This is a genomic window from Jeotgalicoccus coquinae (assembly GCF_014207425.1).
GTDB classification, from domain to species: Bacteria; Bacillota; Bacilli; order Staphylococcales; family Salinicoccaceae; genus Jeotgalicoccus; species Jeotgalicoccus coquinae.
Genome location: NZ_JACHFF010000001.1, coordinates 692,057 through 749,727, shown reverse-complemented (window position 1 = coordinate 749,727; position 57,671 = coordinate 692,057). Strand labels below are relative to the sequence as shown.

Genomic DNA, 57,671 nt, shown 5'->3' with positions numbered 1-57,671 from the left:
CTCCGCAATTTCACGGGCGCGCTCCACAGCTTCATTTTTATACTTGTAAGTTCCGGCTGCGCGCTCTGCTTTAACGGATTTTACTGTCCATTCTTCTTTTTCATCGTCATATTTCACTTCGACGTCTTCATCGAGCAGGTCAGGATTGGCGCTGTCTGTGTCATGCGAATCATTCTTCGACGGATTTGCTTCTTTTTTAAATTCTTTTAATTCTTTGTCCGATGCGTTTTCATACCAGTCTTTACCTTCCGAAGTCGCAATCGGAATTGCGCGTTCTTCACTGTATCCGCTGTCTAAAAGCGCATTTGCAATGTCGATTATTTTTTTACGCTGGAGTTCGTCAAAGTTCTTCAGTGAGTCGGGATAGTCCTGCATATTCCAAGCCATGATATCAGTCCTCTATTATAATAATTTAACTTATATCACTTTTCCCTTTTAACTGGTTACTAAACTCACACTTTCGTATATACATTAAGGATTTCATGGTGTACGTCTTTCACAGACTGCAGACTTTCAAGCACTTTATCCAGCGTGTCTTCTTCTGACAGTGTCAGCACCGTCGGTCCTGCTCCGCTGATTACGGTAGCAAGCGCACCTGCTTCCAATGCTTCTTTTTTAATATCATCAAATTCTTTAATTAACGGCTGACGATATGGTTCATGGAAACTGTCTTTCATCATCAGCTCGCCCATCAGACGGTAGTCTTTATTGTGGAGTGCAAGAATCATCACATTGGCAAGTGCGTTCTGTGCCACCGCTTCGCCTCTCGTATAGGCGTTCGGCAGTACATCGCGCGCTTCTTCTGTATTGATTTCATACTCCGGCACACTGACAATCAGTCCGATATTATCGAGGTTTAAATGGTAATAAAACAACTCGCCGTCCCGGTAATATCCTACAAATGCACCGCCTGTAATACACGGTCCGATGTTGTCAGGATGACCTTCGATCTCACAGCCGAGCAGCACTTTATGGTAATCTGTTAAGTTCAGCTCCAGAAAATGGTTTGCGATTTCAATTCCCGCTACAATCGCACTCGATGATGAGCCGAGTCCGTGGGATAAAGGTATTTCGCTCTGCATTTCAATATGCAGTGACGGCAGTTCCCTGCCATATTTTCGAGCAATATTACGTGCTGTCGTGAACACTAAATTCGTTTCATCCGACGGCAGCACGGATAATGCAAAGTCTTTAAATGACACTTTGAACGTGTCGGAAAGGTTCGCTTCTATATAAAGGAATTTATTAACAGCAACACCGATTGAATCAAATCCAAGTCCGAGGTTTGCACTCGATCCCGGGATTTTCAACGATAAATCAGCCATGTTACTGCTCCAGACTTTCAATGTATTCTACGATAACTTTCTCATCCATCGGCAGTTTCTTCGGCTGATCCAGCGCAACTTCCATCGCTGTATCCGGATCTTTCAGTCCGTTCCCTGTTAAGACAGTGACGACTGTCGCACCTTTTTCAATGCTGCCGTTTTCAACTGATTTAATGACACCTGCTAGTGATGCGGCAGATCCCGGCTCACAAAATACACCTTCAGAAGATGCCACACGTTTATACGCTGATAAAATTTCATCATCTGTTACCGAATCGATTTTACCGCCGGATTCGTCGCGTGCCGCCGCTGCTTTGTCCCAGCTTGCAGGATTCCCGATACGGATTGCCGTACCGACAGTTTCAGGGTTTTCAATTATTTTATCTTTAACGATTGCCGCTGAACCTTCCGCTTCAAAACCGTACATTTTCGGCAGTGCCGAACCTTTTTTCTCGTTGTACTCTTTAAAACCTTTCCAGTACGCTGCAATATTTGCTGCGTTGCCGACAGGTATACATAAGTAATCCGGGGCTTTTCCTAAAGCATCAACAATTTCGAACGACGCCGTCTTCTGGCATTCGATACGATAAGGGTTTAATGAGTTAACCAGTTCAATACCGTCGTTTTCTTCGGAAATCTTACGGACGATTTTCAGCGCATCGTCAAAGTTTCCGTCAATCGTTACTGTTTTCGCACCGGACATCATTGCCTGTGTAACTTTACCGATGGCAACTTTGCCCTCCGGCAGAATAACGATTGAATTTAAACCGGCGCGTGCTGCATATGCCGAAGCTGCAGCAGACGTATTCCCTGTCGATGCACAAATTACTGTATGCGCACCGTCTTCTTTTGCTTTTGCAACTGCGAGCACCATGCCGCGGTCTTTAAATGAACCTGTCGGGTTTAGCCCTTCGAACTTCGCGTGAAGTTCAATACAGAGTTCCTCCGACAGTTTTTCTAATTTAATTAATGGAGTATTTCCTTCATACAAAGTCAATTCCGGTGTATTTTCTGTTACTGGTAAATATTCTTTATATTCTTTTAAGACACCCTGCCAAGTCATGATTATTCAGCTCCATTTATTTTGTATACCGCGGCAACCGCGAATTTATCTTTAACCTGCTGTAATACTGTACCGCTCATTTTAACCGTTCGAAACGCTGATCCTTTCGTATCAATAATTTCAAACTGCACATCCTGTGATGAGAGGAATGATTGAACATCATGCAGCGGTTCGTTAAATCTTAAGTAGTATGCACTGTCCGGAAGTTCTTCAGCCTGCACACCGCTTTCTTCAGGCACAGCTTTCGCTTTCGCCGCAATGACAGCACTGTTGATCATATCGCTGACTACAGCAGATGCTGTTTCATAACTCCCTGCACCCGGTCCGTAGAACATTGCTTCACCGATCATATTGCCGTTAACGAACACAGCGTTCTTTTCATAGTGCACATTCGCCAGCTGGTGCGTTGTTTCAACAAATATCGGTTCAACTGCAAGATTGTATTTGCCATCAAGATCCTCTGCAACACCTAAAAGCTTTAATGTTAAACCGGCACTTTTTGCCAGCTCAATATCTTTAATGTCCACACCTGAAATACCATTTAAATTCACCTGGTCAAGCGAGAACTTTTTATCGAATGCAAGACGTGCAAGAAGCAGTGTTTTACGCGCCGCATCAATGCCTTCAACGTCAGCTGTCGGATCCGCTTCAGCGTAGCCGATTGCCTGCGCCTCTTTTAATGCATCATCGTACTCCCAGCCGTCAAACGCCATTTTCGATAAAATGTAGTTCGTTGTGCCGTTTAATATACCCATTACTTTTGAAATCTTATTCGCATTTAAACTGTGCTGCATCGTATGAATAATCGGGATACCGCCGGCAACAGCCGCTTCGTAGTATAATGCCGTATTATTTTGTACAGCCGTTTTTTCAAGTTCATCGATATGAACAGCAAGCATATCTTTGTTTGCCGTCACTACCGGAATACCTTTTTGTAAAATTCTATTGATAATATCTTTCGTGCTGTCAATGCCGCCCATTACTTCTACAACAAGATCGATATCTGCATTTTCAATTTCCGTAATATCATCGGTCACCCGAATGTCTGACACATCAGCGGTTCTGGTTTTCGTCGTATCCGTAACCAAAACGTGGGTAATCGTAAATTTCACCCCTGACGATGAATGTATCAAGTCTTCGTTTTCTCGTATTAAATTAACGACGCCGCTGCCCACGGTGCCCATGCCGAGTAAAGCAATTTTCTTATTCATAGTGACCTCCAATATTAATTAGTATAAACACTTATATTAGAGCCGTTCAGAAAAAAATTCAAGCTATATTCTGAAAACTCTACACTTTTCTAAACTTTTCATGTATTATAAGACCCTAAAACTAATATAAAAAAAGGTGTTTAATATGAAAGTAGCTAAATTTGGTGGAAGTTCCCTATCTAATGCAACACAAATCCAGAAAGTCGCATCCATAGTCCAAAACGATAAAGACATTAAAACCATTGTCGTGAGCGCGCCCGGCAAAAGACACGATGACGATGTAAAAGTTACCGACATGCTTATCGCACTGCACACGAACAAAGTTACAGGTCTCGATACTGAGGATGCATTAAGCGAAATTCTGAGACGTTACGAGTCGATTATCGATGAATTATCCATCGACCGTTCGCTGCTCGATGATTTCGAACGTACTTTACGCGACTATTTAACAGCAATTGAAGATGAAGAGGCGCTGCTCGATGCACTGAAATCACGCGGTGAGGATTTTAACGCCCGTCTGATCAGCACGTACTTCCAGTCGCTCGGCTTCAGCGCAAAATATGTATCACCGGAAGAAGCAGGAATTAAAGTAACCAATACACCTGCCAACGCCCGTCTGATTCCTTCGTCATACGATGACATTAATAAATTAAAAGATTATCCCGAAGACGTTCTCGTCATTCCCGGCTTCTACGGTATTTCAGATAACGGCAATATCGTGACATTCGCCCGCGGCGGCTCCGATATTACAGGTGCCATTATTGCCCGCGGTATCCGTGCGGACTTATACGAAAACTATACGGATGAGTCTCATATATATGCTGCACATCCGGGTATTATCGATGAGCCGTATCAAATTGAGGAAATTACATATCGTGAAATGCGTGAACTTGCGTATGCCGGGTTCGGCATTTTCCACGATGAAGCACTGGAGCCGCTCTATCAGGAAAAAATCCCTGTAATGATCCGCAATACGAATGCACCTCATATTGAAGGCACTAAAATAGTTCCGGAACGCGAACTTGATCCGAATATCCCGGTAATCGGCTTCAGCTGTGATGAAGGATTTACGTCTATCTCGCTGCATAAGTATTTACTGAATAAGGAAGTCGGTTTTACACGGCGCATTTTGCAGATTCTGGAAGACTATCATATTTCTTATGAACATATGCCTTCCGGTATCGATGACATTTCGATTATTATGCGCTCCAATCAGTTCGAAAATAATGACTCACTCGATAAAATCATCGGGGAAATTAACCTTCAGCTTGAACCGGAATGGATTGAAGTTGAAGATGATCTGAGCATGCTCTTTATCGTAGGTCTCGGGATGGCCCGCCAGGTCGGGATTGTCAGCCGCGTGACAGCAGCTCTTGCCGGGGAAAAGGTCAATATCCGTATGATGAACCAGGGCTCTACCGAGTACAGTATGATGTTTGCAATTAAGACAAAAGATCACGAACCGTCAATCAAAGCATTGTTCAAAGAGTTTTTCTAAGGGATTATCCTTTAACTAAAATACGGACACATCTATAATAGGCAGTAGTATTTAAACTTTAGGAGTGACCGGCTTATGAGTCTTCAGACACGGGTAAATTATATTAACCGCTACCGTGAAATTGCGATGCAGTTTTCTAAAAGCGGACTCGGCTTTCTTATAGAAGAAATCGGCCTGGACCGTGTAATTTCAATGCCGAGGCGGATTATACTGCGCCAGCAGAACGAAGAAGTTCTCGAGAAGACATATGCGGAAAGAATCCGTATTTTTATCGAAGAGATGGGAACGACGTTTATTAAGCTCGGCCAGATTGCCTCGACAAGAGCGGATTTACTGCCGCCGGACTTAATCCGCGAACTGGAAAAGCTGCAGAGTCATGTGGCGCCCTTTCCTGCAGAAGAAGCCCGCAGATTAATTGAGGAATCACTGGAAGCGCCGATTGATGAACTCTTTATGATTTTTAATGATAAACCTGTCGGTTCTGCTTCAATTGGGCAGGTTCACCGCGCAATGCTCCATACAGGTGAAGATGTTGCTGTTAAAATCCAGCGTCCCAATATTGAAAAGACTGTCCGTACGGATCTTGAAATTCTCCGTCACCTGGCAGTACTGGCTGAATCGAATCTTGAATGGGCGCGCAACTATCAGGTAACAGATATGATTGAAGAGTTTTCTGATGCACTGATTAACGAGCTCGACTATACGATCGAAGCACGCAACGTTGAACGCATTGGTAAAACGCATAAAAATGACAGCAAAATTAAGATTCCCGAGATTTACTGGGAATACTCTACAAAAAACATCATGGTCATGGACTTTATTAAAGGTGTCCCTGTAAACAATCTTGTGAAGCTCGATGAAATGGGCATAAACAGAAGTGATGTTGCGAACACGCTGGCAAGAGCAATATTTCAGCAGATATTCGAAGAAGGATATTTCCACGGCGATCCGCACCCTGGTAACGTCAGCGTGCTTGAAGACGGCACGCTCGCTTTTCTCGACTTCGGTATGATCGGGCGGCTGACCAGTGACTTAAAGAATAACTTCGGGTCTCTGCTCATCTCCCTGATGCGTAAAGATTCAGGCGGTGTCGTAAAAGCAATCGTTAAGATGGGTGTTGTACCGGGAGACGTATCGATGCGCGACTTAAACCGCGAGGCGGAAATTATGCGCGATAAGTATTACGATGTGCCGTTATCAAAACTCAATTTCAGCGATGCGGTAAACGACTTATTCGGCATAGCCAATAAGTATAAAATTAAACTTCCGCAGGACTTTACGATACTTGCGAAAACGCTGTTGACACTGGAAAGTGTGGTCAGCCAGCTCGATCCCGATTTTAGTATTATGGATGTCGCCGAACCTTTCGGCAAAGCATTATTACTGGAACGCTATAATCCTAAAAACCTGCTGAACTTCCAGATCGATGAAATACAGCAGCTCGGAACTGAACTGCGTGAAGTAACAGAAAACGTGCACCAGTTCACAAAAGGTTTAAAAAACCAGAACCTGCCGATAGAAATCGACGTTAAAGGACGCTCGCAATTTTCGAAACATCTGGACAGAGTCATTAACAGACTGTCGTTCAGTATCGTCCTGCTCGCTTTCAGTATTGTAATGGTCGGCTTAATTGTCGGTTCAGCGATACTGGGTGAAGGCAGTATAATCTTCAGAATTCCAATAATCGAAATCGCTGCGATATTCGCAATGGGCATGTTCGCATGGCTGTTGTGGTCCATCGTTAAATCAGGACGGTTTTAGAAACAAAAAAATCGCGCCTGGCTCAATCGAGTCAGGTGCGATTTTTATTATCAATATTGTATTTTAACTGCTGTTAAATATAAAACATATAGCCGTCGAATTCGTCTGTATCATTGTCGACGATATCGTGCAGCGTCGTATGATCCAGCACATCGTTGACTGCATCTCTGATACGTTTCCAGAGGAAACTTTCGTTTTTAGTCTCCTGATCATCTGCATCGACAATCATAATATTTTCTTCAACTGCACTGAAAACCTGTCCGACTGTAATTTCATCGGGTGCGAAGTTCAGTTCATAGCCGCCGTAAGCACCTCTCGTACTTTTCACAAGGCCGTCTTTCTTTAAGTTCGCAACGATCTGCTCTAAATATAAATCACTGATATCGCGCTCTGTCGCTACAGATTTTACACTGCGCTTTTTAACGCCGTAATCTTTCGCCAGAGTCAGCATAAAATACAAACCATATCTTCCGCGAGTGGATATTTTCATTCTTACACCTCAATAATTTTAGTTCATCTGTTCTTTGTATTATAATTAAATATAACATATCTTTTAAAATAAGGTGAAATACTATGAATAAACAACCATTAAGTTACCGAATGCGCCCCGAGTCGATTGACGAAGTCCTCGGCCAGCAGCATCTTGTCGGAAAAGGCGGCATTATCAGAAGAATGGTCGATGCGAAAAGACTCTCTTCAATGATTTTGTACGGCCCGCCCGGCATCGGTAAAACAAGTATCGCGAGCGCTATCGCAGGCTCAACTAAATATAAATTCCGCACGTTAAATGCCGTGACGGATACGAAGAAAGATATGCAGATTGTTGCAGAGGAAGGCAAAATGAGCGGCAGCGTCATTCTGCTGCTGGATGAAATTCATCGTCTCGATAAGGCGAAGCAGGATTTCCTCCTTCCCCATTTGGAAAAAGGTACGATTATTTTAATCGGTGCAACGACTTCAAATCCGTACCATGCCATTAACCCCGCCATTCGTTCAAGAACTCAGATCTTTGAACTGGAGCCGCTGGACACTGCAGACATTAAAACTGCAGTATTCCGGGCTTTGGAAGATAAAGAACGCGGACTCGGTGAACACAATATCGAAATCGAAGACGACGCTGTCGAACACTTTGTGACGTCAGCACACGGAGATGTCCGCAGTGCATTAAACGCATTGGAACTCGCAGCCTTAAGTACTGAAAAAAACGATGATGACGTAATCAAAATAACTTTGCAGGACGCACTCGACTGTATGCAGAAATCCGCATTTTTACACGATAAAGACGGAGATATGCATTACGATGTAATGAGCGGTCTGCAAAAATCAATACGAGGCAGTGACGTGGATGCATCACTGCATTACCTCGCACGGCTGATTGAAGCAGGAGATCTCGTAACAATCGCACGACGTCTGCTCGTTATCAGTTATGAAGACGTCTCACTGGCTAATCCGAATATTGCCTCGCGCACACTCGATGCAATTATCAGCGCAGAACGTCTCGGTTTCCCTGAGGCGAGAATTCCATTATCACAGGCAGTTATCGAACTTGCACTTTCGCCCAAATCGAACACAGCAATTTCAAGTATCGATAATGCATTATCCGACGTCCGTAAAGGACGGGGCGGAGCTGTACCGAGACACCTTCGCGACGGCCATTATAAAGGCGCTAAAGAACTCGGCAACGCGGTCGGATACAAATTCCCTCACAACTACCCTAACCACGTCGTCGCCCAGCAATATCTGCCTGACATGCTGATTAATCAGCGTTACTACAAAGACGACGGTATCAGCAAATACGAAGCATCACTGAACGAAACTTATCACAACTTAAAGAAAATGAACAAAGACAGTGATTACGGCAGAAAAAAATAGAAAATATATGATGTACCCGCCAAATTTGGCGGGTGTTTTTATTGAGGAAGAATTTGTGTGTTTACTGTGTCAAAGAACAACGCTCATTGACCCAGTAAACGCATTATTCCGTTAAAAGCAGCCCGGAATCTTCAAATCCACATCCAAACCTTAAAAATCCCCATAAAAAATAGCCACCAAGTAAACTTGGTGACTACCGAAATACCCAACGTAAGCCGTGTGTTATAGTTGATTATTTTGGCCTGCTATTTGCAGGTGGGTGCCCTGTTTCCGACTCCAAACGTCCTACTTCGTACATAGGCTTGTTTTTTGAAGGAAAACCAATTAAGCTCCCGATAAAAAAAGTGTTAGGTCAAAATATAAGTCAACACATCACGAACTCTTCAGATATTTCTATTAACCTTATAATAACACATAATAACCAGAAGTAAAACAAAAAGCATGAAAGCGCTTTAAAAAACCTGGCAGACGTCTATATGACAGTTCTCACAATTGATTAAATGCCGCAGTTTAACCATATCGTGAATCGTAATAATCTTCTGTTCCACAGAAATAATTCCTTCTCTTTTCAGCTCTCCGAGCAGTCTGTTGACCACTTCTCTTGACGTGCCGCAGATCAGACCCAGTTCCTGGTTCGTAATCTTCGTCGTAATACGCACGCCTTCAGGCACCGTTTCTCCGAAGGAATTCGACAGGCGGATTAAATTCGAGCACAATGCACCCAGTTTTCCATACATCACACTGTCGCGGATTTTAGTAATCGCACGCTGACGATCGATTTCCATCCAGCGCATCCATTCTGTTTTCACATTTTCATTATCCAGCACAAGCATCTCAAATTCTTTCTGCGGCAGTCTGCAGACCGTCACATCGGTCTTCGCTTTTGCCGATGCTGTATGCGCCTTCGGTCCGCAGAACAGTGTGACTGCACCAAAGATGCCCTTTTCTTTTAACAGGTTCGTAGCAAGTTCAGACCCCTCTTCCTGCATTCTGCTGATAAAAACCTGTCCTTTTTGAATTGTATAAATATATGCCGTCGGATCACCCGGATGATAAATAAACTCACCCTTTTTAAACGATATGCTGTTGCCGCTTTTTTCGATCAGGCTGATGAGCTGTTCAGGATAAAAAATGGTTTGATTAGTCATAGTCCGTTCCTCCATCATTTTATTAAATATTATCACAAAGTGTGATATTTATCACTTTTTTCCAAATCAATCTATTTTACAATTTAGCTATACAAAACGTATGGAAAAGAAGGTGAAATCATGACTGAAGAAAAGGACAAAGTAAACACAGAGGAACATGAGCACGATGAGGACAATCATCACAAGCTTGATTTGCGGGGTACTTTTATGATGGTTATGGCAATTGGCGGATTGATGCTCTTAAGCTGGTTCGGCGCATTTATATTATTTATGGAAAGGATGTAAGGTGAACTGATATGCATAAATACGAAAAGATTTGGATTTCACTCGGAACAGCATCTCTTGCAATATTTTTAATTATTTTAGGTATTTCAGCTGTTCACGGCGGACATACTCCGGCGGCAAGCGGGATTGAAACAATACATCCGGAACATATTCGCGAAGACCCGCGTTTTAGTGAACCCGGATTGAAAGAAGCGACAGAAGGCGATCACGATTATGATTTATACTTTATCGCCAGTGCTTTTATGTATGAACCGGGTGAGGTTGACATACCTGCAGGTTCAACTGTGAAAATTCACGTTACAAGTCCCGACGTTGTCCACGGTTTCCAGGTCGTCGGTACAAACATTAACATGATGGCTGAACCGGGATTAATTTCTACATATGAAATGACTTTTGATGAACCCGGGGAACATCTTATTGTCTGTAATGAGTATTGCGGTGTCGGGCATACAGACATGACATCGAAGATTAAAGTCGTAAATGGAGGTACTGATAATGAGTAACTATAACGGTTCTGATATTTTCTCCAGTAAAACAAAAGTAGATGCTAAAGACGGTAAACTCGTCCTGGCAAATATGGCCTGGGTTGCATTTGCTCTGTTCATCGGCGGAACTGCCGGTCTTCTGCAGACGCTTGTCCGTTCAGGTCAGTTCGAACTCCCCTTCGGCATTGGCTACTACCAGCTGTTAACGCTGCACGGCGTTATTCTGGCACTCGTTATGACATTCTTCTTTATAATGGGCTTCCAGATTGCAGCACTTTCCAGAACTGCCGGCTCTCTTAATAATACCGAACGCAGACTCGGCTGGATCGGTTTCTGGGTAATGACAGCCGGCACATTGATGTCTGCAGCGATGATTGCTCTTAACGAAGCATCTGTATTATATACATTTTATGCACCGCTTCAGGCACACGCAATTCATTACATCGGTCTGACGCTCGTTATTGTCGGTACATGGATTTCTGTTGCCGGCCAGCTGATGAGATATTTCAGATGGCGAAAAGAAAATAAAGGACATAAAACACCGCTCTTAAGTTACATGACTGCAATTAACAACGTGATGTGGATCGTGTGTACTATCGGTGTCGCTTCAGCAGTACTGTTTCAGTTTATTCCATGGTCACTCGGCTGGGTCGAGACGATAAACATTTCACTGAGCCGTACGCTGTTCTGGTACTTCGGCCACCCGCTCGTTTACTTCTGGCTGCTGCCTGCCTACATGGTATGGTATGCAATTATCCCGAAAGTACTGGGAACAAAAGGATTTTCCGACAACCTTGCCCGCTTATCATTCGTGCTGTTCCTGTTCTTTAGTATTCCTGTTGGAATTCACCACCAGCTTGTGGATCCGGGAATCGATGCATTCTGGAAAGGACTCCAGGTTGTACTGACATTTATGGTTATTATTCCTTCACTGATGACAGCATTCAGTATGTTCGCGGTATTTGAAACATACGGACGTAAACAGGGCGCAACAGGACTGCTTGACTGGTTCAGGAAGCTCCCATGGACAGATGCACGTTTCGTTCTTGTATTTATCGGTATGCTGTTCTTTATTCCGGGCGGACTTGGCGGTATCATTAACGCTTCCGGCCAGATGAATCAGCTGGTACATAACACGATATGGATTGTCGGACATTTCCACATTACAGTCGGAGCACCGGTTATACTGACGTACTTTGCTGCAATGCTGTTCCTGCTGCCGCATATTACAGGCAGAAAAATTGATAAAATTGCCAACAGACTTGGTCTGTTCCTGGCATATACGTGGGCTCTCGGCATGGGTATTATGTCCCTTGCAATGCACTGGGCAGGTCTTCGCGGCGCACCGAGACGTTCGACATTTTCTGAGTACGGCGGTGCTGAAGTTGCACAGGAATGGATTACTTATCAGGTGATGCAGGCTGTCGGCGGATCGTTCCTGTTTATCGCAATCATTATCGCGATACTGATGTTCCTGAAACTGATTACCGGTCCTAAACAAGCTGAGCCTGAAGAGTTTCCTGTCGCAATGTTTATGGACCAGGACACACCTGTCGTTAAATGGGTCGAAAACTGGAGACTGCTGATTATCATTACTGTATTCTTAATTTTAATCGCTTATACAGTACCGATTACACAGATGTTTACAGAAAATATACCGGGAGCAAAAGGCTTTAAGCTCTGGTAAGCTTCATAAAAAAACACTGGTATTTATACCAGTGTTTTTTCTTCGTTCTTTTCGTTTTTTTCTTTTCCTGCTTTAAACAAATTGACAGTGAGTCTGATAATTAATGCAACGACAACAAAGCCGAGAGCAATTCCGAACATATTCAAAAAGAAGTACACCGGATCGCTTAAGTCGTGCATAAACGGTCTTTCCTCGGTATAGAAATAATTGCTGCCGATAGCATTATTTAAAATATTCATACCTGTTAAATAGACAGCAAACAATATTGCGGACTGGAATGAACCTTTTAAAGAAGGTACAAAACCATGCGTAAAATACCTGATAATCGGATACACGATTATTAAGCTGTGCAGCATAAAGAATGAAATACCCAGCATGTGCAGTGCCGGTGAGATACCGACAGGGTATACGAAAGATGCATATGCAAATAATCCAAAGTAAAAAATTACCTGATCAAGCCATTTCTTTTTAACGAAAAATTGAATAATGATTAAATAGCACACTACTCTGCAAATATGCAGCGGCAGTGAATCCGTTACTGTAAACTCACCGACTATAACGTAATAACTCACGCTGACAATTCGCTGAACTACAGCAAAAACCAGTATACCGAGCATCACATGCCCGGGATTTTCTTTAATTTGATACCTGAACTTAAACAGTAGGAATAAAACAACGGCAATCCCTGCGAGATAAATTACATGGTTATAATCTCCTATTTGTACTGTTTGTGCATTGGGATCAAGAAATGACTGCATATGTGCCTCCTTCAAAATAAAAAAAGATAAACTAAGATCTTACAATCTTAGTTTACCCAACTATCCTACTTATTATCAACTTCTGTGTTAATGTGCAGTTCTTTCAGCTGTTCTCCCGATACGTCCGATGGTGCATTCATCATCAGATCGCTCGCATTTTGTGTTTTAGGGAATGCGATAACGTCACGGATATTATCCGAACCTGTTAACAGCATTACGAAACGGTCAAGTCCGTATGCAATTCCGCCGTGCGGAGGTGCACCGTACTGAAATGCTTCGATAAGGAAACCGAACTGGCTGTCGCGTTCTTCATCACTGAAACCGAGCGCTCTGAACATTCTTTCCTGAAGTTCAGCGTCGCTGATACGGATTGAACCGCCGCCGAGCTCGTAACCGTTAAGCACAATGTCATAAGCGTTTGCTTTCACTTCATGAGGCGCTGTTTCAAGCTTGTCGATGTCTTCATCTTTCGGTGAAGTGAACGGATGATGCGCTGCGAAGTAGCGTCCAAGGTCTTCATCGTATTCGAATAACGGCCAGTCAGTTACCCAGATAAAGTTAAACTGCTCTTTGTCTGTTAAGCCGAGGTCCTTGCCCAGTTTGTTACGCAGGTTACCGAGTGCCGCGTGCACAACAGAATCTTTATCTGCAACGAATAACACAAGGTCATCCGTGTTTAGTGACAGTGTATCCGTTAATTCCTGTTTTTTCTCATCGTCAAAGAACTTCGCAATTGGTCCCTGCAGTCCTTCTTCGTTTACTTTCATCCATGCAAGTCCTTTAGCACCGTAGTTTTTAACGAATGCTTCAAGCTTATCGATGTCTTTTCGTGAATAATCAGGTGCAGCACCTTCTACGACGATTGCTTTAACTGAACCGCCTGATTCAACAGCCGCTTTAAATACTTTAAAGTCCACAGTGCTGCTGAAGCCGCTTAAATCCTGAAGTTCAAGACCGAAACGTGTATCCGGCTTATCCACACCGTAGCGTGCCATTGCATCATCGTAAGTAATACGCGGGAACGGTGCAGGAATATCAAGACCTTTAACAGTCTTCATCACATACTGGATCAGACGTTCGTTCATCTCGATAATGTCTTCCTGGTCTGTAAATGATTTCTCAATATCGATCTGAGTAAACTCAGGCTGTCTGTCAGCACGGAGGTCCTCATCGCGGAAACATTTAACAATCTGGTAGTAGCGTTCCATACCTGACAGCATTAACAGCTGTTTGTAAATTTGCGGTGACTGCGGCAGTGCATAGAACTCACCCGGGTGCACACGCGAAGGAACCAAATAGTCACGCGCACCTTCAGGCGTTGATTTCGACAGTACAGGTGTTTCAATATCCATGAAATCTTCTTCGGCAAGGAAGTCTCTGACTGCTTTATTAATTTTGGAACGTGTTTTTAAAATGCCCTGCAGCTTCGGACGGCGCAGATCAATATAACGGTACTTAAGACGCGTATCTTCATTGATATTGTCGTCACTCACCTGGAATGGCGGAGTTTTCGCTTTAGCGAGAATTTCAATCTCTTCAGCGTAAACTTCAATTTCACCAGATGCGATATTTTTATTTACTTGTTTTTCATCGCGTTGTTTAACAGTACCTTTAATGTCCACAACATATTCTGTACGGATTTTATCGGCAATGTTCAGTGCTTCTTCTGAAACATCCGGGTTAAATACTACTTGAATCAGGCCGTTCTTATCCCTTAAATCGATAAAAATCAGTCCGCCAAGGTCGCGTCGTTTTTGTACCCAGCCTTGCAGATGAACTGTTTCTCCGACTTTTTCAAGTGTTACTTCATTAGAATATATACGTGTCATCTACAATTCCTCCAGTGTATTGATTATTTCTTCAAATGATAATTTCTGTGCTTCGCCTGTCGCCATTTCTTTTAAATCGGCAGATTTTCTGCTTAGTTCATCTTCACCAAGCACGATAGTAAACGATGCATTTTTTCTGTCAGCATCTTTCATCTGGGCTTTCAGTTTACGGTTTTCGTAATCCATATCGGCACTGATTCCGCGGCTGCGCAGTTTGTGCAGCAGCGTGCCCGCTGTGTCGCGCGCTTCGTCGTTCATCGTGCAGATATATAGATCGATGCCTTTTTCTTCAGGTATTTCGATACCTTCAGCTTCTAGTGCAAGAAGCAGACGTTCGATACTTAATGCGAAGCCGATTCCCGTCTTATCCGGGCCGTCCATCATCTCCAGCAGTCCGTTGTAGCGTCCGCCGCCGCATAATGTCGTAATTGCACCGAAGCCTTCAGAATCGCTCATCAGCTCAAATGCGGTATGTGTGTAGTAATCCAGACCGCGCACAAGGTTGTAATCGACTTCGTATTTAATACCGAGATCATCAAGTTTTGATTTCACTCTTTCAAAGTATTCTTTGGACTCATCATTTAAATAGTCGTAAATACGTGGTGCTGATTTAACAAGCTCGTGGTCTCTGTCTTTTTTACAATCCAGAATTCTCATCGGGTTTGAATCAATGCGTGTCTGACAATCTTGACAGAACTCATCGATACGCGGTGAAAAGTGTTCAACGAGCGCTTTATTGTACTGGGTACGGCTGTCGATATCACCAATTGAGTTGATGACAAGTTTTAGATTCTTAAGACCGAACGACTGGTAAATGTGCATCAGCATGCTGAGCATTTCCACATCGATTAACGGATCTTCCACGCCGATTGCCTCTACTCCGAATTGAACAAACTGGCGGTAACGCCCTTTTTGCTTACGTTCGTAGCGGAACATCGGTGCTAAATAAAATAGTTTAACCGGCTGTTCGACATTGTGCTGCATCTTGTTTTCGATATAGCTGCGCACTACCGGTGCTGTCCCTTCCGGGCGCAGTGTTAAGCTGCGGTCGCCTTTATCCTGGAATGTGTACATTTCCTTGTTTACAATATCAGTTGAGCCGCCGACTGCTCTTACGAAAAGTTCAGTTGCTTCGAACATCGGTGTACGGATTTCATCATAGTTATAGTTTTTTGCGATTTCAAAAAGCTTTTTCTCAACGAACTGCCATTTATAAGATTCTGAAGGCAGTATGTCCTGTGTTCCTCTCGGTACCTGTATCATCTCAATCACTCCTGAATGTTTTATATAAAATAAAAAGTCCCTCATACCGAAATACGGTATAAGGGACGAAACGGTCGTGTTGCCACCCTAAGTTCAGCACAAATAATCCTGTGCTCTCTATTACAGATAACGGCTGTGACCGCTGTATATACAGCTTCTTATTGCGAAGTGTCGGCAAGTATCATTTGAAGTATTCACTTTCAGCCGGGGTGAATTTCTCTGTGACTCATTATTGATACTCTCTTCGTTATGAAGTAAATGTATTAAGTTGAATTATGTTCTTTATAATAGTCAGATTATATATCTTTGTCAAGCTAACGGTTTAAATAACTGTGGATGCCTTCCATAATTGCCGTCACCATTTCGTCCTGGTAATCTTTCTGATTTAAAATATAATCGTCGAATTCGTTGCTGAGATAGCCAAGTTCAATCAACACGCCGGGATAGTCAAGCTGCCAGACAACCTGATACTCCATGACCTGATTGCCGCGGTTGTACAGCAGTGAATGTTCATCGAGCGCCGCATTTAAATGCTGACCGAATGCTTCCTGATTCGGATAAGTATAAAATGTCGTAAACCCTGAAATCGCCGGATCATCGAATGCATCACTGTGCAGACTGATAAACAAATCCGCGTCGACTTTGCGTCCGTCAAGACTGACTGTTTCATCTTTTTTACGTGTCATGATGACTTCTGCTCCAGCTTCAGTCAGCCGGCTTTCAAGCTGTGAAGCAATTGAAAATACTACATCATCTTCATTCTCACCGTACTCGCTCGGCGCACCCGGGTCTTCTCCCCCGTGTCCGGGATCAAGTGCTATCGTCGTCCCGCTGAAATCATAATTGATTTTCTCTTCTTTATTGTCACTGAAGTCCATCGTAATGAACTCTTCCGGTTCATGTATCACATTTTTATATACGTAAACTGAAATCAGCACGATGATTACTGCAATGATAATAAAGAAAAGCGGTTTGATATACAGATGCTTCTTGTACTTCAGAAAATGGCCGGCTGCATCCAGAGTTTTTCTGAAGATTGCTTTAATTGAATCCATCAGATAATTTTACCGTCCCCGGCTTCGTAAATAATAGTGATTGGGCCGTCATTAGTCAGCTTCACGTCCATATGTTCACCGAAGAAACCTTCTTTAACAACAAGCTCTTCAGCACGGAGTGCTTCATTGAATACCCTGTAAAGTTTTCTGGCTTCGTCTCCGGAAGCTGCCTGGGTAAAGCTTGGACGGTTACCTTTTAATGTGGATGCATAAAGTGTAAACTGCGACACACTTAAAATCTCGCCGCCGACTTCTTTAATCGATAAATTGATTTTACCGTCTTTATCTTCAAAAATACGGGCGTTCGCAATCTTACGTGCAAGGACGCGGGCATCTTCCTCTGTAGAAGATTTACTGACACCTACTAATAAACAGTAGCCGTCATTGATTTCATTATACATTTCGTTATTGGCAACGAGTGCGTGTGATACTTTCTGTAAAATGATTTTCATCCTTTATACCTCACTTAAATACGCGTTCAACGCTGTATATGTCTTTTAGTTGTTTAATTCTGTCGACTGCACGATGCAGTTCATGTTTGTTAGGCACCATAATAGATAAGCTGACTTTTGCCTGCTTTGTTTCATCCGCAAGTCCGTTCACACGTGTAATCGGTACTTTCAGGCTGGAAATTAAATTCAGAATTTCGTTTACCAGACCGTTGCGGTCATATCCTGTAATTTCTAGATCCACCTGGTAGCGTTTATCAACACTCTTATTGCCGACCCATTCAACATCGATCAGCCGTTCAGTTTCACGAATAATATTCGGACAGGTTACAACGTGAACTTTAACGCCGTGTCCTTTCGTAATATAACCGATTATGTCATCACCCGGAATCGGGTTGCAGCATTTCGATAAGTTAATCAGCATGTTATCCATGCCTTCAACGTAAACGCCTGATTCCGTCGTAATTTCCTTATAGTGATGACGACGGTCAATTTCTTCAATCTGATTGGATTTCATTTCAGCTTCTTTAATCTTTTCAAGAAGACGGTTTGCCACCTGGTTTGCTGTCACTCCGCCGAAACCGATCATTGCAAACAGATCGTCTTCTTCGTACAGATTATAACGTGCAAGAACACCTGAAATATTATCACCCTGAATGACATCATCCGGATTGTAGCCGCGCGTTTTTATTTCAAGGTCAACAGCCTGACGGCCTTTTTCGATATTGACTTTACGGTCCTGCTTTTTAAAGAATGCACGGATTTTATTTCGCGCACTGGATGTCTTAACCATCTTCAGCCAGTCGATGCTTGGACCGTATGACTGTTTGCTCGTTCTGATTTCAAGTATGTCCCCGGTTTCCAGTTCATGGTCAATCGGAACGATTTTACCATTCACTTTTGCACCGACCATCCTGTTCCCTACTTCTGAGTGAACCTGATAGGCGAAATCAATCGGGATTGCCCCCTGCGGCAATTCAATAACATCGCCGTCAGGTGTAAAGACGTAAACTTTATCGCTTAACAGATCAGTCTTCAGTGCTGCCATAAATTCTTCTGCGTCCGGATTATCCGTTTCATTGCCGACGATATCCTTAAACCAGTCAAGACGTGCATCAAGCGATGCTTTGTTGGCATCGACACCTTCTTTATATGCCCAGTGTGCAGCCACACCGTGTTCTGCAATTTCATGCATCTCATGTGTTCGGATCTGGATTTCCAGCGGGTCGCCGTTCGGGCCGACTACTGTCGTATGCAGAGACTGGTACATATTCGGTTTCGGCATTGCGATATAGTCTTTAAATCTCCCCGGCATCGGGCGCCAGATTGTATGAATAATACCAAGTGCCGCATAGCAGTCGCGCACATCATTGACTAATACGCGGATTGCCAGCAGATCAAAAATCTGTTCGAACTGCTTGGAGCTTTTCTGCATTTTCTTATAAATACTGTAGATGTGTTTAGGCCGTCCGGATAAATTGTGGTTTACGGAACTGTCATCGAGTTCTGAATCAATTTTTTCAATTGCTTCCTCAATAACCTTTTCACGTTCACTGCGTTTCTTTTTCATCAGGCTGACGATACGGAAATACTGACCGGGCTCTATGTATCTGAGTGCTGTGTCTTCCAGTTCCCATTTAATACTTGAGATACCGAGACGGTGAGCAAGCGGTGCATATATTTCCAGCGTTTCGCGCGATATTCTCACCTGTTTTTCCTCAGGCATCGCTTTCAGCGTACGCATATTATGCAGACGGTCTGCAAGTTTTACCAGGATTACACGGATATCTTTCGCGATAGCGATAAACAGCTTGCGGTGGTTTTCCGCCTGCTGTTCCTGATGTGAACGGTATTTTACTTTTTCCAGTTTTGTTACACCGTCGACGATTATCGCCACTTCTTCATTGAACATGCCGACTAAGTCATCAAATGTGTACGTCGTATCTTCAACGACATCGTGCAGAAAACCTGCAACTATTGTAGGTGCATCGAGTTTCAGTTCTGCTAAAATCCCGGCAACCTGTACAGGGTGTGCGATATAAGGCAGACCATTTTTACGGAACTGTCCCTCGTGTGCTTCATGCGCCAGTTCATATGCCTTTTTAATCATCTGCATATTACTGTCATCCAGATATTCACCGCACATATTAAAAACATCTGATGCTTCATACGGGTATTCCTTGTCCATGATCACGCCACCCTTCTGTAAAATTATATATAAAATAATAATACTACAATTATATACCTAAAGAAACAGCACCTAAAGAAAAAAGCCTGTAAATACAGGCTTTTCTTAGCTTTCGTACTTGATTAATGAAATTGTATCATAACCGTCCAGTAATTCCATTCCATTTAAATACTCAAGCTCGATAAGGAATGCAATACCGACTACAATGCCGCCCATTGCTTCGATTAGTTTAATCGTCGCCATGATTGTACCGCCTGTAGCTAAAAGGTCATCTGTAATCAGTACACGCTGACCGGGTTTGATTGCGTCTTTGTGCATAGTCAGCACGTTTGTTCCGTACTCAAGGTCGTATTCGAATTCCAGTACTTCGCGGGGCAGTTTGCCTTTTTTACGTACCGGTGCAAAACCGATTCCCATGCTGTAGGCAACCGGGCAGCCGATAATAAATCCGCGTGCTTCAGGTCCGACAACGATATCAACATCTTTCGCTGCTGCGTATTCTACAATCTGATCCGTCGCATACTTATATGCAGGACCGTTGTCCATAATTGTAGTGATGTCTTTAAAACTGACACCTTCTTTCGGCCAGTTTTCAACTTCTGATACATACTGTTTTAAATCCATAATTTCCTCCAATTTACGTTGTGATTAATGTACGTAAATAATCTTTCATATTTTGGCCGGAAGACATTTTAAGTTTGGCTTCGGCTTCAATTTTAGTAGTTAGGCGTTTTAAATATTGACTGTTTTCTATATTAATTTCGCTTTGTACTTCATCCTTATATACTATACCACTTTCGACGCGTATTCGTGACAAATCTGATAAAATATCGGTAATAATTTTTAAATTTCTCATCGTTGTGCCGATTCTGTCTGCAAGGTGCGGCGCATGGATACTTAAATCGATTGCCCCGTCTTCAGCTTTCATAATAATTTCATCCGTCTTCTCTATCAGCTGCTTTGACGGCAGTCCTTCAAAGAACAGTTCGTTTTTATCGTTAAAGATTACGATAATTTTGGATGCCTGCAGTCCTTTCAGGGATGTCTGCAGTTCTTCCAGGTCGTAGGGAATATCACGGAGCACTAAAGTGTTTACTGCAATCGGCAGTGCATCACCGTATTTAAAGTAATTATCTTTGCCGTTATTGTCTTCGCTCGTGACAAACAGGTCGTCCTGTTTAATCAGTGAGAAGTCCTGCTCGTTTTTAGCGCGCATATCGATAATCTGCAGATCATCAATCCGCGCATCCATAAGTACCATCTGCAATGTACGTTTATGATTAAAATCATTAATGTTAAGCGTACCGATTAAGCTGATTTTGTCCCCGCTCTGCACTTCGTTATGCAGGAAACCAAATTTAAATCCGATAATATCTATATCGAGCTCCTGCAGTGTGATTTTAACGTGGGATAAATCCCTGCCGACCTGCCGGATGCTTTTCACCGTCTGATTCGTAATCATAAAGACAGGTGTATTAAAGTCTTTACCGAACGGCTTCAATCTTTTAATTCGTTCGAAATCTTTCAGCGTCAGGTTATCATTCGTTACTTTATAATCGACATACTGAATCGGTTTTAAGTTCAGCTCAAGCTCATTAAAATGATTTGTTACTGTCTTCTTAAACTCTTCGATTGAATCTTCGAATACGGACAGCCCAAGTGCCTGTGAATGTCCGCCGAGCGTGTTGTAGTAATCCGGATACTTCTTCAGCACACCGAGCAGGTCAATGCCTTCGATCGAACGCGCAGACCCTTTATACACATCGAAATCATTCGACATCACTATAGCAGGCTTGCCGAATGCATCGACGAGTCTTGATGCAACGATACCGAGTACACCCTGATGCCAGTCATCGCCTGTCACAATATTGATTTCATTATTTTCATCGACCTGTTCAGCCGCTTCTTTATAAATTGTTTCAACCAGTGCTTTTCTTTCTGTATTCAGCTCTTCGATAGTCGATGCCAGTTCGTAGGCTCGGTTTTCATCGGCTGCCATTAAGAGTTCCACACCGATTGATGCCTCATCCATACGTCCTGTGGCATTCAGTCTCGGTGCAATATTAAACCCGATTGTTTCTTCATCGACAGTGCCTGAGTGATTGCTCATTTTTAACAGTGTCGATAAACCGAGCGGCATGTTCTGATTCAATTGAGTCAGTCCGCGCGTTACAAGATACTTGTTTTCATCAGTCATCGACACGATATCCGCAACTGTACCAATAGCAACCAGTCCAAGATACTCGTCTTTAGCCAGATCCAGTGCCTGCAGCACTTTATATGCAGCACCGACACCTGCAAGCTCCTGGAATGGGTACTTACTCTCAGGATAGCCAGCATGAACGATCACCGCATCCGGAATTTCATCTGCAAATGCATGGTGGTCAATAATTACTGCATCGATATCATTCTCCCGGAGCAGTGCAATTTCCGGAGCAGCTGCTACACCATTATCGACTGTAATAACCAGATCCACATTGCCGACCACTTCGAATTCAAAGAAATCGTAGTTCGGACCGTAACCGTGCTCCATTCTGTTCGGGATAAAATAAAAGACGTTTTCATTTTGCGCTTTCAGTGCATCGTATAGAATCGTTGTACTCGTAATTCCATCCGCATCGTAATCACCGTAAATTAAAATGCGCGATTCCGCTTGAAGATGCTTTTTAATCATTTCAGCCGCTTCATTGATATTCGGCATATACTGCCAGTTATATTCAGACGGCGCCAGTATCTCATCGACTTTTTCCGCCGAATGATAGCCGCGGTTTTCAAGCAGCGTTGTTTCCAAATGATTCAGCTTATATTCTTTTTTAATGTCTTCGCCGAGCTTCTCGGTACGCTCACGTACCTGCCAGGTATATTTTGATGTAAACATAATTATCACCTTTTTAAAAAACGTCCGGGCGCACCCGGACGTTTTGATTTACTATTCCTATACTACCACTTTATCATCATTTTTTGATTTCTCAGTGTAAACCACAACTTCTCCGCCCGATTTTCTAAGCTGTCTGCGTTTTAAGACGCCCCACAGCTGAATCGCGATAAAGAATGAAGAGTACACACCGCTCACAAGACCGATTAACAATGCGAGTGAGAAATTGAAAATCGACGTTGCACCGAACAGTACAAGGAATACAACAACGATTAATACCGTTAAGATCGTATTAATTGAGCGTGTTGCTGTCTGTCTCAGTGAACGGTTAATAATAACGTTGATTTCTTCTTCGCTTCTGATGACTTTAATCTTGCGGTTATTTTCACGAATTCTGTCCATCGTTACAATCGTGTCATTTATCGAGTAACCGACAACAGTCAGAACTGCTGCGATAATCGTAATATCCACCTCGATACGGAAAATTGAAAACACTGCGATGATTATAAATACGTCGTGCAGAAGTGCAAGCACTGCCGGCACTGCCATGCGCCATTCAAAGCGGATGGACGCATAAATAATAATACCGATTGAAGCGATGATTAATGCAATAACTGCATTCTGCACCAGCTCCTGTCCGATTACCGGACTCACAGTACTGATCATCGGATCGTGTCCGTACAGTTCATTAAAATGCGACTGCATAGATGTCACATCTTCCTGACCGAGGTCAGTGCTGTAGCGTGCAACGAGCTTATCTTCACCTGACATTGTCAGGTTCTCAGGCGGAATACCAAGCGTCTCAAGTTCATCTTCTACCTGTTCAACTGTGGCATTGCCGTCTGTCGTAATATCCGCTCTCGTACCGCTCGTAAAGTCGATCCCGAGATTCAGTTTAAAGATAAACAGTATTACTATTCCGGCAAGAACGATAATTCCGCTTAGTGCGAAGAATTTATTCGCATGTTTAACGAAATCGAAACGGTCCCACGGAGATGATAAGTCTTCAATATCCTTACCTTCTGCAATGTTATGAATATATTTTTGATTAACACCGAACCAGCCTTTTTTGTTATTTGCATAATTCGACTGAACGATCAGTGACATAATGACGCGTGTCAGGAATACCGCAGTAACGAAACTCATTAAAATTGATAACAAGAGCATCGTCGCGAAACCTTTAACGCTGCTCGTACCGAATATAAAGAGTACGATTGCCGCGATAAGCGTCGTCAGGTTGGCATCGACAATCGTCCACAGTGAGGACGCAGCCGCTTTTTTGTATGCCTGTTTTAAACTGCGTCCGATACGCAGCTCATCTTTCAGACGTTCGTATAATATAATGTTCGCATCAACTGCCATGCCGACCCCTAAAATTAATGCGGCAATACCAGGCAGTGTAAGCATCCCGTTAATCATATTAAATCCTGCGAGTGTCAGGAAAATGTATACAGTCAGCGTGATGACTGCAACAAGTCCCGGCAGCCGGTAAAATATAAGCATAAACAGGAATACAAGACCGACACCGATTAAGCCGGCAGTCACCGTCTCATCAAGCGCCTGTTCACCGAACTGTGCGCCTACTGATGTAGAATACACTTCCGTCAGTTTAACCGGCAGTGAACCCGAGTTCAGGAGCGCTGAGATGTTCTGTGCGCGTTCGACACCTTCCTGGCCTTCAAATCCGCCTGAAATCATTACATCAGTGGAATTGATCGGCTGTGAAACTGTCGGTGCAGAGATGAATTTAGGGTTCTCTTCCTGCACTTCCCGGACGAACGAATCTTCACCTTCGACAAAATCCATCCAGATGACCATCAGGTTTTCACCCGGCGGACGCTTCGAGATTTCTTCCGTCACTTCTTTAAACTTGTTATTGTCGCGGAGTTCCAGCGACACCATTGCATTATTCAGTTCGTCATACCCCTGGGAGGCACCGCCCTGAACTAAATCTTTACCGGATAACAGCACGTTGTCGTCAACGTCTCTAATCGTCAGTTCAGCCTGCGTACTTAAAAGTTCGCGCGCTTCCTGCTGATCTTCAACACCGGCAAGCTGGACCCGGATTCTGTTGTTATCTTCTATTTGTATATTCGGTTCGGAGACTCCTAAAACGTTGACCCTCGAATCGAGTGTTGATGCTGTGCTCCGGACTGCATTATCATCAATCGTATCCCCGTCTTCAAGCGGTTCAACCTGATAAAGGACTTCGAAACCGCCCTGGAGATCCAGTCCAAGGTTCACATCATTCAGTACATCTTTAAGCGTTAGTGCGATTGTTGTGAACAATACGACAACAATCATCAGAGCAATAATTAATTTACTGGATTTTTTTTTCACGTGTACACCTCTAATTTTTACAATGAGTTAATTATAACGTTAAAAAATACAAAGTGAAATAAAAAAAGCCGACGAATGCCGACTTAAATTAAATGTATTTATTTTACTACTTCTTTTAGTGCAACACGGTCAAACTTAAGAACAGCCGACTCATCAGTACGTAAGTACATATGTTTCTGGTCGAATGATTCTACAGTTCCGTGCATGCCGCCGATTGTAATAACGTCATCGCCTTTTTGCAGTCCAGCCTGCATTTCCTGAACCTGCTTCTGTCTCTTTTGAGCCGGGCGGATCATTAAGAAATACATAACTAAAACTAAAACGATTATCGGTGCGAAAGTTACGAGTAATTCCATTGCGCAATTTCCTCCTGCTTAGAAATTTTTAGGATTTTCAGTATTCAATCCATAAGATTCGAAAAATGCTTCTTTAAAGTCCAATAAATTATCATTTAAAATTGCAGTTCGAACATCTTCCATTAAGTTTAACAGAAAATAAAGATTATGATAAGTAGTAAGTCTCAATCCAAGGATCTCATTTGCTTTAAATAAATGTCTGAGATATGCCCGCGTATAGTTTTTACAAGTATAGCAGTCGCAATTCGGATCGAGCGGTGTGAAATCACGTTCGTATATTTTGTTTTTAACTACGACGCGTCCCTGTGAAGTCATCGTTGTTCCGTTACGCGCAATACGCGTCGGGAGTACACAGTCAAACATGTCGACACCTCTGATAACACCTTCGATTAATGCATCCGGCGAACCGATACCCATTAAATATCTCGGTTTGTCTTCCGGTAAAAGATGCACAGTTTCCTCAAGCACTCTGTACATTACAGGTTTTGGTTCACCGACGGACAGTCCGCCGATAGAATAACCCGGGAAGTCCATCGCCACTAAGTCTTTGGCACTCTGTTCACGCAGGTCTTTGTATTCGCCGCCCTGGACGATACCAAAAAGCGCCTGGTGTTTATCGTGTCCTTTTTTAATGTGATGGTTTAAACCGCGGTCAGCCCAGCGTGTCGTACGCTCAACAGACTGTTTTACGTAGTCGTGTGTCGACGGAATTGCCGCACATTCGTCAAAGCTCATCATAATGTCAGAGCCCAGGTCATGCTGAATATCCATCGCGCCTTCAGGCCCGAGGAAAAGTTTTGAACCGTCCAGATGGCTGCGGAAATGCACGCCTTCTTCCGTAATTTTACGACGGTGGCTTAAGCTGAATACCTGGAAACCGCCCGAGTCTGTAAGTATCGGCTTATCCCAGTTCATAAATTTGTGAAGTCCGCCGGCTTCTTTAATAATGTCATTACCCGGACGGAGCCATAAGTGATATGTGTTCGACAGAATAATCTGCGAACCGATATCAGCAAGCTCTTCGGGAGACATCGTCTTAACAGTTGCAAGTGTGCCGACCGGCATGAAAATCGGCGTATCAATGACACCGTGCGGTGTATGAAGTTTGCCGAGTCGTGCACCGGTCTGCCTGCATGTTTTAATATGTTCATAGCGAATTGCCATGTTGGTCACCTCTTTAATGTAAAATCATCGCATCGCCGAATGAGAAGAAACGGTATTTTGAATCGACTGCATGTGCGTATGCATTTAATATGTGTTCACGTGAACTGAACGCGCTGACCAGCATAACAAGTGAAGATTTAGGCAGATGGAAGTTTGTAATTAAAATGTCCACTGCTTTGTACTGGAAACCCGGGTAGATAAAAATATCTGTAAATCCGGAAGCTTCTTTAAATTCACCGTGGTCGTGGACAATTGTTTCCAGAGTGCGTGTACTTGTCGTACCGACGCTGATAATTTTCCCGCCCGCTTTTTTTGCATCGTTCAGTTTTTCAGCTGCCTCAGCTGTCATCGTATAGAATTCGCTGTGCATTTTATGGTCTTCAATTGTTTCCGCTGCAACAGGACGGAATGTTCCAAGCCCGACGTGCAGTGTAATGTAAACAATTTCCACACCTTTATCTTTAATCTGCTGTATCAGTTCTTCAGTAAAGTGCAGTCCTGCAGTCGGTGCCGCAGCAGAGCCCGATTCACGCGCAAAGACAGTCTGATAACGGTCTTTATCATCAAGTTTTTCTTTAATGTACGGCGGCAGCGGCATTTCGCCAAGATCATCCAGAACGTTTTCCAGAATTCCGTCGTAAATTAATTTCATATGATGAATGCCTTCTTCGAATTTCGCTGTGCATTCCGCCGTAAGTTTGCCTTCACCGAACGTCACTTTCGTACCGATACTGACTTTCTTCGATGGACGGATTAATACTTCATAGCCGCCGTCAATCGGTTTTAAGAGCAGCATTTCTATTTTAGCGCCGGTGTCTTCTTTAATACCGAACAGTCTTGCCGGCAGTACTTTCGTATCATTTAAAACGAGTACGTCGCCCGGGTTAAAATAATCCGCAACATCGTAAAAGTGTTTATCATTAAGCGCGCCTGTCGCTTTATTAACCGCAAGCAGTCTTGAACTTGTACGGTCTTTCAGCGGTGTCTGCGCGATTAGATTTTCAGGCAGATGAAAATCAAATTCTTCCAATTTCATGTGTTTCCTCCTAAACCAGCTTAATCCATATCAATATTCTTAAAATATTCAAATGATTTAGCTGTGGCTTTACGCCCTCTCGGTGTACGCTCTAAAAATCCGCGCTGAATTAAATACGGTTCGTATACATCGTTCAGTGTAACGACTTCCTCACCGATTGATACTGCTACAGTTTCAAGTCCGACAGGACCGCCGCCGTATGTATCGATAATCGTACGCATTATTTTGTGATCGACCGGTTCGAGTCCTTCCGGATCGACTTCAAGCACTTTTAGTGCATAATTTGTAGTATCCAGCGTAATTGCTTCTTCACCTTTAACCATCGAGAAGTCCCTCACCCGGCGCAGCAGTCTGTTTGCGATTCTCGGCGTGCCCCGGGATCTTCTTGCGAGCTCATCCAGACTGTTTTCTGGAATTGCCACTTCAAAAATATCCGCTGTCCGTTCAATTATCAGCTTCAGACTGTCAAGATCGTAATACTGCAGTCTGAGCTGCACACCGAACCGGTCCCTTAAAGGTGCCGACAGACTTCCAAAACGCGTCGTTGCACCGACTAACGTAAACGGCGGCAGATCGATGCGGATACTTCTCGCCTCATCGCCCTGTCCGATTACTACGTCGATAAAGAAATCCTCCATTGCTGAATATAAAATTTCTTCAACGAAACGCGGCAGTCTGTGAATTTCATCGATAAAGAGTACATCACCCGGTTCTAAACTGGATAAAATCGCAGCGAGGTCGCCGGCGCGTTCTACTGCCGGACCGGATGTCGTTTTAATATTAACGTTCATTTCCGCAGCGATAATATTTGCAAGCGTCGTTTTACCAAGCCCCGGAGGACCATGCAGAATGACATGATCCAGCGCTTCTTCCCGCATCTTTGCAGCTTCGATAAACACGCTTAAATTGTTTTTAAGCGCATCCTGACCGATATACTGCTGCAGTTTTGAAGGCCGGAGCGATAATTCCAATGACACTTCATCATCCTGCTCATGCTCATCTAAAATACGTTCATCCATTACTTCACCCCGTTTAATTTAGTAACAGCTTCAGTCCGAGTTTCACTGCTTCATCAACAGAACCGATATCTTCTTTAACAAGTTTTTTCTCAATGCGTGTCAGTTCGCGTTTTGAATAGCCCAGCACTTCGAGTGCCAGCAGCGCTTCCGTAACGTAAACATCACCTGCAGGTGATGCCGGAGCTGCAGCAGGTTCTGCTGTGTCATCCGGCTTCAGCTTGCCTTTTAAATCCAGAATAATCTGGCTCGCACTTTTTTTCCCGATACCCGGAAACTTCTGCATAAAGGCATTATCTTCTCTTTCAATAGCACTGATAATTTCATTTGGCGTTGCTGCAGCAAGTATAGCCAAGGCACTTTTAGGTCCAATTCCTGTCACTTTCAACAATGATTTAAACATTGATTTTTCACTTTCGCTGGTAAATCCGTACAGCGTGTGCGAGTCATCTCTCACGATGAGCTCGGTAAAAATCGTTACATCTGTATTGATATAGCGTTCAAGACGGAACGGGTTCGGAACGAGCAGTAAATAACCGATACCGCCCGTTTCAACCGTTGCTCCTGATGGTTTGACTTCCGTCAGCTTACCTTTTATATACTGATACATTTATAATCACCTATTCTACAAATTCAAACTCTCCACCTAAGATACGTACAACATCCCCGGCTTTAATACCGCGGTCACGCAGCGCATCGTCGATTCCCATCGTGCGCATCTGTCTTGCAAATCTGCGTACTGCAGCTTCACGTGTAAAGTCAGTCATCATGAACAGACGCTCGATTGCTCCGCCTGAAACAACGTAAGCACCGTCGTCGTCACGTGAAATTTCAAATTTATCAGGGTCTTTTTCGTGACGGTAAATCACACGGCTTTCCGTCTCGATTTCTTCTTTAATAACAGGCTGATGTTCTAACAGATCTGCTACTTTATAAAGCAGCTGATCGATATTTTCACCTGTTGCCGCTGAAATCTGAACAATGTCATTATCAGTATCAATACCGTTAATGAAGTTGTTGATGATTTCTTCATCGTGATCGATTAATTCAACTTTATTTAATGCAATGACTTCAGGACGCTCAAGGAGCTCTTCGTTAAATAATGCCATTTCATTGCGGATTGTTTTGTAATCTTCAATAGCATCTCTGCCGTCAGTTTCTGAAATATCCACTACGTGCACGAGTACTTTCGTACGTTCGATGTGGCGCAGGAACTGATGTCCAAGTCCCGTACCGTCAGATGCACCTTCTATTAATCCCGGCATATCAGCCATAACAAATGTACGGCCGTCTTTTGTCTGAGCCACACCCAGATTAGGCTGAAGCGTTGTAAAGTGATAATCTCCGACTTTCGGTTTTGCCTGAGATACAGTTCCGAGAAGTGTTGATTTACCAACGCTCGGGAAACCGACAATACCGACATCCGCCATCATTTTAAGTTCCAGTGTTACTTCCAGCTCATGACCGGGCTCACCGTTCTCTGCAAAGTCCGGTGCCGGGTTTCTGCTTGTCGCAAAACGGGAGTTTCCGCGTCCGCCGCGTCCGCCTTTAGCAATAACTGCCTGCTGGCCGTGTTCAACCAGGTCAGCAAGTGTTTCACCGTTTTCCGCATTTTTAACAATCGTGCCCGGCGGCACTTTTAATACTAATGGCGCACTGTTTTTACCGTGCATATTAGAATTCATTCCGTTTTCACCGTGGGTTGCTTTAAAGTGGCGCTGGAATCTGAAGTCCATTAAAGTTCTTAATCCTTCATCGACTTCCATAATAATATCTGCACCATTTCCGCCGTCCCCGCCTGATGGTCCGCCCATAGGGATATATTTCTCTCTGCGATATGCTACCAGACCGTTACCGCCGTTACCTGCTTTCAAGTGTACGGATACGTAATCTATAAACATAACACTCACCTCCATATAATTACTCTCTGTTTTAAATTATAACATTCATAAAAAAAGACATCAGCAGAAGCTGATGCCACAAAATTATTATTTTGCTTCCTGATATACAGAAACACGTTTTTTGTCGCGTCCGACACGTTCGAATTTAACAACACCGTCGATTTTCGCGAATAGTGTGTCATCTCCACCGCGTCCTACGTTTTCACCAGGGTGAATTTTAGTACCGCGCTGACGGAATAAAATAGATCCGCCTGTTACGAATTGTCCATCTTGTCTTTTAGCACCAAGGCGTTTTGATTCTGAGTCACGACCGTTTCTTGTCGAACCTACACCTTTTTTCGATGCGAAGAACTGTAAGTCTAATTTAAGCATTCAATACACCTCACTCTTGTTCGATTTTTATAAATTCGTTATATTCATTTTCAATAGTTTTTAATGATACAATCATTGTTTCCAAAACCAATTGAACTCTGTCATCGGATGTATCTTCAAGTTTAACACTTAAATATCCACCTTCATCGGCCATGTCTATGGCCGGCTCGCAATCAGTAAGCGCAAATAGCGCGTTCACACTGCCGAATACAACTGCCGAAGCACCTGCACATACGAGATCTTTTCCGTGAACATCAAAGTCCGCGTGACCGTCCATCGTAAATCCGGTAATATGGTTTTCACTGTTACGTGCAACGATAACATTAATCATTATGCGTTGATTTTGCCGATTGTTAATTTAGTATATGGTTGACGGTGACCTTGTTTACGGCTGTAGTTTTTTCTGCGCTTGAACTTGATAACATTAATTTTCTTACCGCGTCCGTGCTTTTCAACTGTAGCTGTAACAGTAGCACCTTCAATTGTAGGAACTCCAACTTTAACGCTGTCGCCTCCAACAAAAAGTACTTTGTCAAACGTGAATTCAGCACCTTCTTCAACTTCTAGTTTCTCAACGAAGATTGATTGACCTTCTTCAACTTTTACCTGTTTACCACCTGTTTCGATGATTGCAAACATACTTACACCTCCTATTATTTAAAGACACGCCATTATAGGTGGGATAAATCCGCTTATACCTATATATGTGCGGTTGATGTTTACGTTTCATCAACTACTGTATTATATAAAATATAAATGAATGTGTCAATTGATTCTGCGTAATTCTTTTCTTACTTTTGCTGTCTGAATTGCAAGCACATAAAGGATTACAAAAAACAGTGCGCTGACCAGTACGCTCGGTATTGCACGAAGTGCGACATAGTCAAATACCGGCATCGATATAAAGTCGAGTACACTGTATACCGCATACTGATAAAAATCGAATAAAAACGAATTCAGCAGCACGACAAATGCCATCGCGACAAAGTCTCTGTAAAACACTCTGAATGCGGTCTGCATAAAGACGACGAAAGCGATAAAACCGAATATATGAATGCCGTATAATGAACCGATGTAAATATCCAGCATAACACCGAACAGTATTGCGAAAAACATACTGATTCTCGGGCCTGCATAAATCGTCAGAAGCAGGATATACATTAACAGGAGCTTCGGCACGAAGTACACCTCAACACCGAAAACTGTCATCGGACTGAAAGTTGCAAAGGCCATATCCGTATACATCAGTATAATTCCGATTATGAAAATTACTATCATCTGCATTACTGTCAGTCCTCCAATGATTCAGGATCACGTTTTAAGACAAACACGTTATCCACATCATTCAGGTCGCTGTTCATCTGTACGTACGCATTCTGACTCAGTCCGTACTCATCGTTTTCAACTTCCACCACTTTACCGATGACAATTCCTTCAGGGAATGCACCTGTCAGACCCGAAGTATACACTTCATCGCCTTCTTCAAGCTTAACCTTGCTCTGAATATTCTCAACTACAAGAACATCTTTTTCGGTATCGTAGTTGCGGATATTTCCGTACACCGCTTCATCGTCATGTCTGACTTCAACAGACATATTATTCTGAGATGCATTCGTTGAAATCATCTCGATAAAACTCGAACCGCCGTTAACACGTGTCACGATTCCTATTAATCCTTCGGATGTTGAAACCGCCATGCCTTCTTTAATACCGTCTTTCTCCCCTTTATCTATCGTAAAGGATTCAAGCCACTGATCAGGTGCCCGTGAAATAACACGTGCATTGACCGTTTCATAAGCCATGCTTGAACTTACTTCAAGCGACTTCCGGAGCTTTTCGTTTTCAGCAGCGAGCCGCTCATTGTCAGCCTGCAGCTGAGGCAGCATATCGAGCTGCTGTTTCAGCTTCCTGTTTTCTTCAAGGGCACTGAAACTTCCTGTAATATTGGAAAATATATTGCCTATAAAACCGAACGGTGCACCGGCAGCCTGCTGCGTCGCTGCAACCGTATCACCGGTAAATTGTTCAGCTTTCGTTGTGGCGTCTCTGTCCGTCAGCGAAAAACCGATTAGTGCAATTAATACTACTATGCCAAACAGCACGATTAACATGCGGTTTCTATTAAAAAACTTAGTCACTCTCATGCCGCCCCCAAAAATTAATATCTGGGTAAATAATACCACATTTGCACATGTACAATAAACTAATCTTCCCAGAGAGTTTTAATCTCGCCGAGTCTTTCTGCAAATGTTTTTAAATCTTCATCAGCAGCTGCGAGAGATATACGGATGTAATCTTCCGCGCGGTTCCCGAACGGTTTGCCCGGAGTGGCAAGAACAGACTGTTCTTTAAGGAGATATGTTACGAAGCTCTCACCGTCAAAACCTGCAGGCACTTTTATCCAGCCGAAGATTCCGCCCTGAACCGGCTCTATCGGAATATTTAAATTCAGCAGCGCCTTATTAATAAAGTCTTTACGCTTTTTGAAGATTTCATTCTGCCGCGGAATTAATGTGTCCGCATTGTCCAGTGCTGCAATTGCAGCATCCTGCGTGACACCGAATACTCCTGCGTTTGTATGATCCTGGAATTTATTAATGCTTTCAATCATTTCTTTGTTGCCTGCAGCAAATCCGATTCTGTAACCTGACATATTAAACCCTTTTGACAGCGAATAGATCTCCATCGAAACTTCGAAGTCCGGATCGCTTGTCAGTATGCTGGGATGAGCACCGTTAAAACCGAATGCCGAATAAGCGAAGTCGTGAACGATCTGTGTTTTTGTACCTTTAAAACGCTGGATCACATTATCAAAGAAATCTTTATCTGCAGCTGCACCGACCGGATTGGATGGATAATTTAAATAGATAAGCTCCGTTTCTCTAAGCTCCGCTTCAAGCGAATCAAAATCCGGGAGATAGCTGTTCTCTTCCAGGAGCGGCATATCGATTAATTTTGCCTGCGCCAGTTCGACGGCTGTAATATAATCCGCATAACCCGGATTCGGCAGCATAATTCCCGCACCTGGATTTAAATGTGAGAGCGGAAAATTAACCAGTGCATTTTTAGTGCCGAAAAGAATCGCAATATTTTCATTTTCAAGCTCAACACCATATGTGCGTTTATAAAATCGTTTAATACTGTCTTTAAGTTCCGGTTTACCCCTGAATGCACCGTATTTCTGATTTTCTTCTTTATCGATTGCTGTTTTCACTGCATCTGTAATGACTTTTGGAGTCCGCCCGTCGGGAATACCGACTGCCAGATTTAACAGCGGCTTATCCCCCACTTCAAGCTCTGTATTCATCATACTGCTGAAATAGCTCGGACTTAATGAGTTTAATAATTCACTTGCCATTTACTCGTCCTCCTCAGGTTTATCAAAGCCTTTAAAGTCTTCATCAATGACTTTATTAAATTCTTCTGACTGTACTGCATTAATCAGATCTTCTTCCATTTTAGTTCCTGCAGTTTCATTATTTATAACAATCTGGTTTCTGAAGTTTTCGTTCATGTTCTCAAGAGCAATTGCGTCACTCAGCTTCATGTCACTTGCAAGTGCGAAGTTACCGGGTACGAGCGACAGACCAATTTGATTCACACTTCTCGGCAGCTGTCCTGCATCCTGATAAATAAACTCCAGATTTTTTTTGTTGTCGATAATATCCTCTTCTTCGATTGCAAACATATTTGCATCGTCACTGATTTTAATTAATCCGGCATCCTGCAGCGTTAAGAAACCGCGGCTTGAGTTTACCGGGTCAAGAGGCAGTGCGACTTCACTGCCTGATGTGATATCTTCAAGTGAAGTGAATTCACTGCTGTACAGTCCCATTGGTGCCGTCGGCACCTGAATGATATTTTTTAAATCTGCATCGTTTTCTTCATTATAACTTTCCATAAACAGAACGTTCTGGAACAGGTTGGCATCAAGATCTCCGTTTGCCAGCGCATTATTCGGCTGAATATAGTCGCTGTATTCAATAATTTCAACAGAATAGCCCTGTTCTTCAAGTACAGGTTTCAGAGCGAAGGTTGCCATATCTGCAAAAGGTCCGCTGGATGCGCCGATTGTAATCACTTCACCTTCATCTTCATAAAGAAGAATACTGGTACCTGCAATGACGACTAATGTACCGATTAAAAACATTATGATTCCACGCATTTATCTTTCCTCCGCTCTGTTAGAAATAAAGTCTCCTGCCCACTGGACAATTTGTACGATGATTACAAGCACGATTACTGTAACAATCATCGTTAACGTGTCGTAACGGTAGTAACCGTAACGGATTGCAAGGTCACCAACCCCGCCCCCGCCGACAACACCCGCTGTGGCACTGAATGCAATAATCGAAATAATTGTCAGTGTAATCGCCTGGGTGATGCTCTTTCTGGCTTCAGGCAGCAGTACATCCGTCACAATTAAATAAATCGGTGCCCCGCCTGCAATACTCGCTTCAATTACACCGTCTTTTACACTGTTAAAGCTCGATTCAACAAGACGTGCGAACAGCGGTACTGCTGCAATTGACAATGCGACACTGGCAAAGACCGGCCCGTGTGATGCATTAACGAGCCATGTCGCGAATGGCATAATTGCCACAATTAAAATAATAAATGGAAAAGACCTGATTATATTAACTAACCATCCAAGCGTGGCGTTTAACGGTTTAATTTTAAACAGCAGCGGATGCTGCGTAATATAGAGCAGTATGCCGAGCGGCAGGCCGATCAGGACTGCAAAAAATATTGATATTGAGACCATCAGTGCCGTTTCTAAAAGTGCACGGTACAATAATGGCCACAGCTGGCTGAAATTATCCAATATAACCCACCCTTTCTATGCCTTGTGTATTATCGATATGTGCTTTAAGACGTTCGATTTCTCCAGTTTTTCCGGAAACCTGGAACATTAAAAATCCAAGGGGCTTCTCTTTAATATATTCAATTCTGCCGTTTAAAATGCTGATACTTAAATCAAAATCTCTGTAGAGCTGATTTAAATAATTCTCTTCGGCATTCTCACTTAGAAATTGAATTGTAATCACCTGATTTTCAGCTGTTTCTATAATTTGCGGCGGCACCTCGAAATTGTATATTTCCTGTACAAAATCTTTTGTAATTTCTTCTTTCGGATGGCTGAACACAGTGTATGTATCACCGATTTCAATTATTTCCCCTGCTGACATAACACCGACACGGTCGGCAATCTCTTTAATAACTTCCATTTCATGTGTAATAACTACAATAGTAATACCGAGCGAACGGTTAATACTTTTAAGGAGGTTAAGAATACTCTTCGTCGTGTCCGGGTCAAGGGCACTCGTCGCTTCATCGCACAGCAGAATATCGGGATTGTTCGCAAGCGCTCTGGCGATACCGACACGCTGTTTCTGCCCGCCGCTTAAATTAGAAGCATTGATATTGGATTTATCATTCAGACCGACGAGCTTCAGCAATTCTTCAATTCTTGCCGGCACATCTTTTTTATTGTATTTACTCGCTTTAAGAACAAATTCAATATTTTCATATACTGTTTTTGACTCGATTAAATTAAACTGCTGAAAAATCATGCCGATTTTCTGGCGGCGGATACGTAAATCTTTTGATGACAATTCTGTAAGATTGTCATTGCCGACTGTTACAGTACCTGTCGACGGTTTTTCAAGTAAGTTAATCAGTCTCACGAGTGTACTTTTACCGGCACCTGAGTAACCGATCAGTCCGAAAATCTCACCGGTTTCCACCGTGAGTGAAGTCGGTTTTAATGCTTCAACACTTCTTCCTTTTAAATGATATGTTTTTGAAACGCTGTTCAGCTGAATGCTCATGAATTCCCCTCCTGTGAATAAATAAAAAACCATTTATCTATATAGACAAATGGCGTTGTATGATTATCTTTCAAGCCGGTGCCTGCAGGATTTAGCACAGTACTTAAGAAGCCTGCTGCTGAGACTTCACAGGGCCTGATCCCTCCGTCTCTCTGGATAAATTTCTTATTTAATTGTATATCATACTAGTCTAACCCGTTTTAATTGTCAAACAATTTTTAATAATTTGTTATCAGCGTGTTTCAACCGCACCTTTATATAAAAACTTCCCGCGGCAATGTCTGCATATATACCGCTTATTGTATCCTTTGACCCTTTTTGTAAATTGGTAGCTGCACTTTTTGCATTCATATAAGTAAGACTGCCCCTTGTACTTATATGTTCTCGTTTTGGAAATGCCGAGACGTTCGAGTGTTTCAATAAACTCTCGGTCGGAGTCTCTGTACGGCTTATTTAATGTGTAAAGCGCATAGTGCACACATTCATGACGGAGCACATCGAGAACCGTCTCCTCGGTATTATTTACGATAAAAGTATGGGACATTACAATTTCCTGCGACACAACTTTTCTGCCCTGTATCTTAATCTGGAATGCGCCCAGTTTTGATTTCATTCTCTTTGATATTCTGACCGGGATTTCAAGCCTGAGACCAAAGTTCTCCCGGAGAAATTTATCAGCGTGATTATGTAATTCTTCATTGTTCATAATATGTTCACCTTCTTAATGTTTTAACGGCCTTAAAAAAGGCAACAAAAAAAGGGAGATCCAAGTCTCCCTAACAGATAAATAATATAATATGATATCTAGGCCAAAGGCACTATCGAAGAACGAGTTAGTTAATGATATGAAGAGTATAGCTTTAACTTATGTTTGTTCGTTCTGTTATGTATTTCTTAATGTATTTTCATTATATTTTAATGTTCGGAACATTTCAAGGTTATTGGCCATTTTATTTCACTTTGTAACGTGTTTGTAATAAACATGGTAATATTTCCATGAAATTCATCATCTTTAGTGTAATTATCTACTATGAGCTGAAATACAGCAAGCACCTAATTGAAATTAAAGTTAAAATGTTTCATTAATTCTATTCTTTTACTGCAATCACAATATGCATATCCACTGTGATGTCTTTATGGCCTTCACCGGCAAATGCTTTAACCTGTTCTTCATCGGCATGCCAGCCAAGCGGTGACATTGAGATGAGATCTTTCAGGGAATCAGCGGCCAGTGATCTGGAATACGTAATACGCTCCTCACTGACAACAGTAACATTTCTCTTCAGCAAATCAAGTGTGTCGTTATTCTCATATTCACTTTCTTCTGTATTGCTGAACAGTTCTGTGCGCAGTTCTTTCAAATAATTTGTGCCCGGAATGACTTTTATAATGATTCCATCATCCGTTAAAATCCGCTTGAACTCTGAATAGTTCGCAGGCGACAGGAAATTCAGTATAAATCTGCATGAACCGTCGGCAAAGGGCGGGTTTGCGAGATCTCCCACAATCCAGACTTGCCCATCATAATTTTTAGCAGCCATCAGGACACCTTCTTTTGAAATATCCAGACCGATACCTGTAAGAGTTTCACTGCTAATTTTATTCTGTATCATATTTAAATGAGAGCCTTCACCCGAACCTGCATCAAACAGCAATGATTCTTCCGTAGTTCTGTCCATTATAATTTCGGCAATTCTGTCATGTACCGGTGCGTACAATCCAGCATCGCTTATTATTCTCTGACGCGCATCAAATAAAGCATCATCATACTGTGTGTTGACAGCTTTCTTCAGCATATTAACGTAGCCCTGCTTTGCAAAATCAAAAGTATGATTATTAATGCAGACCAGACTTTTCAATGCTTTAACTTCCATACGCTCATGACAATACGGACATCTTAACTTCCCGCTTATACTCTGTGCTGCTGATGCACTTTTTTCTTTTTTCTTCATTTATATTCCCCTGCCTGAACTTTAATTAAAATAATAATATGATTATTCCTGCCGCAAAAAATACTGTACCGATCATTGCCGGAATAAATGCTGCGACAGTCTGTACTTTCGTACCGCCGATTAAGCAGCGTTTAGGTTTTCCGGGATCGTATAATACAGACAGCTCGTACCCCATCGGGTAACCGTTGTTAACAGAACCGTGTGCAATCACATTTTTCTTTCTTCTGTAGACCGTGCTGTTAACTGTATATTCTATAACGGGATATAAGGCATTGTTACTGCCGCGAACTTTATCGACCACAATACCCGTTGTCTCACTTGTACAATTACGTTTTTTCACCGCAACTCCAAATATATAAATACCGAGTGAAATTAATATTAAAAAGAGTCCGATCGATGTGAAAACTACAGTTAATATCTGCTGATCTGTCATTATGCAAAACACCTCTTCTACGATGTTATTTTGAAGACAATTATATCATATGAACTTCCATTATAATCCGCTTTTTACTGTGTGTTAAATCTTTGTAAATATCTTAATCCCAGTTTAAAAATAACTGTTTCCGTGGTACGTTGAATTAATAATACATATACAGGAGATATTAATGAATAAAATAAAAATTCTTATAGAAATACTTTTAGTGTCCACAAGACTCGGGTTAACGTCTTTCGGCGGTCCGACAGCACATCTCGGTTATTTTCATACCGAGTATGTACGACGCAAAAAATGGATGGATGAGAAAAGCTATGCTGACTTAGTCGCACTTTCCCAGTTCCTTCCGGGACCTGCATCCAGTCAGGTCGGCATCGGTGTCGGTGTAATGAGAGGCGGCGTACTTGGCGGACTGACATCATTTATCGGTTTTACACTGCCGTCTGTCATTGTACTGATGATCTTCGCATCACTGCTGACCACATTCGATATTGCCGATGCAGGCTGGATACACGGACTTAAAATCGTTGCGGTTGTTATCGTTGCCCATGCAATTATGGGAATGAGTAAAAACCTTGCACCGGATATCCGGAGAAAAGTCATTGCACTTTTAGCACTCGTTGGCACACTGCTCTTTCAATCGGTGTTTACACAGGTCGGAGTCATATTAATCGCAGCGCTCATCGGTTTTATTCTTTTTAAAGACCATGAAGATGATGGTAAGAAAGCTGCCGCATTTCCAATTAAGAAAAGTTTCTCGGCTGTCTGCCTCGTGCTGTTTTTCGTACTGCTGTTTGCACTCCCGGCATTCCGTGAGCTGACGGGCTCATACTGGGTTGCGGTAGTTGACAGTTTCTACAGAGCAGGCGCACTCGTATTCGGCGGCGGACACGTAGTACTTCCGCTTCTTGAGCAGGAACTCGTTCCAATGGGATGGATTTCTGCAGAAGAATTCCTCGCAGGATACGGTGCAACACAAGCCGTACCCGGACCTTTGTTTACATTCGCAGCCTACCTCGGAACAGTGATGAATGGGTGGCTTGGCGGTCTCGTTGCAACAGCCGCAATATTCATGCCGGCATTTCTGTTAATATTAGGCGCACTGCCATTCTGGGATATGCTTCGTAATAACGATAAAGTCAAAGGTGCTGTCATGGGAGCAAATGCCGCAGTGATCGGTATTTTAATCTCAGCACTGTACACGCCAATATGGACAAGCTCAATTATGAAACCGGCCGACTTCGCACTGGCAGCAATATTGTTTGTCATGCTCGTCAACTTCAAACTCCCGCCATGGATAATTGTGGTGACCGGTGCCGTCGGCGGAATGCTGATCGGATTTATGTAAATATAATAAAAGCAGCTGCAAATTTCTGATTTGCGGCTGCTTTTTGTTTGTTGATATAGGATGGTGGCAGGTTGATGGACAATGTCGATTCAACAAAGTACTTCCAGGTTCTCCGGAGGACAATGTCCATACGACAAAGTACTTCCAGGTTCTTCGAAGGACAATGTCAATTCGACAAAGTACTTCCAGCGCCCGCGAAGGACAATGTTAATCCGACAAAGTACTTCCAGACTCTCCGGAGGACAATGTCAATACGACAAAGTACTTCCAGGCTCTCCGGTGGACAATGTCAATTCAACAAAGTACTTCCAGCGCCCGCGGTGGACAATGTCAATCCGACAAAGTACTTCCAGCGCCCGCGAAGGACAATGTTAATCCGACAAAGTACTTCCAGCGCCCGCGAAGGACAATGTTAATCCGACAAAGTACTTATCCGAGTATTTCTTGCGCTTTCTCCATTATTTCCTCAACTATTTCAGCTGCACTCTGTTCTTTTACAACAGGGCGCAGGTTTTGTCCCGACCAAAGCGACATGAATTCGCCGTCGCCATGCTTAGCCGCGGCACCTCTGATACTTTTCGTTGCTGAGTTTTGATAAGGATATGCTAGTGGTTCCATGCTGAATTCTTCTATAAATTTATTAAGTATTCCGCGGGCGGGTCTCCCTGAAAACACTTTGGTAATGACTGTATCATCTTCATGACTGTTGAACAGCTTTTGTTTATACGCCTTGTGAATGCCGGATTCTTCACTGGATAAAAATCTCGTTCCAATTTGCACGCCTGAAGCTCCGAGTGCCAGTGCTGCAACGAGACTTCTTCCGTCGTTTGCGCCGCCTGCTGCAACTACAGGAATACTTACATTGTCAGCAACCTGCGGTACTAATGAGAATGTCCCGACATCTGCGCCGTTTTCATACTTTGTTAAATCAAATGTACCTCTGTGACCGCCTGCATCTGCACCTTGTGCAATAATAATATCTGCACCATTTTTCTCAGCTAGTATTGCTTCATCAACTGTTGTGATCATCGATGTAATTATCCTGCCGTTTTCTTTTGCCTCTCTCACTTTATCTTCAGGCAGCAGGCCAAATGCTGTACTGATTACCGGCACATTTTCTTCTATTAACACTTTAAACTGCTCTTCAAAATAAGCAGCTGCATTAAATTGAATGTCTCGTTCACTGATTCCGAGGCTCTTTCCGATTCTCAGCAGTTCTTCTTTTACTTTATCTCTTGTTTCATCATTAAGGACATTGCCGTTTTCTACACAGAATAAATTTACGGCAAACGGTTTGTCTGTAAGTTTTCGAATATCACCTACAGCCTGTTTAATATCTTCAGGTTTCATGTAGGCAGCACCCAGTGTTCCGAGTCCTCCGGCATTACTCACGTTCGCAATGAGTTCCGGTGTTGTTGATCCACCCGCCATTCCCGCCTGAATAATCGGATATTTAATATTTAACAGACTGCACAGCTCAGCATTTAATTTCATATTATCATCCCTTTTTAATTACTGTTACCGCTATCATAGATTAAAATCACCAATTACAACAGTAAAAGACTCCATTCCGATACATTCGAAATGGAGCCTCACAATATATTATTCAGGTGTTTTTGAACTGTTCATACCGGTAACAATATCCATAATATTGTAATCTACAATGCGGGGATGCTTACCGTCCAGTGCTGCAATTTTCTCCATGTCAGCTTCATCAAGTTTAAAGTCATGGACATCAAGGTTTTCTTCCATACGCTCTTTACGGACAGATTTAGGAATAATAATAATGTCCTGTTCCAGATGCCATCTTAAAATAATCTGAGCGACCGTTTTGTTATGCTTGGCTGCAATTTCATTCAGCATTTCATCGTCTAGAATACCGTGTTTTGCTTCAGCAAGCGGTCCCCATGATTCCACTTTCACCCCGTATTCTTTCATGACTTTCTGAGCATCTTTCTGCTGCAGGAACGGGTGAAGTTCAATCTGGTTCAGAGCGGGTACTACTTCATTATTAACAATCAGGTCAACCAGACGTGTTGAATCAAAGTTCGACACACCAATTGCTTTAATTTTGCCTTCTTTATAAAGTTCTTCCATTGCACGCCATGAACCGTAATAGTCTCCAAGCGGCTGGTGTATTAAATACAGATCAAGGTAATCTGTACCTAATTTTTCCAAAGTTTTTTCAAATGCTTTTTTGGCTTTCTCATAGCCCTGGTCTGCAACCCACAGTTTACTCGTCAGGAAAATCTCTCCACGCGGCACACCACTCTTTTTAATTGCACTGCCGACACCTTCCTCGTTACCGTATGTTGCTGCGGTATCAAGACTGAGGTAACCCACTTCAAGTGCATCAAGAACACAGCGTTCTGTTTCTGCAGGATCGACCTGGAACACGCCGTAACCTTCAATCGGCATCTTAATACCATTGTTTAATTTCACATGCTGCATATAAATAACCTCCGGTAATATATAGTATGGATAACTCTCTTTACTATTATTATACAAGTATATTCCTCATCAGAACAGACTGCAATTTCAGGGAGCATACAATTATGACAGTACTATATACGATTAAATTTCACTACTCCTCACAGTTAAATAAGTTCCCGTGTAAATGAGAGTTTTATCACCCGTGAAACAGGGAATTTATAAATCAATATACATTCAGGTGTGTTACTGCATGTAACCTTTCGGGAGTGATTAGATGTCCCACGTAATTTTGACTCTGTTTATATTATTTTTCCTGTTTCAAATCGGTGCATTCGCGAAGAAAAAAGGAGAAATGAAAAATACACATAATTTTTCTCTGCAATGGCCGCTTTATCTTTATATTTTTACAGTAATGATTTCTCTCACAATAATCTTTGCGCTAATATATTTTGTGATGTCTTTTTCAACACCAATATTAATAGACAGTAATCAGGGCACTGTCATGAAAGATCATGACTTTGCTGAAATGATATATTACAGCGGGTCCACCCTGCTTTCTATCGGTTACGGTGACTTAAATCCAATCGGTCCCATACGGTATATTTCATTATTTGAAGGTTTTCTCGGCGTTGTCACTCCCACTGTAATATTCGTAAGTGAAGTGAACAAAAATTTAAAAGAAAACTGATTTAATAAGCACCCCGCTGAAATAACAACCGAGGTGCTTTTACTGTCGGATCAATGATTTCATTTACTTTCATATACAGGTCAGAAATAATTTAATCAAATAAAAAAACGGGTGGAATATCCACCCGTCATGCCACGTTTATTATTGTGTTACCAAATGGTTTAAAGTACGTACAAGCTGTGCAGTATAAGACATTTCATTGTCATACCATGCAACGGCTCTCACAAGCTGATTGCCATCTACTTCAAGTACGCGTGTCTGAGTTGCGTCAAACAGCGAACCTTCTTTGATGCCGATAATATCAGTCGATACAATTTCATCTTCATTATAGCCGAATGAAGGATTTGCTGCATTCTTCATCGCAGTATTTACCTCTTCAGCTGAAACTTTTTTATCCAATGTTACAGTCACTTCTGTCAATGAGCCGGTTGCTACCGGAACACGCTGCGCACCGCCGTCCAGTTTACCTTTAAGTTCAGGCAGTACAAGACCGATTGCTTTCGCTGCACCTGTAGAGTTAGGCACGATGTTTTCTGCTGCTGCACGTGCACGGCGGTAATCGCCTTTTGCATGTGGCGCATCCAATGTGTTCTGGTCTCCCGTATACGCATGGATTGTAGTCATCAGACCCTGTTTAATCCCGAATTCATCATTCAGAACTTTAACGACAGGTGCCAGACAGTTTGTAGTACATGATGCTGCTGAAACTATTTTCTCACTACCATCAAGCGTATTTTCATTTACACCGTAAACAATTGTTTTCATATCGCCTTTACCAGGTGCCGAAATTAATACTTTTTTAGCACCGGCATCAAGATGTTTTCCCGCATCTTTTTCGTCAGTGAAAAATCCTGTACATTCAAGTACGATATCAATATCAAGATCTCCCCAAGGCAAGTTGGCAGGATCTTTTTCAGTGAATGATTTTACTTCACGGTCGTTAATCTTAAAGCCGTTTTCGAGTACTTCGATATCTCCGTCAAAACGCCCCTGAGTTGAATCATATTTGAACAAGTGTGCTAAAAAGTCGTCATCCGTTAAATCATTAACTGCAACTACTTCCATATCTTCATAATTTTGAATTTCTCTTGCTGCAAGTCTGCCAATTCTTCCAAATCCATTAATTGCTACTCTAACCATTAATATGGCCTCCCTTATATTATCCTAATAAGTGTTCTGCTATTACTTCATCTATAAATAAAATTGTATTTTCCGGTGCCAGTTTCAAATATGCTTTTACTGCTTCTTTTTTTCCATCTCCGCCTGCGACGGCAAAAATAGAATCTTTATTTTTAAGGTCTGCCAGCTGCAGTCCAATAGTATCTACCTTATGGACTACGTTTCCGTCGGCATCAAAGTAAAACCCGAAAACTTCACCCACTGCATTGTCATTTTCCAGTTTCGAAATCACATCCGGAGTGACATTTCTTCGCGATGCCATCTGCAGTGCGTCTCCGATACCGTGAATCACCAGCGATGAACGTTTATTTAAATCGATAATCTCCCTGACCATCGGTTCTTCTTTTAAGAGTTCCAAAGAAGCTTTACTGATACTGTCCGGAGCGTAAAGCATCCGGTGTTCTCCTGATGTCGCCTCGGCAAGACGGCTCACTATCGAGTTCGCCTGTAACGCAACATCTTCTCCAAGGCCGCCTCTGGCAGGAATGAATAATAAGTTGTCATGCTTCGGTTTTAAAAACTTACTGACCAAAGCCATAGTAGAACCTCCTGCGACAGAAACAATCGTTCCGTTTAACAGGTTCGCAGTCAGTTCCCCTGCCATTAATCTGACCAATTCTTCTTTAACCAATGAATTATGATCAGCATCTCCCCTGACTACAAATATATCTTTTAAAGAATATTTTTCTTTCAGCTGCAGTGCCAGATCATCACGGTTCTCTATTAAAGTTAGAAACGGTTCGACATTAATTAAAGTCTGTCTGCCGCTTTCCGAGATGGAAATACCTTTCGATTCAACTTTTATTAAGTCCAATTCCAAAAGGTTATCAACTTCACTGCGTAAAACTCTTTCAGTCATCCCAAGTTCCCTGGCCAATGTTCTTCTGCCAATAGGCTGTTCATTCTTAATACAGCTTAATATATTCAGCCGCTTGAGCATGTGAGATAACATATCAGGTACAATACTTTTCTGGATGTCAATCAAACTCTGCCACATTGATTCAACCCCCTCATATCTTAATGGGACTAATTTTGTCCCTACAGGGACTGTTTACAACAATAATATATCAGATATACATAGGTAAATACAATACATTTGATTATTTTATGATAATGTTTTCTTATGCATAAGAATAACAAACATAAGAACCGCCATATAATATACACGGCGGTTAAGTTTACAATACTTTCGATGCATCACCAGTCCGATGCATAATATAATTTATATTTCTTATAATCTATAAATTTTGCATGGTAAAAATCTATTGCTGCCTGATTTACATATGAATGGTACAGTCTGTCGTATTCATATGTTCCGAAAAACGGCCCCGGGTATGAAGGCAGCAGCAGGTTCGCTTTTTCAGGTGAATATCTGATTTCATTCAGTCTGATATATAAATCGGACATAATATCATCTTTTAATAATATTTTCCCCGGATTCGCAATATTATAATTCTGTTCAAAATATCCCTGCAGTGCATTAAATTTTCTGTAGTAGCTGTATTCGATTAATTCTCCTGTTTCAATATCTTCCAGTAATAAATACATATCCAATCCCATACACCAGCCTCCATTAAATATAGTTCATTTCTTTCAGTGATACGTACTTGCCGTCGCCGATAATTATATGATCGAGGAAATCCACTCCTATTAACTCACCGCATTCTCTCAATCTTTTTGTCACTTCAATATCTTCCTGAGACGGCGTCGGATCTCCGCTGGGATGATTATGAACACAGACAAAAGCAGCTGCACTGCGTTTAACCGCTTCTCTGAATATTTCGCGCGGATGGACGATGCTCGAATTGAGAGAACCAATAAATAATGTCTTTTCTTCTATTACCATATTTTTTGTCGTTAAATACAGCACGATAAAATGCTCCTGATTGTAATACCTGACCTTCTCCATTAAAATATCAGTCACATCTTTTGGCGAACGAATATATTTGTCCTCTTCTCTGGAATGCGTATGCATCCTGACAGCGAGTTCTATAAAAGCGAGTATAGTAATTGCTTTTGCCTTGCCGATGCCATTAATCGCAGTCAGTTCTTCATATGTTATGTCCCGCAGTTCGCGCACAGACTGCAGGTTCCTCAGTATTTTATTGGCCAGGCTGATGCTTGATTCATTGCGGTTACCCGTATTAATCAGTATTGCCAGCAATTCCTGGTTTGTTAATTTATCGGGCCCGTAGTTAATCAAACGCTCCCGGGGTTTATCAGAATCATGCATTTCCCTTATAAGCAGTTCACCAGTCATTAAAACCCTCCATAGTAAATATCGATAAAATCAGCGTACAGATAAAACGTTGTAAACAAACTTGCGGCGATAAACGGTACTAAGGGCACCTTTGTAATCCGCGGCGTTTCAAAAAGATCCAGAATGATAACTGAAATCCCCCCGATAATATATGTGAACAGAAATGTGAAGATGAAAAAATCAAATGGTGTAATCATCGTTAATATTGAAAACAGCTGAATATCTCCGTAACCGATTTTGTCTTTAAACAAAATATAAAAAATATGGAGGATAATTACCGACATTAAATCGACTCCCGTATCCATAAATTCAAGGCCGGTTAAAAACAGTCCGCACACGAAAAGCAATATGAGCATATGGGTTGGAATCAGGAGTGTATCGAAATCATAAACAGAAAGAGGAATAAGAATGCTGACAAGCAGATAATAAAGAAGCATATTGTCATAACTGGGCGGAACGATTAACGGCAGAATAAACAATATAATTGTCAATATTTCAACCATTAAATAGTTAACCGAAATTGCTGCGCGGCAATAACTGCAGCGTCCGCGGTTTTTTATATAGCTGATGACCGGAATCAAGTCTGTGACTTTTAAATGTTTTGAACACGTATCACAACGGCTTCTTCTCGTTAAAAAAGAAATGCTGTCGGACTGCGTCAATGCGTAAAGGAAAGATGAAACCAGACCGCCCATTACAATGATAAGAGTCATTTTTAACCTCCAGCTCGTGATAATCACAATATAAGCCGCCGTTAAATTGTTGTAAAATCGCATAAATTTAAAATTTGCGGTTAAATATAAACAGTTTTCAAAAGAATGAAATGAAAATGTTGTATTATTTGAAAACCGGAGTAAAAAAAGAAGATTTCGCAGAATGATAACTTTATGTGAAAATAAAAAAACCGTAATCTAATGTTTAGATTACGGAATAAGAGTTTTATTTTAAACACCTATATTGTTTTTCAATTCATCTGATTACTGTATTCAATACTACTCATAAAGCCCTTCAGGCACCGTGATACCATCATCGAATTCACCGTAATCATCAAGGATTGATGATACTTCAATGAATAATTCCTCGCCTTCATTCAAACCGGGTGCGTATGACAGATAAGCAATTTTAAGTAATTCATTATTTTCCTTATCGATAACACCCACTACGCCATTTTTCTGTTTTTCAAGATCTGCGTTTGTAAATTCAACGCTGAACAGTTTCCCGAACGTGTCATGTAATACTGATTCTGTCCCGATATTATGCACGTAATAATATTCATCGTCTTCTGAAACATTCATTACGTCAGCACTTTCCATAAATGCATCATACAGGTTTGAATATGATGCATAGTAAACTTCATCTGCATCAGCCTGGCCTGTGTAATCGTTCCACATTCCGCTTTCATAAACAAATAATGAATCTGTATTTGCATAAGCATATGGCACTATCGCATCCTGTGCCGCATCATACATGCCCGAGAATATTTCAAAGTCTTCCGACTCATCGATTTCTGCTGTCAGTCCTGCAGCATCACTGTCAGCCGGCTGTTCTGAATCTCCTGTGAACATATTAATTACCATAAATGTCTCTGCATAATACGTAGTAACATCTTCTTTCGGCATTAAAATATCTTCAACAGATGCATCTGATTCATCCGCACTGTCGAGCATTGCGCCTATACCTGAGTTAAGTTCAAACATTGAAGTCATTTCTGTACCGTCAAGACCGGTAATCTGTTCTTTTGCCACATCGAAATTGATCCCTGCTGACTGCGACTGCTCTGCATCATCTGAATCAGTTTCTGCAGATAAACTATCTTCACCGTCCGAGTCATCTTCTTCTGTGCCTTCTTCACTGTCAGAGTCTTTTGATGCAGCAGATGCTGAATCTTCATCTGAAGAAGAGCTGTCTGATGAATCATCTTCCTCTGTCCCGGATTCTTCTTCTGCTTCATCGTCTCTCTCCGAATCTTCATTTGATCTGTCCTCACCAGTCGTATCTTCTGATTCCTCATCTGATTCTTCGTCTGATGCATCCCCTTCTGATTCTGAATCAGTTCCTTCAGTATCAGTATCCGCTTCTTCGTCAGAGCCTGTACCTTCTTTGTCATCCACTGATTCTTCTGAACCCTCATCTTCTGTTTCTTCTACTTCTTCTGTGCCATCGTCTGCTGGTTCTTCAGAATTATCGGATCCGCAACCTGCCAGAAATAGAAAACTTGCAAATAACAGCAGTAAATACCTGATAAATATCCTCCCCTTCTTTTATAAATAAATAACTCGATTTATATAATTTCACATTCCCTAAAAATTTCAGAATAAACGAAAAAAAGAAGTTAAATGTCATAATTACGACATAATTGTAATTTTAAACTTAAATTTCAGAATAAATAGTTTAGTTTGTCATTTTATTTTTCCAGTGCTAGACTAAGTCCATATATACAAAGGGGGATTCAAAATTGAGTTTAAAAGAAAAACTTTTCAGTAAACTGGAATCAAAAGAACAGGAAATGATTGAAACGAGAAGGCATCTGCATGCTAACCCGGAACTTTCATTTAAAGAAAAAAACACAGCAAAATTTATCGAAAATTTTTATAAGGATAAAGATGTTAAAGTTACTGCCAATGTTGGAAACGGTTACGGTATTATCGTTGAAATCAGCGGCAGGGCTCCGGGCAAAACTATAGGACTCCGGGCTGACTTTGACGCACTGCCGATTCAGGAAGAAACTGATATACCGTTTAAATCTAAAAATGACGGTGTAATGCACGCCTGCGGGCACGATGTACATACCGCTTATCTGCTCCACCTGGGTGAAGCACTGATTGAATTAAAAGATGAATGGAACGGTACGATAAAACTCATTCATCAGCATGCTGAAGAAGTACCGCCGGGCGGTGCGAAGAGTATCGTAGAATCAGGAATACTTGATGATCTGGATGAAGTATACGGTATTCATATTTTCCCAATGCTCGATGTTGGGGAAGTCGGTCTGATATCCGGGAACTCAATGGCCGGACGTTCAAACTTTGATTTAACTATTCAGGGTTCCGGCGGACACGGTGCTATGCCCCATACGACGCATGACGCACTTGTTGCCGGCGCTTATTTTGTGACAGAAGCCCAGACTATCGTTTCACGACGTATGGATCCGATGGATTCAGTCGTCGTATCTGTCACTGCATTTGATGCTCCGGGCGGATACAACGTTATACAGGATAAAGTGACATTGCGCGGGACAGTCCGTTACTTAAATGAAGACAATAAAGTCCCTGCTCATGAAGCAATGAAAAAAATTGCCAAAGGTATCGAAAGCTCATTCGATGTTAAATGTAACCTCGATTATGTTTACGACTACCCTGTTGCATACAACCATCCCGAGGAAACTCAATATGTAGAAGATATTCTATCTGAAAGTGTCGGTGCTTATATTACTGAGATTGTGCATCCGAAACCATCCAGCGGTTCGGAAGATTTTGCATATTATACCCAGAAAACACCCGGAACTTTTATTCATGTAGGCTCAAAACCTGAAGGCGTTGAAAATCCTTATCCTAACCACCATCCTAAATTTGATGTACATGAAGATTCGCTCTTAATCAGTGCGAAGACTTTAGGAGATGTTGTGCTGGGTCGTCTTGAAAATTAATAAAACTTAAAACAAAGATAAACAAAGGGGTTATTATATGACGGGAATGGATTTCGCCAACTCGCCTGTTGTCTGGATATTTGCATCCTCGATAATAGTGCTGGTTATTTTTCAGGCATTTAAATTTTTATCATTATCAAAAAAAGCAGCAAGAGATGTTGGTATCAGTGAAGAAAATATTAAACGTGCTATTAAAACAGGAACTATTACCGCAATCGGACCTTCAATCGGGATTATTATCGTAGCGGTGTCACTGATTTCGTTAATCGGTAACCCGCTGACGATGATGAGAATCGGAGTTATCGGATCCGCACCAATTGAAAGTATGGGTGCACAGCTGTCTGCACAATCTGCAGGGGTAACACTGGCAGGAGAAGGTTTTACTCCTGAAATATTTAATCTGATAGTCTGGACTTTATGTATCGGCGGTGCCGGATGGATGATATTCACCTTTTTTGCTACACCTTACTTAAGCAAAATCCAGTCAAAACTCACAGCTAAACCGAAAGGTGAGTATTTAATGGGAATCGTTGCCAGCGGAGCAATGATTGCAGTATTCGGTTCATTAACCGGCGCTGAAATGATTAAAGGTGCGCCTTATATTTTCACGGCAATTGTGGCTGTAGTTTCGTCACTCACATTTAACTATATCGCAAATAAAAAAGGAATTAACTGGCTGAAAGAATGGTCGTTAGGATTTTCAATACTGATCAGCTTAATCGCAGTTTATTTCTTTATATAAAACGGAGGGGTTTTTATGCAGGAGTTTAGAGCAGCCTCTCATAAATGGGGCCGTATTACTTTAGGGCTGGCTATTTTAATATCATTCGCAATGCCGTTATATATTTCATTCGGCATGGGATTCCATCCCGGATTCTCATTAATTATTAACAGTTTCCTGGCCTATGCAGCAGTTGTTGCCATCGTATGGTTTTTAGAACCGGTGATGTACTTCCCGGTACTCGGTGTATCCGGAACATATGTCGCATTCTTTACAGGTAACATTTCAAATATGTGTCTGCCTGCAGTTGCATCATGTCAGGAAGCAGTCGGAGTGAAACCCGGCACGGATGAAGGTGAAATAATCGGGACACTCGGTATCAGTGCCGCTTCACTGGTCAATAAAATTATACTTGTGCCGGTAATACTTGCCGGACTGTGGCTGTTAACGATAATTCCGGAAAGTGTACAGGAAGTCTTTCCGTTCGTACTGCCCGCAATCTTCGGAGCAGTTCTCGCTCAGTTCGCAGGAAAGTTCCCAATGTACGGTGTAATCGCACTGGGCGTCGGCATACTGATTAACATGTCAGCGCTGCCGTTATTCTCGAAGAACGTATTGTGTATCATAATCTTAATTGCGATTATGCTGACAGTTAACAAGATGAAGAATAAAAAAGCAGCAGCTTAATAATTTGATGAAACGATCTGGAAACTGATGTTTCCGGGTCGTTTTGTTTCGTTTGTTTTCTTAGAAGACGACGGGGAAACGACGTCGTACTTTAACCGCTCTTGAAAGACGACGGGGAAACGACGTCGTACTTTAACTGCTCTTGAAAGACGACAGGGAAACGACGTCGTACTTTAACCGCTCTTGAAAGACGACGGGGAAACGACGTCGTACTTTAACCGCTCTTGAAAGACGACAGGGAAACGACGTCGTACTTTAACTGTCCTTGAAATACGACGGGAAAACGGCGTCGTACTTTAACTGCCCTTGGAAGACGACAGGGAAACGACGTCGTACTTTAACTGCTCTTGGAAGACGACAGGGAAACGACGTCGTACTTTAACTGCTCTTGGAAGACGACAGGGAAGCGACGTCGTACTTTAACTGTCCTTGAAATACGACAGGGAAGCGACGTCGTACTTTAACCGCCCTTGAAATACGACAGGAAAGCGACATCGTACTTTAAAATTGTATAATACTAATCTTAGTTCAAATTCCCAATAAAAAAGACGGCCCCCGTCTAAAGGTACCGTCAAAGTTATAATTTATTATTTTAGTCTGTTAACTACCGCATCTGCAACTGCCTGTGATGATGCCGGATTCTGTCCTGTGACAAAGTTGCCGCTTGAAACGACATGTTCTTCACCGGCTTCACCTTTAACAAAACCTGCTCCGTTTTCTTCAAGTTTTGTCTGAAGCATGAATGGCATGTATTCAGACAGTTTAGCTGAATCTTCTTCAGCATTAGTAAATGCAGTCAATTTAACACCGTCTACTAAATATTTACCATCCTTAGTTTTCGCGTCAGCAAATGCTGCCGGCCCGTGGCAGACTCCACTGATAATTCTTCCATCATCTTTAAAGAAAGCCATAATGTTTTGAATATCCGCGTTGCCGGGGAAATCGAACATTGCTCCGTGACCGCCTGCTAAGAATATTGCATCATAATTTTCATAAACAACATCTTTCATTTTCAATGTATTTTGAAGCAGTTTCGTAACTTCTGTAAATTTATCATCATTTCCGCCCTCTACTGAGTTTGGATCGATTGGTACTGTTCCACCTTTAGGTGATGCTATATCAACTTTGAATCCTGCACTTTGAAATGCAATATACGGTTCAGCCGCTTGTGAAAGCCATACCCCTGTCGGCATATCCTTATTACCTGCGATTGTGTCAGCATTTGTAACCATAATTAATACAGATTTACTCATATTGATATCCACTCTCCTTTTTTATCATTTACCCTTAAAGTTCCGGGAATAATCTTATAAAATCAAAAAGAACACAGGACATTTAATTCCTGTGTTCTAAATGATAAAGAAATCTATCTTATTTATCCCCGCTCAATTTAACTAAAATCTTAGCCTGACTTTTATCGTTAATTAAAGCTTCAAATCCTTTTTCAACAATGTCTTCCAATTCAATATGATCTGTAATAACCGGGAACGGATTAATCTGACCGCTTTCCATCATTTTTACAGTTGCTTCGAAAATATCCGGTTCATATGCGAGTGTTGAAGATATTCTGACTCCGCTTGCTGTCAGGAGCATCGGATCAAATTCTATCGCTTTCTCAAATATCGATACGATCGTAACCATTCCGCGCGCACGCGTTACGGCAATAGACTGATTTAGAGTCACCGGCACACCTGCTACTTCAAATGTTCTGTCTACGCCATCCGGATAATATTTCTTAACGAATTCAACAGGATCTGTATTCCCTGAGTTTACGGCATGGGTTGCACCCACTTCTTTTGCTTTTTCCAGACGTGTATCACTTAAATCAAAGACAATAATATCTTTTGCCCCGGCTGCCCGTGCTGCAATCACTGTCAGAAGCCCGATTGGTCCTGCACCAAATACCGCGACAGAATCACTCAGTTTCATTTCCGACTCTCTGATTGCCTGTAATGCTACAGCAGTCGGTTCAACAAGTGCTGCAAGTTCCAGTGACGTATCATCATTCAATTTAACAATATTCTCCTGATTCACTACAACATAATCTGCAAAACCGCCGTCACTTCCAAGACCTACAAATGTAAAGCCCTTGTACATATCCACCAGAGTTTTCTCGTGAACTTTACCAGTAATTAACGGATTAATCGTCACCTTATCTCCTCGTTTTAAACCTTCTACATTTGATCCCGTCTCTTCAATTACTCCCGAGAATTCATGTCCCATAGTAAGTGGTGCTTTTCTTCCGGTTAACGGGGATGCTTCATCTTTAGGGATAAAAATCGGACCTGCATTATACTCGTGTAAATCACTTCCGCATATACCGGCCCACGCTACTTTAACTTTTACCTGATCGTCTGAAATCTCTGCTGCATCAATGTCTTCTACGCGAATGTCCTGTGCATCGTAAAATACTGCTGCTCTCATTTTAAAACCCTCCCGATTGAATTTTCTTTCAATTCAATTATCTCACTTTTTTTAAAAATTTAACAGTGTAATAACAGCTGATTTATGACATAAAAAAGACATCACCTCTGGTCAGGTAATGTCCCATTTAATTACTTCTCTTCCTCTTTTTGTTCAACCAGTTTCTCTACATCAGACACTACTTCCGCCTGCGGGAATTTATTATCTCCCGAGTCTACACCGGCATAGTCTTTAATAATTGTTCCATTTTCATCTATAAGATAAAATGCTGTGCCGTGTGTGACCTGGTTGCTGCCTTTTGGCGGCGGTGCAACGATTGTTTTAAAGTTGTCTTCCGCAAATCCTCTGATAAAGCTGTAATCATAGCCCGTCAGGAATTGCCATTCTGTGTTTTGTGGAATATCATACCAGCTTGCATACTCTGTCAGTACCGGCGGTGTATCCACTTCAGGATCTACTGAGAAACTCATAATACCGTAGTCCTCAATACCCTTTTCTTCCAGTTCCTGCGCTACGGCAGTCATATTTTGAGACATCGGCGGGCATACAGTTGCACAGTTCGTAAAGATAAAGCTCAACAGCCATACTTTACCGTCCATATCTTCTCTCGTAAACGTTTCATCATTCTGATTCGTTACTTCGAAGTCCTGTATTTCATCACCGTACCGGCTCATCGGCTCTACTGCGCCTGCACTGCATGCTGTTAAGAACATAAGTGCCGCCAAAACTGCGATTAACCACTTTTTCAAGTGTGTCCCCTCCTACTATTCATCTTACTCTTAATGTTATCAAATATTAAAATCACTGCGTACATAAATTATGCCCTTTTTATGACTAATCGTTGTCTACAGTGTCACGATATTTGTCGTACTTCGTTCATTTTCCGGTTTAACATATAAAATATGCTCCATGCGCTCTTTTAATTCTTCAACGTGGGAAATGATCCCGATGGTTTTGCCTGTCGTCTGCAGATCGATTAATGTCGAAATCGCCACTTCAAGTGTTTCATGGTCAAGCGTCCCGAATCCTTCATCTATCAGCATCGTGTCCAGTGTAATACCGCCTGACTCCTGCTGCAGAGCTTCGTTCAGGGCAAGTGCGAGAACAAGTGATGCTTGGAATGTTTCACCGCCGGACAGCGAATTAATGTTACGTGCCTGGTTATTATAGAAGTCGAACACTTCGATTTCGAGACCGCTGTAGCGGTTTACTCTTTTCATACTGCGCTGCAGTTTATAGCGGTGATTCGTCATCGCTGTCAGTCTGACGTTGGCAAGTTCCAGAATGCGTTCAAGGTAATAAGTCAGCACATAACGTTCAAGAGATACCTTCTGTCCCTTTTTACCCTGCACCGCTTCAACAAGCTCATTCAGCTGATTGAACTCTTCATATGAAGCATTAAACGTATTAATCAGGTCCGCCAGATACTTTCTCGATGTGATGTTCTGGTTCAAACGTTCTTTAACAGATGCATAATAATCACGTGCAGATTCCAATCTGCTCTCAGCTTCGGATACCGCCTGTTCGTCCTCTTCTGTCGAAATTCTCTCTGTAGAGTCGAGCGTATTCTTCAGCTCTTCGATATTATGGTCAAGAGATAAATTCTCATCATCGAATGATTTTACTTTATCCTTTTTAGCACCGATCGACTCATCGTTTATAATGTCATAGAGCACCGGCTGGTCTGAATACTCATGTTTAGTTATAAACGATTCAATTATACTGTTGAACTTGTCTTTCGAATCAGCTGTCTTTTCGTAATCCGCTTCAAGCGATTTAACTTTCGCAGCTGAGAGTTCCTGCTGATTAGTTAAACTGTTCACTTCTTCTTTCAGCTCGTTTAAATTGTTCTGGAATTCTTTAATAAATTCATGCTCGTAATTCATATGAGCTTTAAAGTCATTGTAATCAGTAAATCCTGTCACTTCTTTAAAGTTCTGCTGTTTCTCTGTCAGCTGACCGGCTGTGTTTTTCATTTCCTGATTTTTCAGCTGGAGTGCATATATGTTTTCGTTCTGTTTCGATAATTCATTGTTCAGCTGCTCTTTTCGTTCAAGCTCGCTGTTAATATCAGCCAGTTTTCTGCCGGCAGTATCTTTTTCTATATTTACTTTTTCAAGCTCTGTTTCAAGCTCCGACGGATTCTGATAATCTTTATCTTTCAGCAGTTCGTCGATAACATCGATTCTCATGACATGTCTCTGATTCGCTTCTTCATGCTCTGCCAGTTGTTCCTGCAGTGCATTCAGCCGAACTCTGTCTTCTTCAGAAAACCCGCCTGATTCCGGCAGTTCAAGTACATTCTGCTCACAGACCGGGCATGCAGTACCGAGCTCCAGATGATTAATCAGATGATTGAGTGTCTGCACTGTTTCTTCATCATAATTTGCAAGGTTGCTGTTAAACAGCTTTACTTCTTCTTTCAGTTCAGCGATTTTTTCATTGTTTGTTGTAATACTGTGTTTAATTTCATTGCGCTCATCAAGCAGTTTCTGATCTGCGTGAGCGGCTTCAACTTCAGCTTCGAGCTTACTGCTCTTATTGCGAAGTTCAATATGCTGTTCCTGCAGTTCAGATGCTTCAGTGCGTGTCGCTGTCAGTTTTTCAAGCTGCTCTTTTATTTCTTTTACAGAGTCTGTTAATTCTTTAGTTTCCATTTCTTTTTGTTCAAGTTCTGCAGACAGTCCATCAATATCATCATTCAGCGTTTCATAAGAAGGTGATAAAAATGATTCCCTGCTGTAGTACTGCTGCTGTCTTCTGTTCATCTCCGGAATGTTTTCTTCTGTCTGTTCAAGACGGGTCCTGCTGATTTTAAGCTGCTCAGAGATTTCTGACTCCTGCTTTTTTTCTTTAGTCAGATTATCATTAATTTCGTACGCTGCCGCATCCAGTTCTTTATGGCGCAGCAGTTCATATTTAATAGTGGAAACCGATTCAAATGAAGCTATTTCTGCACGCCATTGTTCAATGGAATCCTTTTGTCCTTTTAATGTATTCTGAGTTTCTGTCAGTCTGTTCAGTTTATCGATTTGTTCATTATGCTGTTCTTTTTTAAGTAACGACTGCTTCTTTTCCTGAAGCGTTTCTTTCAGCTTTTTACCTTCTTCAGTAAGCGTCTCAAGTTTCTTC

Annotated in this window: 56 protein-coding genes, 1 other RNA gene, 1 riboswitch and 1 other annotated feature (2 of these 59 running past the window's edge); of the genes, 11 read left to right on the top strand and 46 right to left on the bottom strand. The window is 42.1% G+C overall.

Going from position 1 to position 57,671, the window contains the following annotated elements:
• The 4 genes from HNR41_RS03625 to HNR41_RS03610 form a co-directional block, all read right to left on the bottom strand.
• Positions 1-387, bottom strand: the 5' portion of a protein-coding gene (locus HNR41_RS03625; RefSeq protein WP_184281829.1) for a DUF2188 domain-containing protein. It extends 51 nt beyond the left edge of the window; only the first 387 of its 438 coding nucleotides appear in the window; the start codon lies at positions 385-387; the stop codon falls past the left edge of the window.
• A 65-nt stretch (positions 388-452) separates the two neighbouring features.
• Positions 453-1,325 (bottom strand): homoserine kinase, encoded by an 873-nt coding sequence (gene thrB, locus HNR41_RS03620; RefSeq protein ID WP_184281827.1) that lies wholly within the window; start codon positions 1,323-1,325, stop codon positions 453-455.
• Between the two features lies 1 nt (position 1,326).
• Positions 1,327-2,388, bottom strand: coding sequence for a threonine synthase (thrC, locus tag HNR41_RS03615; protein ID WP_184281826.1), 1,062 nt, complete (start codon positions 2,386-2,388; stop codon positions 1,327-1,329).
• Positions 2,389-2,390: 2 nt separating this feature from the next.
• The gene (locus HNR41_RS03610) at positions 2,391-3,599 is read right to left on the bottom strand and encodes a homoserine dehydrogenase (protein WP_184281823.1); all 1,209 of its coding nucleotides are present in this window, start codon (positions 3,597-3,599) and stop codon (positions 2,391-2,393) included.
• Positions 3,600-3,744: 145 nt separating this feature from the next.
• On the opposite strand from HNR41_RS03610, the gene HNR41_RS03605 reads away from it, so the two are divergent.
• Together HNR41_RS03605 and HNR41_RS03600 are read left to right on the top strand one after the other, a co-directional pair.
• Entirely contained in the window at positions 3,745-5,097 is a 1,353-nt protein-coding gene (locus HNR41_RS03605) for an aspartate kinase (RefSeq protein WP_184281821.1), read from the top strand.
• Positions 5,098-5,172: 75 nt separating this feature from the next.
• Entirely contained in the window at positions 5,173-6,858 is a 1,686-nt protein-coding gene (locus HNR41_RS03600) for an ABC1 kinase family protein (RefSeq protein ID WP_184281819.1), read from the top strand.
• A 73-nt stretch (positions 6,859-6,931) separates the two neighbouring features.
• On the opposite strand, the gene HNR41_RS03595 is transcribed toward HNR41_RS03600, so the two are convergent.
• On the bottom strand, positions 6,932-7,348 hold the full coding sequence (locus HNR41_RS03595) for an RrF2 family transcriptional regulator (RefSeq protein ID WP_184281817.1): 417 nt from the start codon (positions 7,346-7,348) through the stop codon (positions 6,932-6,934).
• Positions 7,349-7,431: 83 nt separating this feature from the next.
• Here HNR41_RS03595 and HNR41_RS03590 point away from each other — a divergent pair, with 83 nt between their 5' ends.
• Entirely contained in the window at positions 7,432-8,730 is a 1,299-nt protein-coding gene (locus HNR41_RS03590; protein ID WP_184281816.1) for a replication-associated recombination protein A, read from the top strand.
• A gap of 198 nt (positions 8,731-8,928) precedes the next feature.
• On the opposite strand, the gene ssrS is transcribed toward HNR41_RS03590, so the two are convergent.
• Together ssrS and HNR41_RS03580 are read right to left on the bottom strand one after the other, a co-directional pair.
• A non-coding RNA gene (gene ssrS, locus HNR41_RS03585) (6S RNA) lies at positions 8,929-9,123 on the bottom strand.
• A 59-nt stretch (positions 9,124-9,182) separates the two neighbouring features.
• Positions 9,183-9,878 (bottom strand): Crp/Fnr family transcriptional regulator, encoded by a 696-nt coding sequence (locus HNR41_RS03580; RefSeq protein ID WP_184281814.1) that lies wholly within the window; start codon positions 9,876-9,878, stop codon positions 9,183-9,185.
• Positions 9,879-9,998: 120 nt separating this feature from the next.
• On the opposite strand from HNR41_RS03580, the gene HNR41_RS03575 reads away from it, so the two are divergent.
• Genes HNR41_RS03575 through HNR41_RS03565 form a run of 3 tightly spaced genes read left to right on the top strand, consistent with a single transcriptional unit; the run spans position 9,999 to position 12,335 of the window.
• Positions 9,999-10,163: a cytochrome c oxidase subunit 2A gene (locus HNR41_RS03575; protein WP_184282915.1), complete on the top strand. Its 165-nt coding sequence runs from the start codon at positions 9,999-10,001 to the stop codon at positions 10,161-10,163.
• Positions 10,164-10,174: 11 nt separating this feature from the next.
• A complete protein-coding gene (locus tag HNR41_RS03570) occupies positions 10,175-10,666 on the top strand; it encodes a cytochrome c oxidase subunit II (RefSeq protein ID WP_184281812.1) in 492 nt (163 codons plus the stop codon).
• Positions 10,659-12,335 carry a b(o/a)3-type cytochrome-c oxidase subunit 1 gene (locus HNR41_RS03565; RefSeq protein WP_184281810.1) on the top strand — a complete coding sequence of 559 codons (1,677 nt, stop codon included), beginning with the start codon at positions 10,659-10,661 and terminating at the stop codon, positions 12,333-12,335. Before HNR41_RS03570 ends, HNR41_RS03565 begins: the two co-directional genes overlap by 8 nt.
• Before the next feature lie 23 nt (positions 12,336-12,358).
• Here the strand turns inward: HNR41_RS03565 and HNR41_RS03560 are convergent, their stop codons facing one another.
• The 27 genes from HNR41_RS03560 to HNR41_RS03430 all read right to left on the bottom strand — a co-directional run bounded on the left by HNR41_RS03560 (position 12,359) and on the right by HNR41_RS03430 (position 39,153).
• A complete protein-coding gene (locus tag HNR41_RS03560) occupies positions 12,359-13,093 on the bottom strand; it encodes a YwaF family protein (protein ID WP_184281808.1) in 735 nt (244 codons plus the stop codon).
• Positions 13,094-13,158: 65 nt separating this feature from the next.
• Positions 13,159-14,922, bottom strand: coding sequence for an aspartate--tRNA ligase (gene aspS, locus HNR41_RS03555; protein WP_184281806.1), 1,764 nt, complete (start codon positions 14,920-14,922; stop codon positions 13,159-13,161).
• A complete protein-coding gene (gene hisS, locus HNR41_RS03550; RefSeq protein WP_184281804.1) occupies positions 14,923-16,185 on the bottom strand; it encodes a histidine--tRNA ligase in 1,263 nt (420 codons plus the stop codon). It abuts the gene before it with no gap.
• A gap of 314 nt (positions 16,186-16,499) precedes the next feature.
• Positions 16,500-17,240, bottom strand: a complete 741-nt coding sequence (locus HNR41_RS03545; protein ID WP_184281802.1) for an N-acetylmuramoyl-L-alanine amidase family protein — start codon at positions 17,238-17,240, stop codon at positions 16,500-16,502.
• A complete protein-coding gene (dtd, locus tag HNR41_RS03540) occupies positions 17,240-17,692 on the bottom strand; it encodes a D-aminoacyl-tRNA deacylase (RefSeq protein WP_184281800.1) in 453 nt (150 codons plus the stop codon). Before dtd ends, HNR41_RS03545 begins: the two co-directional genes overlap by 1 nt.
• 10 nt (positions 17,693-17,702) lie before the next feature.
• Complete coding sequence (locus tag HNR41_RS03535) at positions 17,703-19,877, bottom strand: RelA/SpoT family protein (RefSeq protein WP_184281798.1); 2,175 nt, start codon at positions 19,875-19,877, stop codon at positions 17,703-17,705.
• A gap of 105 nt (positions 19,878-19,982) precedes the next feature.
• Entirely contained in the window at positions 19,983-20,501 is a 519-nt protein-coding gene (locus tag HNR41_RS03530; protein WP_184281796.1) for an adenine phosphoribosyltransferase, read from the bottom strand.
• A 13-nt stretch (positions 20,502-20,514) separates the two neighbouring features.
• Entirely contained in the window at positions 20,515-22,755 is a 2,241-nt protein-coding gene (gene recJ, locus HNR41_RS03525) for a single-stranded-DNA-specific exonuclease RecJ (protein WP_184281794.1), read from the bottom strand.
• 57 nt (positions 22,756-22,812) lie between these two features.
• A complete protein-coding gene (gene secDF, locus HNR41_RS03520; RefSeq protein ID WP_184281792.1) occupies positions 22,813-25,092 on the bottom strand; it encodes a protein translocase subunit SecDF in 2,280 nt (759 codons plus the stop codon).
• Between the two features lie 98 nt (positions 25,093-25,190).
• Positions 25,191-25,448: a preprotein translocase subunit YajC gene (gene yajC / locus HNR41_RS03515; RefSeq protein WP_184281789.1), complete on the bottom strand. Its 258-nt coding sequence runs from the start codon at positions 25,446-25,448 to the stop codon at positions 25,191-25,193.
• 18 nt (positions 25,449-25,466) lie between these two features.
• On the bottom strand, positions 25,467-26,612 hold the full coding sequence (gene tgt, locus HNR41_RS03510; RefSeq protein ID WP_184281787.1) for a tRNA guanosine(34) transglycosylase Tgt: 1,146 nt from the start codon (positions 26,610-26,612) through the stop codon (positions 25,467-25,469).
• 13 nt (positions 26,613-26,625) lie between these two features.
• Complete coding sequence (gene queA, locus HNR41_RS03505; protein ID WP_184281785.1) at positions 26,626-27,648, bottom strand: tRNA preQ1(34) S-adenosylmethionine ribosyltransferase-isomerase QueA; 1,023 nt, start codon at positions 27,646-27,648, stop codon at positions 26,626-26,628.
• Positions 27,649-27,668: 20 nt separating this feature from the next.
• On the bottom strand, positions 27,669-28,667 hold the full coding sequence (gene ruvB, locus HNR41_RS03500; protein WP_184281783.1) for a Holliday junction branch migration DNA helicase RuvB: 999 nt from the start codon (positions 28,665-28,667) through the stop codon (positions 27,669-27,671).
• Positions 28,668-28,680: 13 nt separating this feature from the next.
• A complete protein-coding gene (gene ruvA, locus HNR41_RS03495) occupies positions 28,681-29,274 on the bottom strand; it encodes a Holliday junction branch migration protein RuvA (RefSeq protein ID WP_184281781.1) in 594 nt (197 codons plus the stop codon).
• A gap of 10 nt (positions 29,275-29,284) precedes the next feature.
• On the bottom strand, positions 29,285-30,565 hold the full coding sequence (obgE, locus tag HNR41_RS03490) for a GTPase ObgE (protein ID WP_184281779.1): 1,281 nt from the start codon (positions 30,563-30,565) through the stop codon (positions 29,285-29,287).
• An 87-nt stretch (positions 30,566-30,652) separates the two neighbouring features.
• Positions 30,653-30,937 (bottom strand): 50S ribosomal protein L27, encoded by a 285-nt coding sequence (rpmA, locus tag HNR41_RS03485; RefSeq protein ID WP_035808455.1) that lies wholly within the window; start codon positions 30,935-30,937, stop codon positions 30,653-30,655.
• A 10-nt stretch (positions 30,938-30,947) separates the two neighbouring features.
• Positions 30,948-31,268 (bottom strand): ribosomal-processing cysteine protease Prp, encoded by a 321-nt coding sequence (locus tag HNR41_RS03480; RefSeq protein WP_184281777.1) that lies wholly within the window; start codon positions 31,266-31,268, stop codon positions 30,948-30,950.
• Complete coding sequence (gene rplU, locus HNR41_RS03475) at positions 31,268-31,576, bottom strand: 50S ribosomal protein L21 (protein WP_184281775.1); 309 nt, start codon at positions 31,574-31,576, stop codon at positions 31,268-31,270. The genes HNR41_RS03480 and rplU overlap by 1 nt, the downstream gene beginning before the upstream one ends.
• Positions 31,577-31,588: 12 nt before the next feature.
• Positions 31,589-31,661, bottom strand: a sequence feature (ribosomal protein L21 leader region).
• Positions 31,662-31,702: 41 nt separating this feature from the next.
• Positions 31,703-32,221 carry a rod shape-determining protein MreD gene (gene mreD / locus HNR41_RS03470; protein ID WP_184281774.1) on the bottom strand — a complete coding sequence of 173 codons (519 nt, stop codon included), beginning with the start codon at positions 32,219-32,221 and terminating at the stop codon, positions 31,703-31,705.
• Between the two features lie 5 nt (positions 32,222-32,226).
• The gene (gene mreC / locus HNR41_RS03465; RefSeq protein WP_221432839.1) at positions 32,227-33,081 is read right to left on the bottom strand and encodes a rod shape-determining protein MreC; all 855 of its coding nucleotides are present in this window, start codon (positions 33,079-33,081) and stop codon (positions 32,227-32,229) included.
• A 59-nt stretch (positions 33,082-33,140) separates the two neighbouring features.
• Entirely contained in the window at positions 33,141-34,295 is a 1,155-nt protein-coding gene (locus tag HNR41_RS03460) for an aminotransferase class I/II-fold pyridoxal phosphate-dependent enzyme (protein WP_184281770.1), read from the bottom strand.
• Positions 34,296-35,102 carry a MetQ/NlpA family ABC transporter substrate-binding protein gene (locus HNR41_RS03455; protein WP_184281768.1) on the bottom strand — a complete coding sequence of 269 codons (807 nt, stop codon included), beginning with the start codon at positions 35,100-35,102 and terminating at the stop codon, positions 34,296-34,298.
• Positions 35,103-35,762, bottom strand: coding sequence for a methionine ABC transporter permease (locus HNR41_RS03450; protein WP_229714919.1), 660 nt, complete (start codon positions 35,760-35,762; stop codon positions 35,103-35,105).
• Positions 35,755-36,768 carry a methionine ABC transporter ATP-binding protein gene (locus HNR41_RS03445; RefSeq protein WP_184281766.1) on the bottom strand — a complete coding sequence of 338 codons (1,014 nt, stop codon included), beginning with the start codon at positions 36,766-36,768 and terminating at the stop codon, positions 35,755-35,757. The genes HNR41_RS03450 and HNR41_RS03445 overlap by 8 nt, the downstream gene beginning before the upstream one ends.
• Positions 36,769-36,828: 60 nt before the next feature.
• Positions 36,829-36,931: riboswitch (SAM riboswitch) on the bottom strand.
• A gap of 69 nt (positions 36,932-37,000) precedes the next feature.
• On the bottom strand, positions 37,001-37,474 hold the full coding sequence (locus HNR41_RS03440; protein ID WP_184281764.1) for a SprT family zinc-dependent metalloprotease: 474 nt from the start codon (positions 37,472-37,474) through the stop codon (positions 37,001-37,003).
• Positions 37,475-37,856: 382 nt separating this feature from the next.
• Entirely contained in the window at positions 37,857-38,720 is an 864-nt protein-coding gene (locus HNR41_RS03435; RefSeq protein ID WP_184281762.1) for a putative RNA methyltransferase, read from the bottom strand.
• A 25-nt stretch (positions 38,721-38,745) separates the two neighbouring features.
• Positions 38,746-39,153 carry a DUF3592 domain-containing protein gene (locus tag HNR41_RS03430; RefSeq protein ID WP_184281760.1) on the bottom strand — a complete coding sequence of 136 codons (408 nt, stop codon included), beginning with the start codon at positions 39,151-39,153 and terminating at the stop codon, positions 38,746-38,748.
• 172 nt (positions 39,154-39,325) lie between these two features.
• Between HNR41_RS03430 and HNR41_RS03425 the strand changes: the two genes are divergently transcribed.
• Entirely contained in the window at positions 39,326-40,501 is a 1,176-nt protein-coding gene (locus tag HNR41_RS03425; RefSeq protein WP_184281758.1) for a chromate transporter, read from the top strand.
• A gap of 429 nt (positions 40,502-40,930) precedes the next feature.
• Here HNR41_RS03425 and HNR41_RS03420 read toward each other — a convergent pair whose 3' ends face one another.
• Both HNR41_RS03420 and HNR41_RS03415 read right to left on the bottom strand, forming a co-directional pair.
• On the bottom strand, positions 40,931-41,995 hold the full coding sequence (locus tag HNR41_RS03420; RefSeq protein ID WP_184281756.1) for an NAD(P)H-dependent flavin oxidoreductase: 1,065 nt from the start codon (positions 41,993-41,995) through the stop codon (positions 40,931-40,933).
• Positions 41,996-42,103: 108 nt separating this feature from the next.
• Positions 42,104-42,952 (bottom strand): aldo/keto reductase, encoded by an 849-nt coding sequence (locus HNR41_RS03415; protein ID WP_184281754.1) that lies wholly within the window; start codon positions 42,950-42,952, stop codon positions 42,104-42,106.
• 256 nt (positions 42,953-43,208) lie between these two features.
• Between HNR41_RS03415 and HNR41_RS03410 the strand changes: the two genes are divergently transcribed.
• Positions 43,209-43,622: an ion channel gene (locus HNR41_RS03410; protein WP_184281752.1), complete on the top strand. Its 414-nt coding sequence runs from the start codon at positions 43,209-43,211 to the stop codon at positions 43,620-43,622.
• 141 nt (positions 43,623-43,763) lie between these two features.
• Here HNR41_RS03410 and gap read toward each other — a convergent pair whose 3' ends face one another.
• From gap to HNR41_RS03380, 6 genes are all read right to left on the bottom strand, one after another.
• Positions 43,764-44,762 carry a type I glyceraldehyde-3-phosphate dehydrogenase gene (gap, locus tag HNR41_RS03405; protein WP_184281750.1) on the bottom strand — a complete coding sequence of 333 codons (999 nt, stop codon included), beginning with the start codon at positions 44,760-44,762 and terminating at the stop codon, positions 43,764-43,766.
• A 19-nt stretch (positions 44,763-44,781) separates the two neighbouring features.
• Positions 44,782-45,798 (bottom strand): sugar-binding transcriptional regulator, encoded by a 1,017-nt coding sequence (locus HNR41_RS03400; RefSeq protein WP_184281748.1) that lies wholly within the window; start codon positions 45,796-45,798, stop codon positions 44,782-44,784.
• Positions 45,799-45,998: 200 nt separating this feature from the next.
• The gene (locus HNR41_RS03395; RefSeq protein WP_184281746.1) at positions 45,999-46,361 is read right to left on the bottom strand and encodes a hypothetical protein; all 363 of its coding nucleotides are present in this window, start codon (positions 46,359-46,361) and stop codon (positions 45,999-46,001) included.
• 13 nt (positions 46,362-46,374) lie between these two features.
• Complete coding sequence (gene radC / locus HNR41_RS03390; RefSeq protein WP_184281744.1) at positions 46,375-47,061, bottom strand: RadC family protein; 687 nt, start codon at positions 47,059-47,061, stop codon at positions 46,375-46,377.
• Positions 47,061-47,774 carry a prepilin peptidase gene (locus tag HNR41_RS03385; RefSeq protein ID WP_184281742.1) on the bottom strand — a complete coding sequence of 238 codons (714 nt, stop codon included), beginning with the start codon at positions 47,772-47,774 and terminating at the stop codon, positions 47,061-47,063. Before HNR41_RS03385 ends, radC begins: the two co-directional genes overlap by 1 nt.
• 279 nt (positions 47,775-48,053) lie before the next feature.
• On the bottom strand, positions 48,054-49,172 hold the full coding sequence (locus HNR41_RS03380) for a hypothetical protein (protein WP_184281740.1): 1,119 nt from the start codon (positions 49,170-49,172) through the stop codon (positions 48,054-48,056).
• A 344-nt stretch (positions 49,173-49,516) separates the two neighbouring features.
• Here HNR41_RS03380 and HNR41_RS03375 point away from each other — a divergent pair, with 344 nt between their 5' ends.
• The 3 genes from HNR41_RS03375 to HNR41_RS03365 are packed head-to-tail and all read left to right on the top strand — an operon-like array spanning position 49,517 to position 52,115.
• Complete coding sequence (locus HNR41_RS03375) at positions 49,517-50,707, top strand: amidohydrolase (protein WP_229714920.1); 1,191 nt, start codon at positions 49,517-49,519, stop codon at positions 50,705-50,707.
• A gap of 37 nt (positions 50,708-50,744) precedes the next feature.
• A complete protein-coding gene (locus HNR41_RS03370) occupies positions 50,745-51,449 on the top strand; it encodes a DUF5058 family protein (RefSeq protein ID WP_184281738.1) in 705 nt (234 codons plus the stop codon).
• A 15-nt stretch (positions 51,450-51,464) separates the two neighbouring features.
• A complete protein-coding gene (locus HNR41_RS03365) occupies positions 51,465-52,115 on the top strand; it encodes a small-conductance mechanosensitive channel (RefSeq protein ID WP_184281736.1) in 651 nt (216 codons plus the stop codon).
• 587 nt (positions 52,116-52,702) lie between these two features.
• Here HNR41_RS03365 and HNR41_RS03360 read toward each other — a convergent pair.
• The 4 genes from HNR41_RS03360 to HNR41_RS03345 all read right to left on the bottom strand — a co-directional run.
• The gene (locus HNR41_RS03360) at positions 52,703-53,368 is read right to left on the bottom strand and encodes a type 1 glutamine amidotransferase domain-containing protein (RefSeq protein WP_184281734.1); all 666 of its coding nucleotides are present in this window, start codon (positions 53,366-53,368) and stop codon (positions 52,703-52,705) included.
• 118 nt (positions 53,369-53,486) lie between these two features.
• Entirely contained in the window at positions 53,487-54,539 is a 1,053-nt protein-coding gene (locus HNR41_RS03355) for a 2,3-butanediol dehydrogenase (RefSeq protein WP_184281732.1), read from the bottom strand.
• A gap of 131 nt (positions 54,540-54,670) precedes the next feature.
• Positions 54,671-55,288: an SCO family protein gene (locus tag HNR41_RS03350; protein ID WP_184281731.1), complete on the bottom strand. Its 618-nt coding sequence runs from the start codon at positions 55,286-55,288 to the stop codon at positions 54,671-54,673.
• Between the two features lie 96 nt (positions 55,289-55,384).
• Positions 55,385-57,671: the 3' portion of an AAA family ATPase gene (locus tag HNR41_RS03345; RefSeq protein WP_184281729.1), read on the bottom strand. Its footprint extends 716 nt past the window's final position; only the last 2,287 of its 3,003 coding nucleotides appear in the window; its start codon lies beyond the right edge, outside the window; the stop codon is at positions 55,385-55,387.

Bases quoted from the DNA above. Each gene is read 5' to 3' on its own strand.
- thrB (WP_184281827.1), bottom strand. From the start codon at position 1,325: ATGGCTGATTTATCGTTGAAAATCCCGGGATCGAGTGCAAACCTCGGA.
- thrC (WP_184281826.1), bottom strand. From the start codon at position 2,388: ATGACTTGGCAGGGTGTCTTAAAAGAATATAAAGAATATTTACCAGTA.
- HNR41_RS03610 (WP_184281823.1), bottom strand. From the start codon at position 3,599: ATGAATAAGAAAATTGCTTTACTCGGCATGGGCACCGTGGGCAGCGGC.
- HNR41_RS03605 (WP_184281821.1), top strand. From the start codon at position 3,745: ATGAAAGTAGCTAAATTTGGTGGAAGTTCCCTATCTAATGCAACACAA.
- HNR41_RS03600 (WP_184281819.1), top strand. From the start codon at position 5,173: ATGAGTCTTCAGACACGGGTAAATTATATTAACCGCTACCGTGAAATT.
- HNR41_RS03595 (WP_184281817.1), bottom strand. From the start codon at position 7,348: ATGAAAATATCCACTCGCGGAAGATATGGTTTGTATTTTATGCTGACT.
- HNR41_RS03590 (WP_184281816.1), top strand. From the start codon at position 7,432: ATGAATAAACAACCATTAAGTTACCGAATGCGCCCCGAGTCGATTGAC.
- HNR41_RS03580 (WP_184281814.1), bottom strand. From the start codon at position 9,878: ATGACTAATCAAACCATTTTTTATCCTGAACAGCTCATCAGCCTGATC.
- HNR41_RS03575 (WP_184282915.1), top strand. From the start codon at position 9,999: ATGACTGAAGAAAAGGACAAAGTAAACACAGAGGAACATGAGCACGAT.
- HNR41_RS03570 (WP_184281812.1), top strand. From the start codon at position 10,175: ATGCATAAATACGAAAAGATTTGGATTTCACTCGGAACAGCATCTCTT.
- HNR41_RS03565 (WP_184281810.1), top strand. From the start codon at position 10,659: ATGAGTAACTATAACGGTTCTGATATTTTCTCCAGTAAAACAAAAGTA.
- HNR41_RS03560 (WP_184281808.1), bottom strand. From the start codon at position 13,093: ATGCAGTCATTTCTTGATCCCAATGCACAAACAGTACAAATAGGAGAT.
- aspS (WP_184281806.1), bottom strand. From the start codon at position 14,922: ATGACACGTATATATTCTAATGAAGTAACACTTGAAAAAGTCGGAGAA.
- hisS (WP_184281804.1), bottom strand. From the start codon at position 16,185: ATGATACAGGTACCGAGAGGAACACAGGACATACTGCCTTCAGAATCT.
- HNR41_RS03545 (WP_184281802.1), bottom strand. From the start codon at position 17,240: ATGGATTCAATTAAAGCAATCTTCAGAAAAACTCTGGATGCAGCCGGC.
- dtd (WP_184281800.1), bottom strand. From the start codon at position 17,692: ATGAAAATCATTTTACAGAAAGTATCACACGCACTCGTTGCCAATAAC.
- HNR41_RS03535 (WP_184281798.1), bottom strand. From the start codon at position 19,877: ATGGACAAGGAATACCCGTATGAAGCATCAGATGTTTTTAATATGTGC.
- HNR41_RS03530 (WP_184281796.1), bottom strand. From the start codon at position 20,501: ATGGATTTAAAACAGTATGTATCAGAAGTTGAAAACTGGCCGAAAGAA.
- recJ (WP_184281794.1), bottom strand. From the start codon at position 22,755: ATGTTTACATCAAAATATACCTGGCAGGTACGTGAGCGTACCGAGAAG.
- yajC (WP_184281789.1), bottom strand. From the start codon at position 25,448: ATGGAATTACTCGTAACTTTCGCACCGATAATCGTTTTAGTTTTAGTT.
- tgt (WP_184281787.1), bottom strand. From the start codon at position 26,612: ATGGCAATTCGCTATGAACATATTAAAACATGCAGGCAGACCGGTGCA.
- queA (WP_184281785.1), bottom strand. From the start codon at position 27,648: ATGAAATTGGAAGAATTTGATTTTCATCTGCCTGAAAATCTAATCGCG.
- ruvB (WP_184281783.1), bottom strand. From the start codon at position 28,667: ATGGATGAACGTATTTTAGATGAGCATGAGCAGGATGATGAAGTGTCA.
- ruvA (WP_184281781.1), bottom strand. From the start codon at position 29,274: ATGTATCAGTATATAAAAGGTAAGCTGACGGAAGTCAAACCATCAGGA.
- obgE (WP_184281779.1), bottom strand. From the start codon at position 30,565: ATGTTTATAGATTACGTATCCGTACACTTGAAAGCAGGTAACGGCGGT.
- rpmA (WP_035808455.1), bottom strand. From the start codon at position 30,937: ATGCTTAAATTAGACTTACAGTTCTTCGCATCGAAAAAAGGTGTAGGT.
- HNR41_RS03480 (WP_184281777.1), bottom strand. From the start codon at position 31,268: ATGATTAATGTTATCGTTGCACGTAACAGTGAAAACCATATTACCGGA.
- rplU (WP_184281775.1), bottom strand. From the start codon at position 31,576: ATGTTTGCAATCATCGAAACAGGTGGTAAACAGGTAAAAGTTGAAGAA.
- mreD (WP_184281774.1), bottom strand. From the start codon at position 32,221: ATGCAGATGATAGTAATTTTCATAATCGGAATTATACTGATGTATACG.
- mreC (WP_221432839.1), bottom strand. From the start codon at position 33,081: ATGAGAGTGACTAAGTTTTTTAATAGAAACCGCATGTTAATCGTGCTG.
- HNR41_RS03460 (WP_184281770.1), bottom strand. From the start codon at position 34,295: ATGGCAAGTGAATTATTAAACTCATTAAGTCCGAGCTATTTCAGCAGT.
- HNR41_RS03455 (WP_184281768.1), bottom strand. From the start codon at position 35,102: ATGCGTGGAATCATAATGTTTTTAATCGGTACATTAGTCGTCATTGCA.
- HNR41_RS03445 (WP_184281766.1), bottom strand. From the start codon at position 36,768: ATGAGCATTCAGCTGAACAGCGTTTCAAAAACATATCATTTAAAAGGA.
- HNR41_RS03440 (WP_184281764.1), bottom strand. From the start codon at position 37,474: ATGAACAATGAAGAATTACATAATCACGCTGATAAATTTCTCCGGGAG.
- HNR41_RS03435 (WP_184281762.1), bottom strand. From the start codon at position 38,720: ATGAAGAAAAAAGAAAAAAGTGCATCAGCAGCACAGAGTATAAGCGGG.
- HNR41_RS03430 (WP_184281760.1), bottom strand. From the start codon at position 39,153: ATGACAGATCAGCAGATATTAACTGTAGTTTTCACATCGATCGGACTC.
- HNR41_RS03425 (WP_184281758.1), top strand. From the start codon at position 39,326: ATGAATAAAATAAAAATTCTTATAGAAATACTTTTAGTGTCCACAAGA.
- HNR41_RS03420 (WP_184281756.1), bottom strand. From the start codon at position 41,995: ATGAAATTAAATGCTGAGCTGTGCAGTCTGTTAAATATTAAATATCCG.
- HNR41_RS03415 (WP_184281754.1), bottom strand. From the start codon at position 42,952: ATGCAGCATGTGAAATTAAACAATGGTATTAAGATGCCGATTGAAGGT.
- HNR41_RS03410 (WP_184281752.1), top strand. From the start codon at position 43,209: ATGTCCCACGTAATTTTGACTCTGTTTATATTATTTTTCCTGTTTCAA.
- gap (WP_184281750.1), bottom strand. From the start codon at position 44,762: ATGGTTAGAGTAGCAATTAATGGATTTGGAAGAATTGGCAGACTTGCA.
- HNR41_RS03400 (WP_184281748.1), bottom strand. From the start codon at position 45,798: ATGTGGCAGAGTTTGATTGACATCCAGAAAAGTATTGTACCTGATATG.
- HNR41_RS03395 (WP_184281746.1), bottom strand. From the start codon at position 46,361: ATGGGATTGGATATGTATTTATTACTGGAAGATATTGAAACAGGAGAA.
- radC (WP_184281744.1), bottom strand. From the start codon at position 47,061: ATGACTGGTGAACTGCTTATAAGGGAAATGCATGATTCTGATAAACCC.
- HNR41_RS03385 (WP_184281742.1), bottom strand. From the start codon at position 47,774: ATGACTCTTATCATTGTAATGGGCGGTCTGGTTTCATCTTTCCTTTAC.
- HNR41_RS03370 (WP_184281738.1), top strand. From the start codon at position 50,745: ATGACGGGAATGGATTTCGCCAACTCGCCTGTTGTCTGGATATTTGCA.
- HNR41_RS03365 (WP_184281736.1), top strand. From the start codon at position 51,465: ATGCAGGAGTTTAGAGCAGCCTCTCATAAATGGGGCCGTATTACTTTA.
- HNR41_RS03360 (WP_184281734.1), bottom strand. From the start codon at position 53,368: ATGAGTAAATCTGTATTAATTATGGTTACAAATGCTGACACAATCGCA.
- HNR41_RS03355 (WP_184281732.1), bottom strand. From the start codon at position 54,539: ATGAGAGCAGCAGTATTTTACGATGCACAGGACATTCGCGTAGAAGAC.